This is a genomic window from Enterobacter sp. CRENT-193 (genome assembly GCF_002787395.1).
In the GTDB taxonomy this organism is placed as follows: Bacteria; Pseudomonadota; Gammaproteobacteria; order Enterobacterales; family Enterobacteriaceae; genus Enterobacter; species Enterobacter hormaechei_C.
Window position 1 is genome coordinate 114,108 of the sequence record NZ_CP024813.1, and the last position, 56,373, is coordinate 170,480.

The window sequence follows — 56,373 nt, forward strand, 5'->3', positions numbered from 1 at the left end:
TCGACAGCCTGTATCTCGCTGGGTGAAACCGTGAGTGAAACGGGTGCTCCGGTTGCAGCGCAATGCGATGAGACGCGAGCTGTACGGCCGATCAGCGCCGGAAATATCAAGGTGTCCAGCGCGCACCAGGCATACAGACGGCGGTCGTCAATTTCAAAGACATACGAAGTCTCGCGCAAGGTGAGGCCGTAGCCGATGATGTTCCCATCTTTGTCATATTCGGTACTGGTGGCCTGTTCGAGTACGGCGGCCACTCGCTCAGCGGGCCAGTCGAGAATCCCGGCAAGTGTCGTTCGTGAAACCGGACGCCCCTTGGCGAGTTCCCGCAGTAGCGGGACCAAGAGATCCGCAGTACCATTGGTACGATTGACCGAAGTGAGACGTTCTAAAATATATGGGGCGAGCTTCATGGTTCCATCTCCTTTCATCCTGCGCAGCAGGACAATTGTTTGACATCCTTGGTGAAGGTCTGCGCCGCGAGCTTCAGCCCCTCGACCATCGTCAGGTAGGGGAACAACTGGTCAGCCAGTTCCTGTACGGTCATGCGGTTACGGATCGCGAGCACCGCCGTCTGGATCAGCTCGCCCGCTTCCGGGGCCACTGCCTGTACCCCAATGAGTCGTCCGCTACCTTCCTCGGCTTGTCCTTTCGAATTTGAATTGGATAGCGTAACCTTACTTCCGTACTCATGTACGGAGTCAAGCGGTATGGAAAATAATTTGGAGAACCTGACCATTGGCGTTTTTGCCAAGGCAGCCGGCGTCAACGTGGAGACCATCCGGTTCTATCAGCGCAAGGGCTTGTTGCCCGAGCCGGACAAGCCCTATGGCAGCATTCGCCGCTATGGCGCGGCGGACGTGACACGGGTGCGATTCGTGAAATCGGCCCAGCGGTTGGGCTTCAGCCTGGATGAAATCGCCGAGTTGCTGCGGCTCGACGATGGCACCCACTGCGAGGAGGCCAGCAGCCTGGCCGAGCACAAGCTCCAAGACGTGCGCGAGAAGATGGCCGATTTGGCGCGCATGGAGGCTGTGCTGTCTGACCTGGTGTGCGCCTGCCATTCGCGGCAGGGGAATGTTTCGTGTCCGCTGATTGCGTCGTTGCAAGGTGGAACGAGCTTGGCAGGGGCTTCCACAGCTTAGCGTGCTTTATTTAATGAGATGGTCACTCCCTCCTTCCCAGTACTATGCTGAGGACAGGCTTTCATTCGGAGAACCATCATGGAAAACATTGCGCTTATTGGTATCGATCTGGGTAAGAACTCTTTCCATATTCATTGTCAGGATCATCGTGGGAAGGCCGTTTACCGTAAAAAATTCACCCGACCAAAGCTAATCGAATTTCTGGCGACATGCCCAGCAACAACCATCGCGATGGAAGCCTGTGGCGGTTCTCACTTTATGGCACGCAAGCTGGCAGAGTTAGGGCATTTTCCAAAGCTGATATCACCGCAATTTGTCCGCCCATTCGTTAAAAGCAACAAAAATGACTTCGTTGATGCTGAAGCTATCTGTGAAGCAGCATCACGTCCATCTATGCGTTTCGTGCAGCCCAGAACCGAATCTCAGCAGGCAATGCGAGCTCTGCATCGTGTCCGTGAATCCCTGGTTCAGGATAAGGTGAAAACAACTAATCAGATGCATGCTTTTCTGCTGGAATTTGGTATCAGCGTTCCGCGAGGTGCTGCCGTTATTAGTCGACTGAGTACCCTTCTTGAGGACAGTAGTTTGCCTCTTTATCTCAGCCAGTTACTGCTGAAATTACAACAGCATTATCACTATCTTGTTGAGCAGATTAAAGATCTGGAATCTCAGTTGAAACGAAAGTTGGACGAAGATGAGGTTGGACAGCGCTTGCTGAGTATTCCCTGCGTTGGAACGCTGACTGCCAGTACTATTTCAACTGAGATTGGCGACGGGAAGCAGTACGCCAGCAGCCGTGACTTTGCGGCGGCAACAGGGCTGGTACCCCGACAGTACAGCACGGGAGGTCGGACGACATTGTTAGGGATTAGCAAGCGGGGCAACAAAAAGATCCGAACTTTGTTGGTTCAGTGTGCCAGGGTATTCATACAAAAACTGGAACACCAGTCTGGCAAGTTGGCCGACTGGGTCAGGGAGTTGTTGTGTCGGAAAAGCAACTTTGTCGTCACCTGTGCTCTGGCAAACAAGCTGGCCAGAATAGCCTGGGCACTGACGGCGCGACAGCAAACTTACGAAGCATAAAGGCAGAAATACACCAGTTTAAACAATCATTCATCTGGTTTTGCGAATACTGATATTGATGATACAAACGGCCCACCGGCCTGTTGAGGAACCTGTAAAACGGAAAGGCTCGCTGAAGCCGTATATTTTCTGGAGGTTCATCAGGCGCGGAACTCATCGAGGCGCGGGAATAAAATCCCATTCAGACGCCGGATAGATTCAAGCAAGCCAACTTATCGTCAAAATCGGTGTTGCAAAAACGGGAGTGACCATAGATTCCGTTTTCTGAGACGACCACAGATCAGAAAAGACTGTGCAGCCGACTCTTGATATTCCGTGCAGTCACCTTCTGAAAATGACAGGCGCGGCACGGGAATCAAGGCATTGCGATTCTCGAAAATAGTTCTTGAAATTCTATTCTTGATTGCATATCATCTCAACGAGTTTCGATAAGAAAGGATGCGCATGCGACCGTCTGTTGTGCTTGACATGAAGCGAAGCGCAGTGCGTGAAGCGGTAGGCCGCTTTCGCGCCGCGAACCCGCGCGTCTTCGGCTCGGTGCTGCATGGCACCGACCGGGATGGCAGCGACCTCGACCTGTTGGTCGATGCGCTGCCCGGTGCCACGTTGTTGGACTTGGGCGATTTGGAAGAAGAACTGAAATCGCTGCTCGGCGTTGACGTCGATCTGCTGACTCCCGGCGACCTGCCGCCGAAGTTCCGGGCCAAGGTGCTCGCGGAGGCGCAACCGATATGAGCGAGAACCGCCTGCCCGATTACCTCGACCACATTCAGCAGGCCGCAACCGATGCGCGCAGCTTCGTGGAAGGGATGGCCAAGGACGACTTCTTGGCCGACAAGCGCACCCAGCAGGCCGTCATCATGAGCCTGATCGTCATCGGCGAGGCGGCCACAAAGGTGATGGATGGCTACGTCGAGTTCACCCAGGCGCATGCCGACGTGCCGTGGCGCAGCATGCGCAATATGCGTAATCGCATGGCTCACGGCTATTTCGACATCAACCTCGATGTGGTGTGGGAGACGGTACAGGAATGGCTGCCGGCGTTGCTCCAGCAATTGCCCGCCGTGCGTCAGGATGCCGACGATGAAGACCGTAACGACAACTGTGAAAGAGGGATCTCCGATGACTGTTGAATCGAGAATATTTTCTGTAGCCGAGTATGTTCAGCCGTCCGAAGGCGAGCCTATTCGTTCCGTTGTGCTTGAAACCCGAGACTCAATTATCGTGGTTTGGCATGTCCATCCCGGGCAGGAAATTGCGGCTCACATTCATCCTCACGGCCAAGACACGTGGACTGTTTTGTCGGGAATGGCTGATTACTTTCAGGGCAATGGGATTGTTCGTGCCCTCAGGGAAGGTGAGATAGCCGTGGCAAGACCGGGCCAAGTGCACGGGGCGCGAAATACAGGTACCGAGCCATTTGTGTTAGTCTCGGTTGTGGCATCAGCCAATGCCGGTTTCGTATTGGCTGAGCGATAGAGCCCAATCTCTGGAGTTGGTCCAATGAGCGGTCGGGGAGATAGGTAACAGACATGCAGCGGACACGGCTGCTAAACCAGGTCGCAAACCTCCTTGCGTCGCAGCGTGCCGCAAGCGACGCGATCAATCGAATGGGGTCGGCATGAGACTGAACACCATCCAGTTCCCGACCGCGTAGCCGCCTGTCCTGCCGATCAGGTCTTGACCATCGACGCCTGGGATCAGTCCTGAATGTTCTTGGAGACCACTACGTTATGAGCCGCAGCCGCCGCAAAACACCCATCGTCGGGCACACGACCTGCGGCAGCGAGCGCGAGGACAAGAAGCTCTGGCATCAGCGCTGGCGCACCCGTGAGCGCACGGCGCTGACCAGCGCGTCGCCCGAAGCCCTGAGCGCCCATCTGCCCCTGCTGGAAAACCAGGCCAGCAGCGTCTGGTCGATGGGCAAGGATGGCCGCTCCTACTGGCCCGTCAAGCGCCAGGCCGCCACGGCGGATCGCATCGCCAATCACAAGGGACGCAACCCGCAAGAACGCGCCTCCCTGAAAAAGCGCCTGCTGCGCAAGTGGATGAGCAAATGAAGCTCTCCTTCCATCAGCACATTGCGCTGTTCTGGATGATCGGTGCTCCGGGCGTCTTCGCGCCCGTGATCGAGAACGCCAAGCGGCCCGATGCCGGCGCCGTCATGGCGTGGGGTGTCGCGATCGTGGCGGTGATGATCCTCTTCACCCCTTTGCTGCTGCGCTGTCCACCATTCCGGCGCTGGTATGGCCGGACGGATGCGCTGTCGGAGCGGCAGCGCCAGGCGCTTGCCGAGCGCGGCCTGCGCCGCTACTACCAGACCGCTTTCGATGACGGCTACGTGCCCCGCGTGATGCCCTACGTGTGGCGCATCATCTGGACGGTCGGCGGGTTGATGGCTGTGACCGCCGTACTGCCTACCAACACCGGACGGCCAGCCTTCGATGCCTTGGTGGTCTTCTCGACCTGGTATCCGATAGGCGTGATGCTGCTGGTTTTCGCGTCGAGGCCCCTTGGCCGGTTGATTCGCCAAAGAGCACAGGAGCGGCGGAAATGAGCACGTCAACCATCGAGGCGCTGGCCAGCGCCTGGGCAAGGATTGCCGAGGAAGCGGAATTCCCCGCTGACTACGAGGGGACTGCCACACCACAAGCGCATCGGGCTAGCGAAGCTATTCAGGAGCAGATTCGGGAGCGCATCGTCGCCACCAACGACATGCGGCTGTTCAGCCTGCTGCACCTGCTGAGTCAGGCGTCGCTGCGCATGGAGCAAGCGCTGTGGCCGGAGGATTACGAGCGGATGACGCGCGAGGTTGAGGAAGCCCTGCGGCAAGCCACCGACGCCAACGCCAGATCGTACACCCACGAAGAAGTGATGCAGGCGATGCAGGAACGCATCGACCGGGCGCGAGACAAGCCATGTTGATTGGCTATGCGCGCGTCTCGACGCAGGATCAGAACCTGGAGCTGCAACGCGAAGCCTTGAGCAAGGCCGGATGTAAAAAGGTCTTCGAGGACAAGGTGAGTGGCACGCGGGCAGACCGGCCTGGCTTGGCCAAGACGCTCGAAATGCTGCGCGAAGGCGATACTTTGGTCGTCTGGAAGCTCGACCGGCTGGGCCGGTCGGTCAAGCAACTGGTCGATCTGGTCGGCGATCTGCACAAGCACGGTGTCCAGTTCAGGAGCCTCACCGACTCCATCGACACCGGCACACCATCCGGGCGGTTCTTCTTCCACGTCATGGCGAGCCTTGCCGAAATGGAGCGCGAGCTGACCGTCGAGCGCACCCGCGCCGGGCTGGAAGTCGCCAAGCAGCTCGGCCGCAAAGGCGGCCGCAAGCCGAAGATGACCGACAGCAAGATCGAGTCGGCCAAGAAGCTGCTGGCCAGCGGGGTGCCGCCCAAGGACGTGGCCAAGAACCTCGGCGTGTCCATTCCGACGCTGTACCGCTGGGTGCCAGCCTCCACGCACGCTTAGCGTGCTTTATTTAATGAGATGGTCACTCCCTCCTTCCCGGTACTATGCTGAGGACAGGCTTTCATTCGGAGAACTATCATGGAAAACATTGCGCTCATTGGTATCGATCTGGGTAAAAACTCTTTCCATATTCATTGCCAGGATCGTCGCGGGAAGGCTGTTTACCGTAAAAAATTTACCCGGCCAAAGTTGATCGAATTTTTGGCGACATGCCCCGCTACAACCATCGCAATGGAAGCCTGTGGCGGTTCTCACTTTATGGCACGCAAGTTGGAAGAGTTGGGGCATTCCCCAAAGCTGATATCACCACAATTTGTCCGCCCGTTCGTTAAAAGCAATAAAAACGACTTTGTCGACGCCGAAGCTATTTGTGAAGCTGCATCGCGTCCGTCTATGCGTTTTGTGCAGCCCAGAACGGAATCTCAGCAGGCAATGCGGGCTCTGCATCGTGTCCGTGAATCCCTGGTTCAGGATAAGGTAAAAACAACCAATCAAATGCATGCTTTTCTGCTGGAATTTGGCATTAGCGTTCCCCGAGGAGCTGCCGTTATTAGCCGACTGAGTACCATTCTTGAGGATAATAGTTTGCCTCTTTACCTCAGCCAGTTATTGCTGAAATTACAACAGCATTATCACTATCTTGTTGAGCAGATTAAAGATTTGGAATCCCAGTTGAAACGAAAGTTGGACGAAGATGAGGTTGGACAGCGCTTGCTGAGCATTCCCTGCGTCGGAACACTGACAGCGAGTACTATTTCAACTGAGATTGGCGACGGGAAGCAGTACGCCAGCAGCCGTGACTTTGCGGCGGCAACAGGGCTTGTACCTCGGCAGTACAGCACGGGAGGTAGGACGACATTGCTGGGAATTAGTAAGCGAGGTAATAAAAAGATCCGAACTTTGTTGGTTCAATGTGCCAGGGTATTCATACAAAAACTGGAACACCAGTCTGGCAAATTGGCCGATTGGGTCAGGGATTTACTGTGCCGGAAAAGCAACTTTGTCGTCACTTGTGCTCTGGCAAACAAGCTGGCCAGAATAGCCTGGGCCCTAACGGCACGACAGCAAACTTATGTAGCATAACGGCAGAAATACACCGGTTTAAAGAATTACTGATCTGGTTTTGCGAATACTGATATTGATGATACTAACGGCCCACCGGCCTGTTGAGGAACCTGTAAAACGGAAAGGCTCATTGAAGCCGTATATTTTCTGGAGGTTCATCAGGCGCGGAACTCATCAAGGCGCGGGAATAAAATCCCATTCAGACGCCGGATAGATTCAAGCAAGCCAACTTGTCGTCAAAATCGGTGTTGCAAAAACGGGAGTGACCATAGATTCCGTTTTCTGAGACGACCCCGATCAGTATTACGTTATCCCACTCCAGCCCCTTGGAACCATGCAGTGTGGAAAGGATGAAGGGATCGCAGTCAGTAGCAGCCTCGCCTGGATTCAAGATAAGGTTTAAAAACGTGCGGGAATCGATCTTACTGGAGTCAAGTAGCTCCCCGATCCTCACGACCCCTCGTTGCTGGTCGTTCGATCCAGTGCGAGTTACACCCTCAGAGCCAACACTATCAATGAAACCCTCCATACTCAGGCGTCGTAACACATCGATAGCAGGCGTTTCCTCTCCGTCTTTCTGGCAGATAGTGGCGAGCCTGCCCAGCCGATCTTTTTGGTATTGTGCGCCCTCGAATAACTGACCTAGAGCAGACCATAGGTCGGCGTGCGGAGCCATCAATCCACTGAGCGCCGCTTTGAATTGCCCTTTCTGCCATCTAAAACCAGCCTCCTTCAGAAAGCCGTAAACAATCGCTTGTTTGTTGGGATGGTTTTCCAGTAGCCGCAGATCGCCGTACACAGACAGCAAGACGCCAACTACCAGTATCCCGATTTCGGTGCGGGTGTGTAATGCGCTTGAACCATTGAGGTAGCGATAAGGTAGCCCACACAGGCGTAAAGCAATTTCCGCCTCAGCAAGGTTCGCCTTAGTGCGGGACAATATGGCTTGTGTTCCACTGCTCACCGAGAGGTTTGATAGCACCTTGGATAGGCAGTTATCAAAGTGCAATCTGACCTCTGTTTTGGGGGTGCTAGGATGACTGACACAAAGCTTGGTCAGCTTTGTAGAGTTGCGCCGAATTACCGAGTTAGCCATCAAGGAAAGCTCATGGCCAAATCTGAACGTGCATGACAGTTGAAACACCTTCGTATTCGGGTAGTGCCTTTCAAACAGTCCGCCGATAAAGTCTGGTCGAGCACCACGCCACTCATAAATACACTGGTTAACATCACCAACAGCCATAACCGACGTATCCGACTTAGATAGCAAGCGGGTCATGTCATGCTGTATCAGGTTAACGTCCTGATATTCATCAACAATGATGTGCTTGAAGTGGGCACCAAGGCTGCTGTCATTACGCAACAGTGCGACAGCCTCAATCAAACAGTCATCAAAGGTTCGCAGACTGTTTTCCTCCAGCAGCTCACAATAGCGGCCATAGGCGTGAATAAACTCCCGTTTGATGTTGCTGAACGTTGGATCATTGGCAGCATCAACAGGAGTTACGGCCGCCGCCCGGCAGCGAGCAATAAACAGCTCGAAGTTTTCAATTTCATTGGGGTCAATATAATTCGCCTCATGGTCAAAGCCATAGCGGTAGGCTTGCTTTACCAGTTGCTCATAGCGGTAGTCGCTTGGAGTAATGAGGTCTTTCTTATTGATAATCTGTTGGCGTTCTCCGTAACCAACAATCTTTAAGGCCAAGCTGTGGAACGTGCGGATTTCTGGAATCACGCTCGACATCAGTGCCGTCTTCAAGTTCTCCGTGAAGCTCACCTGCGCCGACTTGTTGTACATCAGGATCAGAATGGAGCGAGGATCAGTTCCCGTCTTGACCAGCCGCTCAACGCGCTTTACAAGTGTGGTTGTTTTCCCGCTACCAGGTACGGCTTTTACCAACGCATGTCCGGTGTCATGGCTGACAATACTTTTCTGCTCCCAAGTCAGTCTTTTGGTCATGCCTTAACCTTGTAATTGGCGCACTGACGGGCCTCGGTGTAGGGAACGATCTTTGCCTTACTGTGACATTGCAGATAGCCATCCTCCCATCGGCCTGCTTGCTCGCACATAATGCAGTTGGGAAATAGTGAATGAGGATCGGCGTGACGGATAAAAGCTCGTAAGTTATCAGCCAGCTCAGCGGCCCCTAACGATCTAGGCCATGTGTTCACGTCAGAATTGATTGTTAAATCCACTTCAGCGAGCGGCATCGTTTGTTCGTTGAGTCGGCCGGAACCACTTAAACTCCAGACAGACATATCCACGTTACCTACTGAGCAGACGCCGCTACAGGTGTCCACAGATTGAAACGGGGGAAGCCAGTTGAATACTCTCAGGATCTTCTCCTTGATCGAGTAGGCCCCGGTAAGCAACATCTGAATATCAGAGGCAGATTGGACCTTAAACTCAAGAATCGGGATACCGGCTTCGATCTTGTCTTGAGAGCAGGGGTGTGTGACACAAATCTCTACGTAGCAACGCCTTTCGCCAGTCGTATCATACAACATCACGTCTGGTCGCAGCCCTGTGACCTTATCGTGTTTTTCCAGCTCTGCCTGATCGAAAAATTGAGTCAAGTTGTAGCGTGCAGGCACGGATTTTACGCACTGACGTGCTTCGTCTCTAACCAAGGCTAAACGAGAACCATTACAGGCAACCCGGCGCTCCAGCTCAAGGCTAATAGGCATTTCACGGCTGAGAGCTTGTTGGTAGCGATAGAAGAATGCTTCTTTGCCGCACTTGTGAAGATAGGTTTCAAGGGCACAGCATTCTTCCGAATGGCGAAAGTGCTTAGCGTTGAACTCGCCCATTACCGGGGTCAGGGGGCTCTTACAACCTGGGCAGGTGTAAGTATGTGAGCGCAGGGCAGCGCCAATGTGCGTGAGGGTGCCCTCGCCGTCTAGCGCGTAAGCGTATTGTATTGAGCTGGATTGAGTTGTCATGACTGCGTATCCTCCCAAAAAAATCCAGCTAAGAACAGACCTTACGGCAGGCAAATGGTAAGTAGTGCTTCTTGAAGCAGTCGAGTGTACAGCGGCTCAGTGAAAAAGCTAATCGCCCGCTCAACAACCTAGTGATACTGGTGCAGATTCGACAATGAGTTAATGCCCGGAGAGCATCTGCAAGACTTCTAGCTGGAAGGCATTCCAACCAGCCCTCGCTTCTGAAAAGCCGTCAGGAAACGGTAAAATCCAACCAAGTGAGCAACTTCACTTGATCAAAGATCTAAGGCTAGAATGATGGAATTCCAACCTTAGTTTGCAAATAGCCTAAACATATAACTTCCTCTGAGGATTTAAAAGAATTCTCAGATGTCTTGAAAGCTACTTTTTAAACTTTCTCATTCTGAGAAGCATATTTAATTTTGCTGCGTCTGCTCGTGCTGCTGCTACAGAAAGGGCTTTATGCAGTGAAACTACCACGACAAACAAACAGAACATCGACCAGAATCCATCCATTTCGTTTACCTAATCGTTGAGGTTTTTATTCGGGATATCTGGCTAAATAGGACTACACAGATACCCAGTTAAACCCCCCGCTTACATAACACTCCGGTTCCTCACCAGACGTTTTATTCTATCGCGGTCTGTGGTTATCAGAAGCTGCATAAACCGGTTATTTAGTCCGTTACGCGAAAATTATTGAGGATCCGGGCTGTTAAACTGTTCTTCCTCTTTCGCTTCCGGAGAAAAGGGGAGGTGTCACCCTGCGGCCGGGTAGTGAAAGGGATTTGACGTAATTCAGGCGAAGGGCGAACAAGACCGCAAAGGACGCCCGGGCGACCGGATACCTGCCGGGTTGTGCGAAGTAAAAACCGGAAGCAGTGATAACACAAACAGGCCCCTACAGCGTAAGGATTGTGATGGACGATAAAGAGCAATTTACGAATCTTGTGGCAAAGCATGCCTCCGGACTCACCGAAGAGCAGCTGGCCGGTTACGATGCCTGTTCCCTGGATGGTGAATGCGTCACGCCTTCATACGAGGTTTTCCGGGGGTATCGTACCCGCCATACCCTGGATGAATTTCTGGAGATGGCCATATCGCTGAATGCCATCCACCCGGATGAATATTTAACGGATATGCTGCTTAAGCCTCATGAGGTGATCGGCGCTCTGGCCGATGAAGGCGACCAGCTGAACAACGCCACCCCGGTTTATTTCTTCCCGGATACCGGCGTCTATGCAGCGGCCGTCAGTGAAACCCGGGTGCTCGATGCCTGGCTTTGCTGGCCATGCTACCCGGCGAACTGGTAACGCGGCCGTTGGAATTGCACCGGCAGGATACGAATTTAACCGACCCCGTGGCGGGAAGGTTATCACAATTGCATGTCCTCATCCCTCAAGCCCCCTGCCAGGCCCTAACGTGCTGTCAGGCTTCGCCTGATTCCCGATCTGCGCCGGTACTTCAGCCGATAACTTTTTGTTTTCTTTTTATTTTCTCCCCATTTCCTCAAAGTTCGCGGGCGGCGTGGACAGGGCACCATTGCCGCATGTGGGGTCTTAATAAGGGCAGGGTGGTCAGGTTTGCTCGATGCCGGGGGTAGGCCCTACCCTTTATGGGATGAGGACATGCAATTCACTAAATTAATCGACAGCACCGGTGGTGACTTATCTGTAACGGGTCAGTTTTGATACGGGGAATGTTTCAGGGTTAAGATCTGGAATCATAAAAATATACGCTCCCGTTCAGGACATACGACTTGAAATGGATAATGCCATTAAAGGAATTCCAGCCTTTCGTCGATAACAGTTTCTGACCATCGCCATAACCATGTCATGGAGGAGACTAACCGTGTTTCAGAGGTGAGCTGGTGCCTGGCAAAACATACAAACTCAAATATCAGGAAGCGAGTTTAGTTGTTTATAACATGCAGCCGTGTAACTGATTAGGTACCGGCAAAAGGAGGAAATAATGTTTGAAAACTACGTTTGTAAAATCTATGTAAGCAATGATCCTCATTTTAGTAGCCATCTCGAAGCAACTGCGTTTGGTTTCGATAATGGTCAGCAGCAAAAGATTCTCACCGCAGCCCATGTTGTTACCAATGCTCTTGGAAAAATTTATCCCGTCAGCAATACACTTAAACTTTACGTCAAATTTCTTAACCATCAAGGACTGGTGAACGAAGAGCCTGTTCTAGTCGATTTCATTCTCAATGAGGCTAATGACAGGGCAGACTTTAAAGACGGCATTCCGTTTGTTGACAGTGCAGAAATCGTATTACCAGCTGGAATACAACAGCCTGTAAGTAGTTACTTTAAGGTCCTGGCTCCCGCAGCTGGCATGGGTACATTGGGTGTCGGATATCCAATGAATGAGACAACAATTTCGACATTCCCTGGTGAAGTTTCAGGCATTTGGCCTTTAAATTGCTCAAATCATTCTCCCCAACATCTCACAACTCGCTTTGTAATAGCACATTTCAACACCGATGGTTGCTCTGGTGGACCCTATGTCGTCTCCGAGAATGACGAGCATTTTGTCATTGGAAGTCTGGTTGGAATAATGTCTGGAACCTGCCCAGATTCAAATCCACACATGTCTGTTCAGTCCGCTACTGATTTTTAGCAAAGTCAGTTCCAAAATGACGCTGGCACGATAGTTATTTTGGGTCTGCCCGATATGGCGTCTGCCCTTACTAACAGCAACAGCATTGAAACTGACAAACATGAACTCGAAAGTGCCACAATAGTAAGTCATGATTTCTTCATCACTTTTATGGTGCTCTTTTTCACCTATCACACAGCAAGTTATGAATACGAGGCCTGTAATGGACGCTACCGAAACTGAAGAGCTCGAAAAAATTCGCAAGAAGGCAATGGATGAAGTTACAAGTGCTCTTCAGGCGCTTGAAAATAAGTTCCCGGGTATTACTGAGGGCGCAGCAGCTTTGGCGGGGTCAGGCGTAGGCGCAGCGGCTTCCTTCGGTGCTCTCTATACGCTTGGTACAACGGGAGTGTCAGCAGCAGGCATAACCTCCGGGCTCGCTACAGCAGGGTCTATCGTCGGTGGCGGTATGGTTGCAGGCATTGCGGTATTGGCCGCACCTGTAGCTGTGTTAGGGATTGGCGGGTACGCGATAGTGAAACACAAAAAAAAATGCGAAACTGACAGCCGCCCTTAGTCAGGCCATCCAAAAGCTCTACGAAGTTCAGGAAAGGTTGATGTCGAATGCGGAATATTTTAAGGCAGAAATTGCTGGCATCAAGGCAACAATCGACATGCTTACTAAGAAAGCTCCAAAAGGTAGCCTGGTCGCGGTGAGGTAAACACATGAGTCAGTCTCCTTATGATGATGAGTTCAGGGCCATCCGTTATATTCAGCTCCGTGGTCAGGATATCGCGAACGCTCACGAGACAATTAACAGTGATATAGAGAGCCTTAAGGCACAGTTGACCGGGCTAATCAGCGGCACTGAACTTGATGAAGCGGAGCATCTGGCGCTTAAAGAACATCATCTGCGAGAAATGACCCCTTCAGATACTGCCATGCATTCTACTGGTCTCAAGACTATATATAGCGAGGCTAACCAGCGTGTATGCGGTGATATTGGACTGGCCACAATACTCTCCACGGATGACTTGGCTGTTGTAGATGCCCGGATCCAGAATCATATTAAAGAATTTAATGATCGCTACGCACTCGACGCCTGGGATTATGCTATTGCCTGCGGATGCGGGCTCATAGCATCCATGCTGGATTTACTTTGCGTCAGAGCCCCGCCAAAACCTACGGTGAGCTTTACGGCAGAAGTGGATGGTATTTTCAATAAACAGGTGCAGAAAGCCTTCAATGCCATTTTGCCGGAGGACCTGAGTACAAAACTCTCAGATTTGTTCCCTATAGGGGCACCAGACAGTTCGATCAGCAGCGATTTAGTGGGTGCGGCCGGTGGCGTTTTGTCTCCCACAAATCACCGCTTAAGAGCTTTGTCACACGATCCCGTACTGGGCATTATTTTCGGTATAAAGGATATGCTGAACGGGACCTGTACGGTGGTTCAGAATGGACAGATCGTGGTTTATCCTTCCAGTAAAGGCGTTACAGACGAAACCAATATTTTCAGGCTCATCGCCAGAATGTTTGGACACCTGGCATCGGATGTTAATGCCCCCTCAGCAAAAGGAAACCGTGGCATGGGGTTACCGGCTCCTTTTATGGGGCTACTTCGTATGCTTGAGGGGATCCCTGTGGGGAGTTCTAACTTCGGCAAACAAATAGAGTACATGTATGTCAACGGGTATGACTTTCGTCAGTTTATCGTGACAAGTATTCCGATGAGCATAATGGAAGTTTTGATGCGGGTTTTCTATGTGGCGAAACAGGTATCGCTGGGAAAAGGAGCTTTTGGGGAGACCTTACTGGATACCATGCCGTTGCGGCTAAATCCACGCTTCCGGATGATGCTTGCCCTGGGTTATGGAACTTCCAGTGCTGTTAACGCAGGTAAAATGTATATCACCGGCAATATTCTCAATGCGAATTACGCCTCCTGGATGGGGTTGGCCTGGAATGGTTTTCACTCACTCAAGTGGTCCCTTTATCAGCGACACTTAAAGCTTTGGGCCGGTATTGAAAAGGCAGAACTGGAACGGCTTCAGAACAATATAGACAGCATCGAGGCATTGACCATCAGAGCAGGAAACTTGCCAGTCAAGTAACATTCACCGGAGCACCTCCGGAACCCCATAGCCCACCAGCTGCTAAAAATGTCTGCCTTTGCTTTTAATACTCTCTCTGCCTCCTCCCCGAGGCAGAGAGTAGCTCGTAGTTATTTATACAGCTCACAACAGGGCCATAAGATACTCCGCTTCTCGTTTACCGATGATCCTGATCTGTCAGCTCTCTTACCGGATGCTGTACGAGCGTAACGGCTTATTATTGATAGTTCTCTCATATCAAACCTCATAAAGATTTATGCTGCCACTTAGTAACAGCCTAAAGGTTGTACTCTCTATTTAACAGCTTTTAGGCTGTTAATTTGATATTACAGCTTTTAGGGTGTATGTTTAGAAAACAGCGTACAAGGTGTATCAGAGGAACTACTGAGGCCAGCTTATGATCAATAATGATTACCCGTTAAACACGCTCAACCAGTTGCGTCCCTTGCTCATTGGTTTTCGCAAGGCGAATGGCCTGACGCAAAAAGACCTGTCCGAAAGGTTAGGGGTCACTCAACAGACATACTCACGTCTGGAAGCCAACCCTGCCAGTGCGAGCATTGAACGGCTATTCAAGGTGTTTTCTATCCTGGGCGTAAAAATCAGCTTCTCCTCGACAACCGCCTCTTCAGAGGGGAAGCAGACGGAAGAAATGCTTAAATCAAACTCACCTGCACGACAGGAGAAATGGTAACGATATGAGCCGGAAACAGCAGCGTCTGGCAATCTGGATGAACGGAATCAAAGTCGGATACTGGGAAAAAAGTAAAGGGGTAGACAGCTTACAATACCTTCCTGACTGGAGTGCAGACGAACAGGGAAGGCCGCTGTCATTGTCCCTTCCTTTTACTCCCGGGAACCAGGTCTGGCGTGGAAATGTGGTACGTGACTATTTTGATAATTTACTCCCGGACAGCGAAGGCATACGCAGACGTCTGGCAATGCGTTACAAGGCCGATAGCCTGGAGCCTTTTGATCTTCTGACGGAGCTGGGAAAAGACTGCGTGGGCGCGATACAGCTGCTTCATGACGGAGATGAACCCACAGATTTATATTCCGTGAAGTATCACCCGCTTACTGAATCAGAAATTGCGGCAACTTTGCGTAATACCACGGAGACATTGCTACCGGGCAGGCCAGAAGATAACGACGACTTACGTTTATCTATTGCCGGTGCTCAGGAGAAAACAGCCCTACTGTGGCATGAAGATCGGTGGTGTATGCCGGAGGGTAATACACCAACGACGCATATATTCAAGCTACCGCTCGGACTTGTGGGGAACATGAAAGCCGACATGCGCTCGTCGGTTGAAAATGAATGGCTCTGCTCGGTACTTCTCGAACAGTACGGGCTCCCCGTGGCAAGAACGCAGATTGCTCACTTTGAAGATCAGAAAGCGCTGGTGGTAGAACGTTTTGACCGAAAATGGTCAGGAAACGGACAATGGATCATTCGTTTACCCCAGGAGGATATGTGTCAGGCCCTGGGCATTTCGCCATTACGAAAATATCAGGCGGACGGCGGGCCAGGTATATCGGAAATTATGGAAGTTCTGAGTAATTCAGACCGTGCTGAGCGTGACAAAGCGCAGTTTTTTATGACGCAGATAGTTTTCTGGATGATGGCCGCAACAGATGGCCACGCTAAAAATTTCAGTATTTCTATTGGGCCACAGGGACGTTATCACCTTACACCACTCTATGATGTGTTGTCGGCATGGCCGGTGATCGGTCATGGGAACAATCAGATATCCTGGCAGAAGTGCAAACTGGCGATGGCCGTACGTGGCAGTAGCAACTATTACCAGATATATCGAATACAACGACGCCACTGGATCAGGCATGGTGAGATAACCGGCCTGAGTAAACAGCAGACAGAGGCGATGATAGAGGAAATCATCGCCAGAACCCCGGGTGTCATTGAACGTGTTAGCGGGCTTCTTCCGGACCAGTTCCCCCAGCAGCTTGCGGAAAGTATTTTTGATGGAATGAGGCAGCAATGCAGGCGCCTGGCTGAGAAATGACAGCCGCAATTTATAGTGTGCATGTTTTCAGAATAGCTGATGTAAGCGTGAGGATTCAGTATGACTGAAGAACAAAAAAGAATAGAGCGGGCTATTGAGTTGGCTTGTCGTTACGGCGGAACCGATGAAATGCATCATCTGCAATGGGTCGTGGATCAGATGGTAAGAGAACTTGCTGGAGAACGTTATGCACAGATTGTAGCAGATGCCACCAGCGGAGAAGATGGGCCTGATACTTACAAATGGAGTGTTGGGATCGCGCCTTAGCATCTGTCAGTCTGGGGATGAAAACGTACTTAACATCCAGCGAATTCCCAGACTTCACATTAAGACTAGAGTAACGGCCGCAATCACGTGAGAGAAAAAAATGGCAATTTTAGCAATCATTGCAGTTATCGCCCTGGGTGGGTACGCCTGCGGGTTTATTAAAGCCCGTGAGCTGAGCGCTTTGCGTAAAGAAATGAAACTATACGTGGATCGCATGGAAGCGGCGGAGCTGGACTTACACGCAATCAGAAGTGTAGCGGAGCACCGGTTGCACGGTGCAGGTAAACAGTTTGCCGACCTTTACAGCCGTATCGACGGTGCAACTGTGACGCTGACACCCGAAGATCAGCTGTTACTGGCAACGATGCCATTTAATATTCAGGATGTAGAAGACATCGTAAACGAGCGCGGTCCAAAGACAATTAGCGGCCGTCCATTCTGGGAAGTTGAGCCAGGCCCGCATGACTATGAATATGGCCCGCAATATCCGTATTTCCCAGACCAGCGCTAGGAAGAGATCAAGATGAGAGAGCCAAGACCCCGCCATACCTTGCAGGTCATTCGAGTGCCTTCTCTGGAGGTTCAGGATCTGGGGCTGACCAGCTTTGATAGCTGGCTTGACGAGAACGGTTATGACAAAACGAATGCCAGAAATAACCGTACCATCTGGGCGAGAGAAGGCGGATGGCATCTGAAACGTTGCAGAAATCTGGAAACTGGCACGGACGATTTCTGGTTTATCGCTTTCGATGGTAAAGGCGGAAAGATATACCCGCTGAAAACCCAAAGAGACTACCGGGCTGCATATCGTAAGCTGGAAGCAGAAGGTTATGCACCTGCGGTCATCGAGCAAATGACCACAGGCGCAGCATATAACCTGGCCTATCCACGTTCCACCCTAAAACAAGCTGAGACGGCCACCAGCGAACCAAAGCGGAAACCTGACGTAGATATCCAGGGTGAGCACTGCGAGCGCGTAGTGACGCAACGTAGTGGCGTGGCACAGGGTAAATTTAAAGCTCTGCTCATCGAGAATTTCGCGGGCCGTTGTGCGGTAACCGGTTGGGTTAATGGCGGTGTCCTGGATGCGGCACACATTGAACATGGAACCCGGTACAATCCGTCTAATGGCATCCTGATGACTCCAACAATGCATGCTCTGTTTGATGCCGATCTTATGGGCATAGATCCGGCCACCCTGACCGTTCATTTTAAGCCAGGCATTGAGCTGGGCGAGCTGTTTGAAGGCCGTAAAATCACACCGCTGGTGTACGATCTGGACTTAGAGCGGCTGGCCGTACGCTGGGCAGGATACCAGGGCCTGGCTCATGAACAATGATGGGTTACAGCCGGGATGTGTGAAAACCCGTCAGTGAAACCTGCATGCGCCATACCTTTAAATTTAAACTCAAGAGCCAGGCTCAAGATAAAACCGAAATGAAAAGGTAAAATCCGGTGCACCAGATCTCTTAGGTTTAATACCTGAGCCGGTATACTGGCAGGCGCAGGCATGTGGGTATTATCCAGTCCATACATCTCCACACAGTGTTAACCGCAACATTTAAAGTTCAATAAGGACGGTTTCAATTTTATGTATAAAACAGCATTAGTGATGATTATCGGGATCCTCGGATGCAGTAAAGCATTTGCAGCCACTGAATTACAGCTCCAGCAAAAACGCGTTATGCAGTTCTGTGCCAACGCCAGTCTTCCATTGTTAGTTGCGGGTACAACGTACGCGAATACGTCTGACAACGGGCGACCAGAAAAAGAAAGATTGGCAATCCTGAAAAATTCAGTTGCAAGCTCGACAGCTTATAAAATGGCATCTCCCGGAGTTCAGATTGCCATGATGAGCGTGGTGGAAGATATTGCCGATCCGAAAGAATTAGCTCTACATCAAAAAGAAGTTAGACGTCTTGGGGCTAGTTATCTTTCCGACAGCGGTGTTTCATGGGCTTCAAAAACTGTTTCACCATTTACAGCCTGGTGTAACTTTAACCGTTTAGAAAGTTAAGGCTGGCAAGGCGGTTCCTGTTCAGGAAAGTTACTTTCCGTGCGGGGACCGTAAGATACAGATAAAGCTTAAGGCCTTTGAATTTCTGGAAAGCATTTGAAAATTTCATTGCGCTTGTCTGATATGAAACAGCCCCTGCATTTCTGCAAAGGCTGAAAGAGTGTGTACGGACTTTGGAAGGAGTGATGATATACGCCTGAGCCATCCCATCACCGCAGACAGGGTAATTAACCCTGACTAAAGCTTTCACCTATTCCGTCGCTCGCAAGCGGCTTTCGCACACTAACGAAGGTATGGCCTTTCGTCGGTGTTAAATTTTTCAAACTTTGCTTACTTTGTCAAGGAAGGTGACCGCAGTAGTAGGCACAACTACTTTAATCTGTATGAATAATAAGGTAGAACCGGCCAGTGAATGAATGCTTTCCCTGAAATCAGGCGGACAACCTTCAGGAATATTGATAGCAAGACTGAATCTCTCGCTGCGGCGATAAACATTTCGCCATAACCCTGAACGAGAGTGGTTCATCCATCATATACAGGAGCGTTACATGCGCAAATTTAAGTACATAATCTGTCACCAGTGCGAAGGCCACGGGACCATGGAAAACCCGGCCTTTGAAAATGGATTCACCCAATCAGAAATGGCTGAGTGGGAGCCAGAAATGCGTGAAAAGTATTTTGCCGGAGCATTTGATGTTCGCTGTGACGTTTGTGCCGGTGACGGTAAGCTCAGCGTACCAAACGTAGCGGCTATGTCTTTTTCAGAACGACGGGTTCTGGCAGCACGGCGGCGTGATGAGCGTCTTCAGGCTGCTGATGAACGGCTGTCCCGCCAGGAACGAGCAATGGGGTACTGAGGTGTTACAGCAAAGATGAAAATGACGAAGCCAAAACCGGTAAGCCGGATGAAAAGACCGTTTATTAGTGAGCTTGCAGAGCTGGGTTTATCGGGTGAAATTCTTTCAATTCGAACTGACGGCATGCAGGGGACGCTCATACCCGATCTTACCGCAGGGGTGAGTGAAGCAGGCCGTGTGAAAACCGGCAACTGGGTAATCTCTGACAAGAGAACCTTCGACCATGTCGTTCTGTGTGTTGAAAGACAAGATGAGAACCATGATGTGTACGTAGGTAAATTCATCCAGTTACATGTAGCCGCTAATAAGAGCCTTAAGATCGTCGAAATGGGCGATGTGAAACTGGTGGCCATAACCAGCTCGATTCCTACCACTTTTAATGGTGGGATAAAGAGATACAAAGGGGTTACGTATGTGTCACTTTCCCAAACAGCTCAAACCACTATCGACTTCCCGAAGCGTATCTACAAAGAGGGCCAGGAATGTACTTCTGTCACCAGTCCTGACCAAGGTCCTTTCGCCCGGGATGTTAGGTTGAATTGCTACGGGCGATGTGTTGTCACCGGCGTAAGGTCCCCCTGGCGTACTGAGGCCGCGCACTTAACGCCACGTCATGAAGAAGGCATTCCCGACGTAACGAACGGAATTTTACTTCGCCGTGATATCCATACACTGTTCGACAATGACCATTGCGCCATAAACCCTGACACTATGAAAATTTACTTCAGCCGGGAGGCCCGGGAGTTGGATGATGATCTCCTGAAATGGCATGGGAATGAGATAGAGACGACACGCATGCAGGTTCCGGTTAACATCGAAAACCTTCGGATACGATGGCAAAAATTTAAGGCTAAGGATCGTCAGCGTAAATAAAGCCATAAGCTGAACCACGGCGAGGATTAGTCTTGTTCACTAAATGACAGCGAGAGATTAAATGCAAACCCAAAAAGATATTACAGTTGGCCAGATCTGGGAAGAAGTGGATCCAAGACTGATCCGGAAAGTGCGAGTTGTTGAGGTGGCCTCGTTAGAAGGGCCCAAAGGCATCCTAATCGAAAACGTGGAGTCTGGTCGTAAGAACTGGGCGTCGTCATCCCGCTTTAATGGAAAGCGTGGAGGGTATCGTCTTATTTCCTGAAGGTTTTGCCAATATGGGAAACTGAAGAGGTTGAAACCATCCCGGTGAGGGAGCATATCTGGTAAAGAAGAGTCTTTAAAAAGGTTTTACGCGACCTGGGATAATAAACGGGAAAACGATACCCAAAAAAAGAATACAGCGATGATAACGATAAGGAATGGTAAGGGCTTCAATATTTTGAGAAATGACCTGGCTTCCTTTGCATCTGCATTTCTAATCAAACTGTCCACATAGGGATCACAGCTCTTAGGTTCTGAATTTTTCATATGTTCTGTACCTGAAATTGATTCCGTATGAGAAAAGGCCACCGAAGTGGCCTCTATCAAAACTGGTGGCAAAAGTTAGATCAGGAAATCATCAAGACTTTTACCGGCTGCAATTTGTTCTGCCAGAGCTTTGGGGGTACGGCCCTGTCCAGTCCACGTTTTTGTTTCGCCATTTTCATCAGTAAATGAGTATTTGGCCGGGCGTGGTTCACGGCTTTTCTTGGTAGCCGTAGATTTGGCCTGGAATGAGCCAAGCAGCTCTTCCGGGTTGATACCATCTTCTTCCATTAACTTACGCAGGGCGTCAAGTTTCTCCTGACGAGCTTGCAGTTCGGCAGCTTTGGATGATTCTTCCTGACGACGCTCATCAACAATGACATTAAGCTTTTCGAGGATTTCCTCAAGTACTTCTAAAGGCAGCTCGCGGCCCTGGGCGCGAAGAGTACGAATATTGTTTAACGATTTGAGTGCTTCAGACATACGACCTCACTTTCTAATTCTTTGATAAGGATTTACTTAATCATAATACACTCTATAAGGAAAAAGATGCCAGCTTTATGTCTTCAGGTACAAAGATATCTTGCTAAGAATACTCCTTATCTTCCTTGTGCAGACTGTTTCGTGCTTTCGATGTTGTTCATGAGTCTTAAAATCTGCTCACTGTTTAGGGTACTCATGCTGTAAATCATCAAGAAGGAAGCGCAGAACAACATAAGCAATCGGAAAAGGAAACCATGCCAGTGACAGGCCATATATGGCGGAGATAAACATAGGGTAATTTAACTCACTTACAAAATTCGCTTCATTGTATTGTTGAATCGAAATGGCAGAAGCAAAAATTATAATTAAAGTAAGAAAAATCCACTCTAGCCATCTCTTTTTATAACAAGCATAAGCGAAAGCTGTAGGGTAAAAAATAAAGCAAAAAATTCCAGCTGCAATTACGTTCATAAAAGTAACTTTCCTGATAGCGCAGTTATTTTTCGAATGCAGCATCATGAACAACTGCCATAACATTGATGATTGGCTTTCTTTTTCTGAAGAACCTTCCGCGCGGCAAAGTTTCTCCCGCTTTGAGACGATAAAGCCAGAAAACATAAGCCGGAGGAACATTGCTGTCAAAAATATCTGAACAAGTTTGAACTGTGATGCCTACTGTATTGTCTTTCCTCATCTCTTTAAAAGTGCCTTGCAATGCAGCGGATAACGTCATTTTTAAGAAACCTTTTTCTGTTTGAACGGATAGACTTGACTTAGCTGGCTTGACTGTAATGTTTGCCACTAAAGATCCCTCGTTCTGAGGATGCAGGCACTACAAAGTTACCGTCAGGTCTAATCATACGAGTTTGGATGAAATTTTTGCCGGATTTGGTTTTTTCAACCTGGTGCTCGATCTTCCATTCTTCTTTGACGGGACCGGATGACAAATGAACTAGAACCGGTACTTTTTTACGTGTTCTATCCAGAACAATACAATTTGATTTATCCGTATCAACGCTTCCCTGAAGAGTATTCAAAGAGCAATTATCATATCCCTCAACCGGAACTGCATTACCTTGGATATCAATTTTGAATCCTCCAGCTATTACAATTTCGGGTGCATTATCATTTAAAGTCTCGTCATAGGCAGCATCAACTACATCGCAAGCAGTAAGAGTAAGTGACGATGCCACAGCAAGACACAATAAAGAAAATCTGTTTTTGAGCATATTTGAGACCTTTTATAAAAATAAAATAACAGGAGAATTGTATCATTAACAGTCTAGTTCTAACGACTACCACTTTTAAGTATGTATTGAGCCAGTTTTATATTCAGGCACACCATATTGCACTCTAGGGAAGGTGCGAATAAGCAGGTCATTTCTTCCCAAGCTGACTCGCTGATTAAAATTTCGCGGATCTGGGCCGATTTTTTTCCCGCAAACACATCGAATCAGCCTATTTAGGCTATTTTTTCCACCATTTCTGGCGTTATTTCCGGTTTTTACTGAGATCTCTCCCACTGACGTATCATTTGGTCCACCCGAAACAGGTTGGCCAGGGTGAATAACATCGCCAGTTGGTTATCGTTTTTCAGCAGCCCCTTGTATCTGGCTTTCACGAAGCCGAACTGCCGCTTGATGATGCGAAACGGGTGCTCCACCCTGGCACGGATGCTGGCTTTCATGTATTCGATGTTGATGGCCGTTTTGTTCTTGCGCGGATGCTGCTTCAAGGTTTTTACCCTGCCGGGACGCTCGGCGATCAGCCAGTCCACATCCACCTCGGCCAGCTCCTCGCGCTGTGGCGCTCCTTGGTAGCCGGCATCGGCTGAGACAAATTGCTCCTCTCCATGAAGCAGATTACCCAGCTGATTGAGGTCATGCTCGTTGGCCGCGGTGGTGACCAGGCTGTGGGTCAGGCCACTCTTGGCATCGACACCAATGTGGGCCTTCATGCCAAAGTGCCACTGATTGCCTTTCTTGGTCTGATGCATCTCCGGATCGCGTTGCTGCTCTTTGTTCTTGGTAGAGCTGGGTGCCTCAATGATGGTGGCATCCACCAAAGTGCCTTGGGTCATCATGACGCCTGCTTCGGCCAGCCAGCGATTGATGGTCTTGAACAATTGACGGGCCAGTTGATGCTGCTCGAGCAGGTGGCGGAAATTCATGATGGTGGTGCGATCCGGCAGGGCGCTATCCAGGGATAATCGGGCAAACAGGCGCATGGAGGCGATTTCGTACAGGGCATCTTCCATGGCACCGTCGCTCAGGTTGTACCAATGCTGCATGCAGTGAATACGCAGCATGGTCTCCAGCGGATAGGGCCGTCGGCCATTGCCCGCCTTGGGATAAAACGGCTCGATGACAGCGGTCATATTCTGCCATGGCAGAATCTGCTCCATGCGGGAGAGGAAAATCTCTTTTCGGGTCTGACGGCGCTTAGTGCTGAATTCACTATCGGCGAAGGTGAGTTGATGGCTCATGATGTCCCTCTGGGATGCGCTCCGGATGAATATGATGATCTCATATCAGGAACTTGTTCGCACCTTCCCTAGCTCTTTCATCATCCTAGAAGAACTCTTAATTAAGTATTCTTCAAGTGGGCCAGCATATGCCCCTGATGTCACGATCGTTAGTTGCGTAAGAGGATGAGTCAAACTCTCAATGCCCTTCAGGATGTCATTCTGGACAGCAGCAATATAAACAGGCGAAGCCGCAATCAAATATTCATCATTCGGACTGGACTGCATTAACTGGCTTATAGTTGCGCAACGGTTATGCTTTCCTAGTGATTTTGTGATGGCTTTCCACCAGAGATCATGCCTGAATGGTACTTGATGAAATGTCGCCTCGTAAGAGGGCACCCGATCTCGACTATTTAAAAACCCCATCCCGGCAGAGATTATCCACAACTCCAGATTTCTGGTTGAGTTTAAAATTTCCTTTGCCGTAGACCAGTGATTACCTGAATACAAGGACAATGCCGGTACCGCCTGATTACTTCTGGCGTCGTCTACAATGTTACTCCAGGCATATGCTGCGTCGTCCGGGGTTTGTTTTGGATCTATGTCCAATGTCGGCCAGACGTGGCCCTGATGATTCTTGCCCTTTGTACAGGAAGTGATTAAGTGTACTGAGCGTTCAGAGAACATTATCTTCCTTACATACCCATAGAACAGCTTTCTAAGAACGGTGGGCTCGCCTGAAAATTACAAATCAGCCCCTTTCACGGCATCATTTTGATTCTTCGCGTCTGCCCCCAGTAAGATGACCGGTTTTCTGCATGACAGTGTTATTCCTAACAAACGCAACACAAAACCACGCCAGCCAGAGCAAATTTTTTCATTTGCTGCGTAAAGCCTATTGTTTTCTCTTTTAAGCTTCGCCCACTCGTTACAGAGGGTAACATCATCAAGCGCTGTTATATGCTTCGCCTCACCTTCGACGATAACGGTATGGATACCGTATGCTGTAAATCTCATACTATTTTCCAGAACCCAGTTGCGGTATTCGTTGAGTCCACCTTCGGAACCGGTAGCTCTGCGCCACATTTCAATTTGCTTGTGTGATGGGTCAAGTGTACTTGTCATTGAAGCCTCGTCTCAGCGATAACGCTTGAAATAGCCCGCTTTGGTCAAAATGAAATTAGCCATCTGACTGGCGATTTGATTGTATCTTACTCATAGTGCCCAACCTATAGGTTAAAAAGGGGCATTTTCGCTTTATAGCGTGTTCAACATCATCAATCATCCCAAGAAAGGCTGGCTTATTAAGCCGGTCCATCATTTTCTGTATATCTCTCATCAATTTTTATATCCGGCCTGAAGTGCACCGTTCAAGCACACCGATCAGGCAGTTAGTCACTAGTTAACTCTTTACTAGAGACTAAATTCCATTGATTTACGTGACAACGTCACGTCATTAAGGTTTGCAAATGCCTAATTTTCATACTATGGGATTTAATTAGGAGTAAATCCCACAGGTTTACATAAAGCTGACATTTAAAAGTGTTAAAAATCAATCAGATAGAAAGAAAAGGCTCTCCGGAAGAACTCTTCTCATTATTTCGCCGCCCGGGGTTATTGCTGACAGATCTGAAAGTGCTAATATGTTAGTCATTAGTAATTAGTAAAGCCTTTACTAAACGCGTTTCTACGTAAATTCTATTGGTTTTAGAGGGTCCTACTGTCCGAAGACAATAAAGTTGTACACAAAGCACTAAAGTTGTAACCATTCTCAAAAAACGACGCTAATGTTGTATGCTTACTGAATGTGTGGTTATAGGGTTGGAGACTATAAAATGCACATATAGGTACGTATCAATGTCGTTTTTTGGGTACGATCATGGGTAGGGGTAGGCGTCTCAAATCCTATTTGGATTATGAAAATGCGCTAGGTGACGGCATAGGAGTGGGCTATGGCCAAAGTTATCAGCCCTGGCTTAGAGCTCAGGACGTTAAATCCCGTGGAAACCGTTCGATAGTCTTTGGCCTTAAGACGTTTCGAAACCATCATCATGGGGTTTGAGGGCCAATGATGTAAAAAACCACGCTAAGGAGATAATTCATTGTTTAAATTGAGATTTAACGGCCTCAATTCCCCCTTCATAATATCCTCCGGTAGTGTGAACGTATAATGTCCCAGCATGTTGATATGACCGTGCATCAGAGGCGAAAGCCGCGCGATATGTTCATCCTCTGGCCCTTCCCCGATGCTGCGCAGGTGCGACAAGGCTTCCTGCATATAAAGCGTATTCCACAGCACCACTGCGTTTGTCACCAGACCCAGCGCACCCAACTGATCTTCCTGCCCCTCGCGGTAACGTTTTCTGATCTCGCCACGCTGACCGTAGCAGATGGCTCTTGCAACGGCATGGCGGCCTTCACCCCGGTTCAACTGTGTTAGGATCCGGCGACGATAGTCCTCATCATCAATATAGTTGAGAAGATACAGTGTCTTGTTAACTCTTCCGACCTCCATTATTGCCTGAGCAAGCCCTGACGGTCGGGTACTTCTCAATAGCGATCGAATGAGTTCTGACGCATGAATAGTGCCCAGCTTCAGCGAACCGGCAACCCGCATCATCTCATCCCAGTGGCTTTCGATTTTAGAAAGGTCAACACAACCCCGCGCCAGTTTGTCCAACGCCCCGTAATTCGCTGCTTTGTCGGCCCGCCAGAACACAGCCTCACCCGCATCCGCCAGACGAGGTGAAAATTGGTATCCCAGTAGCCAGAACAGGCCAAAGATAATGTCACTGGTACCTGCTGTGTCCGTCATGATTTCAACCGGGTTTAGTCCCGTTTGTTGCTCAAGTAGCCCTTCCAGCACAAAGATGGAATCCCGCAGTGTTCCAGGAATCACTATGCCATGAAAACCCGAATATTGGTCAGAGACAAAGTTGTACCAGGTGATGCCGCGCCCTGAACCAAAGTATTTTCTGTTGGGGCCAGAATTCACCGTTTTCACTGGCGTGACAAAACGCATACCATCAGCGGAGGCTACCTCCCCGCCCCCCAGTATCCTGCCAACGCTAACGAGGACTGAAAATCAACCAGCCGCGCATTGGCGCTAACCAGCGTTTCTGCTCGGATGTAGTTCTGTTTCACCCAGCTCAGACGATGGCGAGTCAGTGCAGGGATATTGTGCTTGATCAGCGGCTCATGTCCGATATTGCAGGCCTCAGCCAGCATCACCGCACACAGGCTTATATGCAGATCCTGCGCACGGGCACCTGACTCGCTGACATGGCTGAATTCACGGGTGAAGCCAGTTCTGGCGTCAATCTCGAGCAACAGTTCTGTCAGGTCAACGGGTGGAAGCAATTGTCTGACTCGGCTGCTCAGTTGTATCAGCGCCGGTGGTTCATCCAATTTATCCAGGCTGCTGATGGTCAGCGAAGGATGTTTACCTTCATTGCAGATGTCCACGGCGGTATTGCGATCAAAACGTGATGCCACCGTTTTCCAGGTTTCATCTAACTGAGCGGCCAATTGCTCCGATGCTTTACTGCCATTAGTGGGGTGACCCAATGCCCGGCAGACTGGAACCCGCTGCGCCTGCCATTCCTCCCCCTGAAGAAGTTTTTGGCGCGGATCACCCCAACGATCGCTGTTTTCCAACCAGATGTCACGACGGCGTAGCGCATCCTGAAGTCGCTCCAGCAGACACAACGAGTAACCTGCTCGCTGTATCCGACCGTCAGCATCGTACACCAGGCGTTTCCAAGGGCCTGAAATGATATGTTCAGGTGCATCGTCCAGGATCCGTTTTTTCGAGCCGTTTAGCTCTGCCAGGTAATGGATGGCAGCCAAGGTATGTTCACCGTCTGGGGCCGCACGGAAGTGCAGATCGCGCAGTAGTGCGGGCAAAAAACGCCTTACCCGTCCGTATTGCTCCACCATTTCATCCTGAAAGTTTGTATCCTGGGGGCGGGCCAGTTCATTCACTTTTTCCACGGACTCTGCCAGTCTGGCGACAGACACACTGCTGAATATGGTCTTTCGCAGCAAATCATCGGCGGTATCTTCATCAAGTAAAAGTGCGCATGCCCGCGCCAGCAGCAACGCCGCGCGGTCAAGATCCTTGAGCGTCCTAAGTCGCTTTTTCTGCCCGGTTTTCTTCGCCTCCCGGGTAATATTGAGGATCAGCATATCCAGCACGTCAACGGCCTCGTCCAGCGCCGAGATTTCTTGCGCTTTCACGAATGCGGTAAGGATCGCCAGCCGCCGTTCTTCTGGCATTCTGCTGATATATTTCACCGATGCCATTCCGGCATAGCGTGCCAGATTGCGGAGCTGTATGGCGGGCAGCCCAGTGAAATTCAGACAGGAAAACTCCAGGCTGCGCAGGCGAGTGTAACGTTCAAGTGCTTCAGTGAACGCGGGGCCGCTGATAGTGACAGGGCCTCTTTTTAGGTGCTCCATCACTGAGAGTCGCTGTCCTTCGGGGATTTCAAGTAACCCAGCCAGTTGTGCGGTCTGCCAACGGTTTGGCAGCGCGGCCAATTTTCGCCACAAGCGGCGGGTCGCACGCTCACGGATTTCACCAATGACTCTCGTCAGGGTGGATGCGGCTGGCAACAACACTTTATTTTGAAGCAACCACGCGGTGGCAAAATCGAACATCAGTCCGGGGCGTTCATTACTGAGCCATGCACGGGTATACAGCAATCGCTTCAGTCTGAACGACCACGGGAAATCACCGAAATCATGATAGCTATAGTGCTGCCTGATAAGCCCGTGGTGCTCCCAACGTGTGTTTTCCCTTTGAGCATAGCGGGAAATGATCTCTGGATAGCGGATGTTAAGTTGCCTTGCGACATAAAACTGGACACCGGGCGGTATTTGCATGAGATCGGACAAGAAGGTTCCCAGAAAGCGGGCAGTTGTGAGTTGAAGGGCAATTCCCAACCGGTTATGCCTGCCCCTACGCAGGTTGATGAAAGGGCACTGTTGCAAAGTTAGCGATGAGGCAGCCTTTTGTCTTATTCAAAGGCCTTACATTTCAAAAACTCTGCTTACCAGGCGCATTTCGCCCAGGGGATCACCATAATAAAATGCTGAGGCCTGGCCTTTGCGTAGTGCACGCATCACCTCAATACCTTTGATGGTGGCGTAAGCCGTCTTCATGGATTTAAATCCCAGCGTGGCGCCGATTATCCGTTTCAGTTTGCCATGATCGCATTCAATCACGTTGTTCCGGTACTTAATCTGTCGGTGTTCAACGTCAGACGGGCACCGGCCTTCGCGTTTGAGCAGAGCAAGCGCGCGACCATAGGCGGGCGCTTTATCCGTGTTGATGAATCGCGGGATCTGCCACTTCTTCACGTTGTTGAGGATTTTACCCAGAAACCGGTATGCAGCTTTGCTGTTACGACGGGAGGAGAGATAAAAATCGACAGTGCGGCCCCGGCTGTCGACGGCCCGGTACAGATACGCCCAGCGGCCATTGACCTTCACGTAGGTTTCATCCATGTGCCACGGGCAAAGATCGGAAGGGTTACGCCAGTACCAGCGCAGCCGTTTTTCCATTTCAGGCGCATAACGCTGAACCCAGCGGTAAATCGTGGAGTGATCGACATTCACTCCGCGTTCAGCCAGCATCTCCTGCAGCTCACGGTAACTGATGCCGTATTTGCAGTACCAGCGTACGGCCCACAGAATGATGTCACGCTGAAAATGCCGGCCTTTGAATGGGTTCATGTGCAGCTCCATCAGCAAAAGGGGATGATAAGTTTATCACCACCGACTATTTGCAACAGTGCCGGCCGAATGTCTGCAGCTCGGTGAATCGGACTTTACGCATGGAGATCTCCTCAGAGGACATAATTAGTATGTCGGAGGATCTCTAAAAGTGAATGGTTCGTTTTGCAGGGATACTTACATGGGGAAACAAGATGAAACTTGAATATATACAGATAAATTAGTGGTCTGGGCGTTCTCGTCAGAAGCAAACAGCCTGCTTGCAAAAACAAGCGCTGGCAATGGCTTGGCAGGGCCGAGGTTGCCCGGGAGGTATAATTTTCCATTCGGACCAGGGAACCCAATATTGCAGCCTGCCGTACCGGATTCTGGCCGCTCAATATGGAATGATGCTCAGCATGAGCCGCAGCGGGAACTGCTGGGATAATGCTTTGCAGAATGACTGTTCCGCAGTCTGAAATCGGAGTGGATACCACGGGGTGGTTATCGGGACAGGACTGAAGCTGCTGGCGATATTGTTCAGTATCAAGGGGTGAGTCCCGAGAGGCGAGACAAGTCAAGGGCGCAGGCTGCGATGCGCAGCACGACATAGCCGGTATTTCCCTGCGGTGCCCCACAAGTATCAATGAAAGCCTCCAACGCGAGCCATTCGCGAGAGCCTTGAGTCCACGCTAAATCTATCTTATCTGCGCAGGGCAGAATGTGAAGACGGCCGCCCTGGCTCTTGCCCGCCAGGCGCACGAGGCGGTGGAAAGGGGGAGGGGATGTTGTCTATATGGCTCTGCTGTAGTGAGCGGGTTGCGCTCCGACAGCGGTCCTGATCAATCGTCACCCTTTCTCGGCCCTTGAATGTTCCTCGCAACGAGCCTCCTTTTCGCCAATCCATCGACAATCACCGCGAGCCCCAGCTCGAACACTGCGTCCGGACCGGCTTCGTCGAAGGTGTCTATCACGGCCCGCAACAACGGAGCCTGTTCAATGGTGCCGCCGCGCTCACCGGCATCGCTGTCGCCGGCCTGCTCCTCAAGCACGGCCCCAACAGTGAAGTAGCTGATTGTCATCAGCGCATTGACGGCGTCCCAAGCCGAAAAACCCGCCTCGCAGAGGAAGCGAAGCTGCGCGTCGACCACTTCCATCTGCGGTGCGCCCGGTCTCGTGCCAGCATGGATACGCGCGCCATCGCGATAAGCGAGCAGCGCCTGCCTGAAGCTGCGGGCATTCCCGATCAGAAATGAGCGCCAGTCGTCGTCGACTCTCGGCACCGAATGCGTATGATTCTCCGCCAGCATGGCTTCGGCCAGTGCGTCGAGCAGCGCCCGTTTGTTCCTGAAGTGCCAGTATAACGCCGGCTGCTGAACCCCCAACCGTTTAGCCAGTTTGCGTGTCGTCAGAGCCTCTACGCCGACCTCATTCAACAGGTCCAGGGCGACACGGATAACTGTATTAGGCTGCAACTTTATCATGCTTGACACTTTATCACTGATAAACATAATATGTCCACCAACTTATCAGTGATAAAGGATCCGTGAGTTCTATCGGACCAGCGGAGGCTGGTCCGGAGGCCAGCGGAGGCTGGTCCGGAGGCCAGACGTGAAACCCAACAGACCCCTGATCGTAATACTGTGCACTGTCGCGCTCGACGCTGTCGGCATCGGCCTGATTATGCCGGTGCTGCCGGGCCTCCTGCGAGATCTGGTTCACTCGAACGACGTCACCGCCCACTATGGCATTTTGCTGGCGCTGTATGCGTTGATGCAATTTGCCTGCGCGCCTGTGCTGGGTGCGCTATCGGATCGTTTCGGCCGGCGGCCGGTCTTGCTCGTCTCGCTGTCCGGCGCCGCTATCGACTACGCCATCATGGCGACGGCGCCTTTCCTTTGGGTTCTCTATATCGGGCGCATCGTGGCCGGCATCACCGGGGCGACTGGTGCGGTAGCCGGCGCCTATATTGCCGATATCACAGATGGGGATGAGCGCGCGCGGTACTTCGGCTTCATGAGCGCCTGTTTCGGGTTCGGGATGGTCGCGGGACCTGTGCTCGGTGGGCTGATGAGCAGTTTCTCCCCCCATGCTCCGTTCTTCGCCGCAGCAGCCTTGAATGGCCTCAATTTCCTGATGGGCATTTTCCTTTTGCCGGAGTCGCACAAAGGCGAACGTCGACCATTACGCCGGGAGGCTCTCAACCCGCTCGCTTCGTTCCGGTGGGTCCGGGGCATGACCGTCATCGCCGCCCTGATGGCTGTCTTCTTCATCATGCAACTCGTCGGACAGGCGCCGGCCACGCTTTGGGTCATCTTCGGCGAGGATCGCTTTCATTGGGACACGAGCTTGATCGGCATTTCGCTTGCCGCATTTGGTATTCTACATTCACTCGCCCAGGCAATGATCACCGGCCCTGTAACCACCAGGCTCGGCGAAAGGCGGGCACTCATGCTCGGAATGATTGCCGACGGCGCAGGCTACATCCTGCTTGCCTTGGCGACAAGGGGATGGATGGCGTTCCCGATTATGGTCCTGCTTGCTTCGGGTGGCATCGGAATGCCGGCGCTGCAAGCAGTGTTGTCCAGGCAGGTAGATGAGGAACGTCAGGGGCAGCTTCAAGGATCTCTTGCGGCGCTCACCAGCCTGACCTCGATCGTCGGGCCCCTCCTCTTCACGGCGATCTATGCGGCCTCTATAACAACGTGGAACGGGTGGGCATGGATTGCAGGTGCCGCCCTCTACTTGCTCTGCCTGCCGGCGCTGCGTCGCGGGTTTTGGAGCGGCGTAGGGCAACGAGCCGATCGCTGATCGTGGGAACGATAGGCCTATGCCATGCGGGTCAAGGCGACTTCCGGCTACCCGTCTTTCAATCACAACAAGTACAGCAATATTAGGACTGCTTTTCGCTCACAGCGGACCTCTAACCCAGCCATCTTGTCCGCTTCGTTCTAAGAACAGACATCCCTCACTTCAGAATGTGTAGTCAACGGGGGACAGGACAATACGAATGTTCCACTAAAAAATACAGATGAGATAATTATTTACACCAAATTTTGGAGATTTATCGTTGTATCAGGTATTAAAAGTACAATTTAAATCTATTATATCTCGCAATAAGCCTGACATGTAGGTTTCTACAAATTCTCTAATTACGTTATTGACATATGAGCATTTGAAGGCGTAACCTTCAATCACTGTATGTAGATGTGTCTTCCCCTGTTGAGGTGGCTGATACAGCATTTCTACTTGCCATTAAACCAGTCTTTCATGTAATCCTATGTAAAATAGTCTGGTTAATTTATTTTACATACGGGTATCAGTGATGAATGAACTCAGTATTGTTAGTGGTAAATTGCAACTGTTGTCGATCATAGGTGACCCGATCGCTCAGGTCAGCGCTCCACTCATGATAAATGCCGCCATCCTTGAAAAACAAATCCCCGACACTTTGATGGTCCCTCTCCATATAAACTCTGTAGGTCTGCAAACCGCTGTCAATGGTCTGAAATGTATTCAGAATTTTCGTGGTGCCATTATAACGATGCCTCACAAACAACATGCGCTTTCATTAATTGATTCAGCCAGTGAATCTGCTATGGCAATCGGAGGATGCAACGTCATCAGGAGGAATGCTCAGGGCCAACTACATGGGGATATGCTCGATGGTGAAGGTTTCGTATCGAGCCTTTTGAAAAGAGGCTTCGATGTGACAGGTAAAAGAGTCTATCTAGCTGGAACAGGCGGTGCTGGCTCAGCTATTGCTTATGCTATGGCCGCCAAACAGGTTGGAGAATTAATTGGCACTGTTGCAAATAGTCGGTGGTGATAAACTTATCATCCCCTTTTGCTGATGGAGCTGTACATGAACCCATTCAAAGGCCGGCATTTTCAGCGTGACATCATTCTGTGGGCCGTACGCTGGTACTGCAAATACGGCATCAGTTACCGTGAGCTGCAGGAGATGCTGGCTGAACGCGGAGTGAATGTCGATCACTCCACGATTTACCGCTGGGTTCAGCGTTATGCGCCTGAAATGGAAAAACGGCTGCGCTGGTACTGGCGTAACCCTTCCGATCTTTGCCCGTGGCACATGGATGAAACCTACGTGAAGGTCAATGGCCGCTGGGCGTATCTGTACCGGGCCGTCGACAGCCGGGGCCGCACTGTCGATTTTTATCTATCCTCCCGTCGTAACAGCAAAGCTGCATACCGGTTTCTGGGTAAAATCCTCAACAACGTGAAGAAGTGGCAGATCCCGCGATTCATCAACACGGATAAAGCGCCCGCCTATGGTCGCGCGCTTGCTCTGCTCAAACGCGAAGGCCGGTGCCCGTCTGACGTTGAACACCGACAGATTAAGTACCGGAACAACGTGATTGAATGCGATCATGGCAAACTGAAACGGATAATCGGCGCCACGCTGGGATTTAAATCCATGAAGACGGCTTACGCCACCATCAAAGGTATTGAGGTGATGCGTGCACTACGCAAAGGCCAGGCCTCAGCATTTTATTATGGTGATCCCCTGGGCGAAATGCGCCTGGTAAGCAGAGTTTTTGAAATGTAAGGCCTTTGAATAAGACAAAAGGCTGCCTCATCGCTAACTTTGCAACAGTGCCCAAAAAATTAACTACCTGAGGAAAATTGATCCTTTTGTGTTTGAAGAACTGTTGCTGGAAGGATTTGAAGCGCATGGCTTCAGAACCATCAGAAACAAACGCTATACCGGCGATGGAGGCATTGACGGCCAGGTAATAATAGGAAAATATCGCTATCTTATTCAGGCTAAACGCTATCGCGGCCATATTGCTTTACAGCACGTACAGGAGTTCGAGAAGTTGCTTAAACGTCATAACTGTCGCGGTCTGTTTTGCCATACCGGGAAAACCGGCGCAGGTTCAAAATCTGTCAGTATTGCCAGTGAACGGATGGAGATTATCAGCGGCCAGCGCCTGATAGATTTGCTCACGCCCGGCAGCTCCTTCACTATCGCAACCGCCCCGCAGACGATGATGAAGCGTACCGCAGCAACACTAGAAACGAGCACCATTGTTAAAGATGCCGGTAAAGAAAATCGATACCATGAGAGTTAATTAAATGAAGTCAGTAACTATAGAAGCAAAAACATTTGCTGAAATGTTAGGAATAACAGAAGGTGAGTTAATCTTTGCCATTAAGAAAACTGGCACATTCAAAAACAAGACCATCCCACAACCTCATGAGCCACATAAATCAAATAATAGATTTTTATATTCAGACGTAATGAGGTTTATAGAATCACTAAAAGACAAAGAGAACCGGTAATGACTCCAACTTACTGATAGTGTTTTATGTTCAGATAATGCCCGATGACCTTGTCATGCAGCTCCACCGATTTTGAGAACGACAGTGACTTCCGTCCCAGCCTTGCCAGATGTTGTCTCAGATTCAGGTTATGTCGCTCAATGCGCTGAGTGTAACGCTTGCTGATAACGTGCAGCTTTCCCTTCAGGCGGGGTTCATACAGCGGCCAGCCATCCGTCATCCATACCACGACCTCAAAGGCCGACAGCAGGCCCAGAAGACGCTCCAGCGTGGCCAACGTGCGTTACCTAACAATAAACCTGTTTAAATATCCAGATAAAAACATTCAATCTGGGTCAAATGAGTGATACAGTTTCACCCATAAGACCCAATGGAGGCAATATGTCTGAATTTGAATTACTGGCGCAGGATCTGCTTGAGAAAGCAGAAGCGGAAGAACAACTGCGACAGGAAAATGATAAAAAGCTGCTCGGGCAGGTGCTGGAAATCTATGACCAGAAGTACGTGGCTGAACTGCTTAGAAAAGTTGGTAAAAATGAGTGGAGTCGCGAGACTCTTAATCGCTGGATTAATGGTAAGTGCTCACCTAAGACGCTGACGTTAGCCGAAGAGGAACTTCTACGAAAAATGCTTCCGGAAGCGCCTGCACATCACCCTGACTATGCCTTCCGGTTTATTGACCTGTTTGCTGGGATTGGAGGTATACGGAAGGGCTTCGAAACCATCGGTGGCCAGTGCGTTTTTACCAGTGAATGGAATAAAGAGGCTGTGCGCACATATAAAGCTAACTGGTTTAACGATGCTCAGGAACACACTTTCAATCTCGATATTCGTGAAGTCACGCTCAGTGATAAACCTGAAGTACCTGAAAACGATGCCTATGCTTACATTAATGAGCATGTGCCGGATCATGATGTACTTCTAGCAGGTTTCCCCTGTCAACCGTTTAGCCTTGCGGGCGTAAGCAAGAAAAACTCGCTCGGGCGCGCGCATGGTTTCGAATGTGAGGCTCAGGGAACGCTTTTCTTCGATGTGGCGCGTATTATCCGCGCAAAAAAACCTGCCATCTTTGTTCTTGAAAACGTTAAAAACCTGAAGAGCCATGACAAGGGTAAAACCTTTAAAGTCATCATGGATACCCTCGACGAACTGGGCTATGAAGTTGCGGATGCAGCTGAGATGGGCAAAAACGATCCTAAAGTTATCGACGGAAAGCACTTTTTACCTCAGCACCGAGAACGTATCGTTTTGGTCGGTTTCCGCCGTGATCTGAACATTCACCAGGGCTTTACCCTGCGCGATATTAGTCGTTTTTATCCGGAACAGCGTCCGTCATTTGGCGAACTGCTGGAACCCGTGGTTGACAGCAAATATATACTGACGCCGAAACTCTGGGAGTATCTCTATAACTACGCCAAAAAGCACGCAGCTAAGGGTAACGGATTCGGTTTTGGCCTCGTTAATCCTGAAAATAAAGAAAGCATTGCCCGTACGCTTTCTGCTCGCTATCACAAAGACGGGTCTGAAATTCTGATAGACCGTGGCTGGGATATGGCCACAGGTGAAACAGACTTCGCGAACGAAGAAAATCAGGCGCATCGGCCCCGCAGGCTGACTCCGCGAGAGTGCGCGCGCCTTATGGGTTTTGAAAAAGTAGATGGCAGGCCTTTTCGCATTCCTGTGTCAGACACTCAGTCGTACAGGCAGTTCGGTAACTCCGTAGTGGTGCCCGTGTTTGAAGCCGTAGCCAAACTGCTTGAACCTTATATCCTGAAAGCGGTTAATGCCGATTCGTGCAAGGTTGAACGAATCTGATCGCTCCTCCCGGTATTTATGCCGGGAGATAATCTATGGAATATCTGCGTAAAGCCCTGTCAGCTCAGCAATAAACGCACCTAGCGTCATTAGCTCAGCTCTCACCGCCTCCGGGTATTTTTTGTGCAGAGATGATGGCACGACCAATCTGACACCCGACTCCCGCATCTCCCGATATTGAGCCAGAGAAACTCCCTCCTGGAGTGTAAACAGATGCACCTGATGAATTTTATCGGCCTCATTCAGTATCTGACGCCAGCGATCCTTACAGGTAGTCTTGACTGCCAGCATGCGCAGATTTTCTACGGGAAACTCAGTATCGTGGTAAGCCCCTGCGGAAGGGAAAAGGAAATCGGGTTTTTTATTACCTTCTGTGATGGCCTGCGTCGCAAAGTGTCGCAGGCCGTGCTCAATGAATAGATGCTCCAGGTGCAGTTCCAGCGACTTCCCGGCTCTGGATTTACGGCGATTGCTGACAGAATTGGCCAGCGCAATAAATTCATCCACAGAGCCAAATCCTTTCCGGATGATATCCAGAACATGCAGTTCCTCAACCAATAGAAATATGTCGTACTCCACGCGCCGGCGGTCAAGAAGTTGCTCATCCGGATCAAGGGAATTTTTCACATAATGGCTGGCTGCATACTGAATAATTTCACTTCCCGACGGAAAGCGCAGGTGCCAGTCTTCAGGTAGAATATATTTATGATTTACTGGCGCTTGCTGTAGAGATAGTCCGCCTAGAATCTGTCCTGCGGGGCCGGATATAAGCGCTCCGGGTATAACTTCACCAATAGCGGTCTCAATGACGTCCTCTTCATCAGTGCTGGCGCATACCCAAATATTTACTTCCTTACAGTCCCCCCCTTGCTCATCAAGCTTGAAAGCCAGGAGCGTCAGAGCCCCTGTATTTTCAGGATCCTGAAGTGGGCTGCCTCTACCCCAGCGGGTAATCCTTTTTTCATTCCGGGTTTTACCAAAATGACGGCTGTTATAATAAATTGCCCTGGCTTCGCTGTCAGGGCAATCATGCGATGACACATGTGCGGTGAGAAAAACCGAAGGGTTCAGTTCACGGGTATGGTTGATAGACGGAAAGAGTTTTTCAACGATACCTGAAGGGATATAAAGCCCTACCTGGTGACCACCTGTTGCGCCGGTATCGTTGGCGGAAAGGCGTTTGATGTAGACGAAGTAATTCTCACATGCGATCTCAAGTAGCCAGTTGTGGAAAACCGACATAAGCATCCCCTGTTACCCTGAAACTCTACTCACCATTTTTTCATGATTATATACAAACAGTGTCATTTTCAGAAGACGACTGCACCAGTTGATTGGGCGTAATGGCTGTTGTGCAGCCAGCTCCTGACAGTTCAATATCAGAAGTGATCTGCACCAATCTCGACTATGCTCAATACTCGTGTGCACCAAAGCGAGGTGAGCATGGCGACGGAGGCTCTGTTGCAAAGATTGGCGGCAGTCAGAGGTAGGCTGTCGCTCTGCGCCGATCAGGCGGCTGCTGCGAAATGGTGGTTGAGCATGCCCATGGCCTCCGTCAGCGCCGAGGGCCCAATGCCAAAAGCTCTCTCCACAAGGCGCACCTCGCCCCTGATGCCGGGCTGCAGGCACCAGGGGCGAGCCTGTCCTTTGCGCAGGGCTCGCATGACTTCGAATCCCTTGATCGTGGCATAGGCCGTGGGGATCGATTTGAAACCGCGCACCGGCTTGATCAGTATCTTGAGCTTTCCGTGATCGGCCTCGATCACGTTATTGAGATACTTCACCTGCCGGTGGGCCGTCTCCCGGTCCAGCTTTCCTTCGCGCTTCAATTCGGTGATCGCTGCACCATAGCTCGGCGCTTTGTCGGTATTGAGCGTGGCAGGCTTTTCCCAGTGCTTCAGGCCTCGCAGGGCCTTGCCCAGGAACCGCTTCGCTGCCTTGGCGCTGCGGGTCGGCGACAGGTAGAAATCGATCGTGTCGCCCCGCTTGTCGACTGCCCGGTACAGGTAGGTCCACTTGCCCCGCACCTTGACGTAGGTTTCATCCAGGCGCCAGCTCGGATCAAAGCCACGCCGCCAGAACCAGCGCAGCCGCTTCTCCATCTCCGGGGCGTAGCACTGGACCCAGCGATAGATCGTCGTATGGTCGACCGAAATGCCGCGTTCCGCCAGCATTTCCTCAAGGTCGCGATAGCTGATCGGATAGCGACAATACCAGCGCACCGCCCACAGGATCACATCACCCTGGAAATGGCGCCACTTGAAATCCGTCATCGTTCCGTCCGTCCAATCTCCGCCAAGCATGCTCAAGCTTCACGATTTTTGCAACAGAGCCCACACGAGTATTGAGCATAGTCGAGATTGGTGCAGATCACTTCTGATATTGAACTGTCAGGAGCTGGCTGCACAACAGCCATTACGCCCAATCAACTGGTGCAGTCGTCTTCTGAAAATGACAATCGTGCCACCGGCTCCAGGTCTTATCGAACAGCTCAGACACATGGTCCAAATGCTGGTCGATCCGTTCGGCCAGTTTTTCGATGGCCTCTTGCTTGAGCTTGTCACTTTCCCTGAACTCGATGTTCAAGGCCCTGGCCACCTGGTTGAGGTTCCGGCCGATAGCTCCAAGCTGCCGGCACGATTCCCGTACGGTGTTCACTTCTTCATCAGTGAGGACCGGCATCCGGTTCAACGACCGCAGTCATTTCTGTACCTAAACAGTCCTGCGAATATGTGAGTTTTGACCTAATGAGCCACAAAAACTCATTTTCGCCCACGATAATTTTTCTACTTCCTTTCTTTGGAATGCTCATTTCAATATTCACATAACGTCGCTATCAATCGCGGAAAAGGCGTAGTGCGCGAAGCGAACGAAGCTTTTTGCCGTCGATTGCATAGCTTTGTTAACCCTTTTTCCAAATTTGATAGCAATAGTTAATGTTTGAAGTAAAGTGTTGCTCAAAAACAACTTCGAAGGTATTTGGAATACTCGGGAAGAAAACATCCCCCTCTGGCTCGATGTCGATCGTCGATAAGTGGAGCGTAGAGGCCATGGGTAATGTTTCTCGGTAAATTTCTCCGCCACCAGACACTATAACGTGACCGGTGAATTCAGCTAGCCTGTCCATGGCCTCTTCGATTGACTGAAATACAACTACATTGTCATCATTTGATGTCCAACCTGAGCGGGTAACGACCGCGTATTTCCTATTGGGGAGTGCGCCCATAGATTCAAACGTCTTGCGACCCACCAGAAGCCACTGATTGTAGGTCAATGCTTTAAAAAGTAGCTGCTCCCCTTTCGCGGACCAGGGTATGTCTGGACCGCAACCAATCACGCCGTTTTTCGCTTTCGCAGCCATCAATGATACTTTCAAGGTTCTCATCCTGGGTTAACTTTGTTTTAGGGCGACTGCCCTGCTGCGTAACATCGTTGCTGCTCCATAACATCAAACATCGACCCACGGCGTAACGCGCTTGCTGCTTGGATGCCCGAGGCATAGACTGTACAAAAAAACAGTCATAACAAGCCATGAAAACCGCCACTGCGCCGTTACCACCGCTGCGTTCGGTCAAGGTTCTGGACCAGTTGCGTGAGCGCATACGCTACTTGCATTACAGTTTACGAACCGAACAGGCTTATGTCCACTGGGTTCGTGCCTTCATCCGTTTCCACGGTGTGCGTCACCCGGCAACCTTGGGCAGCAGCGAAGTCGAGGCATTTCTGTCCTGGCTGGCGAACGAGCGCAAGGTTTCGGTCTCCACGCATCGTCAGGCATTGGCGGCCTTGCTGTTCTTCTACGGCAAGGTGCTGTGCACGGATCTGCCCTGGCTTCAGGAGATCGGAAGACCTCGGCCGTCGCGGCGCTTGCCGGTGGTGCTGACCCCGGATGAAGTGGTTCGCATCCTCGGTTTTCTGGAAGGCGAGCATCGTTTGTTCGCCCAGCTTCTGTATGGAACGGGCATGCGGATCAGTGAGGGTTTGCAACTGCGGGTCAAGGATCTGGATTTCGATCACGGCACGATCATCGTGCGGGAGGGCAAGGGCTCCAAGGATCGGGCCTTGATGTTACCCGAGAGCTTGGCACCCAGCCTGCGCGAGCAGCTGTCGCGTGCACGGGCATGGTGGCTGAAGGACCAGGCCGAGGGCCGCAGCGGCGTTGCGCTTCCCGACGCCCTTGAGCGGAAGTATCCGCGCGCCGGGCATTCCTGGCCGTGGTTCTGGGTTTTTGCGCAGCACACGCATTCGACCGATCCACGGAGCGGTGTCGTGCGTCGCCATCACATGTATGACCAGACCTTTCAGCGCGCCTTCAAACGTGCCGTAGAACAAGCAGGCATCACGAAGCCCGCCACACCGCACACCCTCCGCCACTCGTTCGCGACGGCCTTGCTCCGCAGCGGTTACGACATTCGAACCGTGCAGGATCTGCTCGGCCATTCCGACGTCTCTACGACGATGATTTACACGCATGTGCTGAAAGTTGGCGGTGCCGGAGTGCGCTCACCGCTTGATGCGCTGCCGCCCCTCACTAGTGAGAGGTAGGGCAGCGCAAGTCAATCCTGGCGGATTCACTACCCCTGCGCGAAGGCCATCGGTGCCGCATCGAACGGCCGGTTGCGGAAAGTCCTCCCTGCGTCCGCTGATGGCCGGCAGCAGCCCGTCGTTGCCTGATGGATCCAACCCCTCCGCTGCTATAGTGCAGTCGGCTTCTGACGTTCAGTGCAGCCGTCTTCTGAAAACGACAAACAGCCAGAAAGGCTGTTACAGGCGATTTGATCTGCAACCTATTGGTTAAATTAATGTATCAAAAACGATGGTTTTTGTGACAGTCTTGAAAAGTCCTGACTTCTCCCGAAAAATGACTCCCCTCATGTAACAAAACTCGTTACTGTATCAACATAACAATAACCCCATAACTAATTAGCGAGAAAAGAATGAAAATCGGCTATGCACGTAAATCTACGCATCTTCAGGATGTGGCGCACCAGGTTGACGAACTAACAAAAGCTGGATGTGAGCAAATCGGCACTGTTGCAAATAGTCGGTGGTGATAAACTTATCATCCCCTTTTGCTGATGGAGCTGCACATGAACCCATTCAAAGGCCGGCATTTTCAGCGTGACATCATTCTGTGGGCCGTACGCTGGTACTGCAAATACGGCATCAGTTACCGTGAGCTGCAGGAGATGCTGGCTGAACGCGGAGTGAATGTCGATCACTCCACGATTTACCGCTGGGTTCAGCGTTATGCGCCTGAAATGGAAAAACGGCTGCGCTGGTACTGGCGTAACCCTTCCGATCTTTGCCCGTGGCACATGGATGAAACCTACGTGAAGGTCAATGGCCGCTGGGCGTATCTGTACCGGGCCGTCGACAGCCGGGGCCGCACTGTCGATTTTTATCTCTCCTCCCGTCGTAACAGCAAAGCTGCATACCGGTTTCTGGGTAAAATCCTCAACAACGTGAAGAAGTGGCAGATCCCGCGATTCATCAACACGGATAAAGCGCCCGCCTATGGTCGCGCGCTTGCTCTGCTCAAACGCGAAGGCCGGTGCCCGTCTGACGTTGAACACCGACAGATTAAGTACCGGAACAACGTGATTGAATGCGATCATGGCAAACTGAAACGGATAATCGGCGCCACGCTGGGATTTAAATCCATGAAGACGGCTTACGCCACCATCAAAGGTATTGAGGTGATGCGTGCACTACGCAAAGGCCAGGCCTCAGCATTTTATTATGGTGATCCCCTGGGCGAAATGCGCCTGGTAAGCAGAGTTTTTGAAATGTAAGGCCTTTGAATAAGACAAAAGGCTGCCTCATCGCTAACTTTGCAACAGTGCCTTAATTACCGGTGGGGATTCAGGGATTGGTCGTGCTGTTGCTATTGCCTATGCTCGTGAAGGCGCTGATGTTGCGATTAACTATTTACCTGAAGAAGAAGACGATGCGCGTGAAGTGGTCGATCTGATAAAAAAAGCAGGCAGAAATGTTTTGGCCATCCCCGGAGATATCCGTGATGAGGCTTTTTGCGGTCATCTGGTAACACAGGCGGTAAAAGGACTGGGAGGGTTGGATATCCTCGTCAATAATGCGGGTCGTCAGCAATTTTGTGAGTCAATTGAGGAACTCACCACAGAAGACTTCGACGCAACATTCAAAACCAATGTTTACGCTATGTTTTGGATCACCAAAGCGGCCATACCCCATCTTTCACCAGACAGCGTGATAATTAATACCTCCTCCGTACAGGCTTATGAGCCAAGTGAAATCTTGCTTGATTATGCTCAGACTAAAGCAGCTATCGTGGCATTTACTAAATCGCTGGCGAAACAGCTGGCCCCGAAAGGGATCCGTGTCAATGCCGTCGCGCCGGGTCCATACTGGACTGTACTGCAGTGCTGTGGTGGTCAACCGCAGGAAAAGGTGGAGAAATTTGGGGCAAATGCGCCGCTGGGACGCCCTGGTCAACCGGTGGAAATCGCGCCGCTTTATGTCACCCTGGCCGCTCGGGAGAACAGCTATACGTCTGGTCAGGTCTGGTGTTCTGATGGGGGGACCGGAACCCTCTAACGTTTACGATCTGTGCGTCGAAAGTGACTTTTAAGGCAAGGGCGGACACTATTGTATAAGGGCGGGAGCGGTACTTACCGCTCCGTGAATGCTAACCAATCACCGCGATGCCAAGTCGCTCCATGAGCAACGATGCCTGGTAGTTGTCCAACTTAACGCCTTGTAAATCAACGCCCCGAATATCTAAGTCACCCAACTCCGAATTGGTCAGATCGCAATGTGTGAAGTTTGCTGCTCGCCAGTCGAAAGTCGAAAACTCGCCGCCGGAGAGATCTGAACCACTGAACGTCGCGCCCAGTACCTGGGCACCTATCCAACGGTTTTCCCACAGCTCACACTTTTCCAACACGACTTTCGAAAAATTGGCGTAGCTTAGATTGGTATTCGTGATATATGCGCTACAAAACCAGGTGCGCGTGGTGATCATATTCATAAAGCTTGCGCCGCGGAAATCTGCGCCTTGTGCGCGGCAGTGGCGAATTTCAATGCCCAGCGCACTGGAATTGCGAAAATCCGCCATGGATAAATCACAGCTTTTAAAAATGGCATCTTTCAGCATCGCACGACTAAAATTGCACCCTTTCTGGCTTTCACGATCATAGAACTGACAGCCGATAAATTCAGTGCCGCTCAGGTCGGCACCTGAAAAATCACAGTTAAAAAATGTACTATTTTCAATTTTCTCACCGGTGAAACGGTTTCTGTCAATTTTTTCGCCAACGAGTGCCAGAGCCATATTTGTACCTGTTTTTTTTATACAGTAATGGCGTCATGGTAAACCCTGATGAGGTTATGCGTCAAATCCGCCAATATGACATCTGCAAATGTGCGTTAAATCTGGTGTTTTTTCAGCAAAGCGCGAAGCTGATGGTAAGTCAGACCCAGTAATTCAGCGGCTTTTTTCTGGTTAAATTTTGCCTGCTGTAAGCTGGTTTGTAGAAAGTCTTTCTCTTGCTGCTGCTGGAATTCACGCAGATCCAGCGGTAACCCTACAGACATCGGTTTAGTTTCCGGCGCCTGCGGCTGAGTAGTGTGGCGGCGGAAGGGGTCAATGATTATCTCATCCAGCGGGTAATCACTGGTTCCATGCCGGTAAACGGATCGCTCCACGACGTTTTTCAGTTCACGAATATTGCCCGGCCAACGGTAGTGGAGGAGAGTTTCTCTGGCCTCGGCACTAAAACCCGGAAACAGAGGTAATCCGATCTCGCGGCACATCTGAATGGCAAAATGGGGTTCTAGGGATTTTCCGTCCAAAAACGACAAAGTGCTCTGGAGGCCGCGCCGTCCGTGGCCTCCAGAGGGGTATTACTTTTCGCTGACGGGTAAATATCCCTCGATTGAGCGCATAAGCTCCTCCAGATCTGGCAATTTTTCGCTCAATTCGAAGTGGTAAGTCCCCTTGAGGTTAATGTTGTGCCAGGCCACAGGGGATGCCTGTTTGACGATATCTATTCTCTTGGTATCTCCTTGGTATTCGAAGCTGGTCAACAGCTGGCTGAGTATCCTGGAGTTGAAGTAAACGATGGCATTGGTGACCAGGCGAGCGCACTCATTCCATAGCTGGATTTCTTCGTCTGAACTGCCCCGGAACTGATCCCCATTGACGCTGCTCACGGCCCGACGCAGTTGGTGATAGGCCTCTCCCCGGTTCAGCGCGCGCTGAACATAGTTTCTTAAACTGGCATCATCGATGTAGCACAGTAGATAATTCGCTTTCACCAGGCGATTGTATTCCGTCAGGGCTTCCAGCAGCGGGTGATTGCGCTTGTACTCCGAGAGCTTTCTCACCAAGGTGGCTTGCGTTGTTTTCCGCTGCTTAAGTGATACTGCAATCCGTTGGATGGTATCCCAGTGCTGCGCAATACGATGGGTATTGATTGGCTTTTTTAAGCACAGCTGAATTCGGTGTTCTTTGTCTTCCTTGACATCAAACATGTCATTGATCACTTTGCCAACCTGGGCATAGCGTGGGGCAAACTGGTATCCGAACAGATCCAGTAACGCGAAGTTCACATGGTTCACCCCATGGGTATCGGTTGAGAGCACATCCGGAATGATGTCTGACGTATTGCTCATCAACAAATCAAAGATGTAGTGCGATTCATGTTCGTTGGCGCCGATCACTCTGGCGTTGATCGCAGCGTGATTGGCGATCAAGGTCATGGCAGAAACACCTTTTTGAGTGCCAAAGTACTTCGACGAATAACGGGTTTTGAAGGTCTCGCGCCGGGCTTCGAACTTTTGACCATCGGCACTGGCGTGGATCACATCTTCCTGGATGTTGTAGTACCGGAAGATGGGTAGCTTGGCTGTCGCGTTATTGATGTTGTCGTTAGCAGCATTCAATGTTTCCAGGCGAAGATAGTTCGCCTGGATAGTGCTGAGCTGATCATAGGTACGATCAGAGATCTGTGCCATGCCGTAAATGCCTTGATTGGTTGCATTGCCGACCAGAATTGCCAACAGGTCATATTCATGGGAACGGCTTCTGGATTGGGAACCCAGCACATGAGCGAAGCAGTCAATGAAACCGGTGTCACGATCAACCATGCGCAGTACATCCGCAATCCCCGTTGTGGGAATTTGCTGGAAGAAGGGATTGTTGACCAGATGATGTTTGCTGGCCGAAGGCAGGCGCCAGAAGCGTTTACCCTGCGGATTACGCAAGATGATATTCCGGTTGTCTTCCTGTTCAAGATATTCGCCGACTTCGTACAAACGGGTATCCAATTCCATGGCCATCTGTTTGATCAGCTTTTCAGGCTCCTCCGCTAATTTTGTAAAATGGCTCTGTTGAAGCAGCGTATATTTGTTTTTTCGCCAATGTTCCCCGTCGATCAGGTCGGCGTCGAGTGCCCGGTATTTAGTGATATCAGGCAGCGTCAGCTGGCCATTCAGGCGATCAGGAATCTGTTGATAGAGGAACCACTCATAACGATCGATCAGGATATTCCCTTCACCATCCAGCAGGAATTCACGTGATTTTTTGGAAAGGAGTCTGGTGTCGGCAGTTTGCAACTGAGCGTCCTGGCCGTTGAGTTCGTTTTGTGTTTTCGCCAAGGCGGCCGCTAAGTGCTGGGTGCCGTCGCAGCCTTCGAAGCGCAGACATAGGAACAACTCTCGCAGCAAACCTTTCCGCAGACTTTCTTTCTCGTCGCAGTACTGCCACATGGCTTCATCGACCGATCGTCGCTGCTCGTTCAGGAAGAGACATACAGATTCCAGATCCCTTTTGGTCAGCAGGCTCAGTGCTTGCTGTCTTACTGTTGCAAACGGTAGTTGCAGATCAATGCTGTCATCAATGAACAGGTGCAGTACTTCAGCTGCCTTGCTGACATTTTTAGCTGCTTTTTGCCAATCCTTAAACACCGCTTCCTGCGCATAATCCTTTGCCTTCTGTTTGGTCTGTCTGACATGATGCACAAAGCCATCGGCAATACGTTCCAGCGCTTGCTGCCATCGCGTTTGAAGATAGCACAATAAATACAGCCATTGGCTGCCTACGGTTTGACGTTTCAGTTTGGCACCGTAGTAGTCGACTTTCTCTGCCAGGTGTTGCAGATTTTTCTGCGACAGTGATAGCGTGCTCAACAGCAGATCCACTTCCGGCATCCAATGCTGGATATGGCGATAGACAATCAGTTCTTTCTCCAACTCGGTTCCGGTGAAGTTACGAGCCGATTGTCGCAACTGTCGGAACGGCAGTGGACCTGTGCCGTTCACGAGCTCCGCCAGTGCTTGCTTAAGACCGCGTGACATTGCACGCTCAAGGTGCGCGGCCATGTGTTCCTGTTCGTCTCCCACCACCTGACTGATGATCTTTTGCAGCGTGCTGTAGGCAGGGATTGCGATCTTCTGCCCCGAACAATATTCATTGGCCGCATCGAAGAGGTGCCTAGGCGCTGTCCAGGCTCTGGCTTGCTGGGATAAGTAATCTCTCAACGCCGCTCCATGGTCTTTGACATTCCAGCGCTGGTAGTTGCAGAGCTGGAAAACACGTTGGTAAATCCGTTCGTTCTCTTTTGGCGTGAGATTAAAGGGTCTACAGCCTGGGCCTGGTAGAACGGTTTGATAAACGTATTTGAGGTCCTGCTTGATCTGATGAAAGCCGGGATTCAGCACCACCGGCTTGGCTTTGAAATAGCCCAGCAGTACCACCAGCATGTAACGCTGGCCCCGATGACGGAGGCTTTTAGCGATCGCCAGTTCCTTATCGTTCAGCGAGAAAAAGAAGCGTTGGTCGGCGGAGGTGAAAGCGGGGGGTCCATATAACTCATCTTGTTCTGCCTCGGACAAGATTTGGACACGTTCTTCGAATGCCATGGATTTAGCCCAAAAAGACTAAATCTTACTCAAACAGAGCCCAAATAGGGATCTCGAAAAAAGTAATACCCCTCTGGAGGCCACAGACGGCGGGGCCTCCAGAGCACTTTGTCGTTTTTGGACGGAAAATCCCTAGAACCCCAAATTTGTCTCCGTCTTGATCCTCGATGAGATTACCTCGCAGAGAAATGGTCGCACCGTCATGCATCGTTTTGGCCTGTTCGACAGTCATGATTCTTGCATCTTCAGTCCCACGATAACCTTCATCCAGAGCGTGGGCTGGCGGTGGAGCTGTATCATTTTTCAACCCGCCGTTATCATCAGCAAGCGCTGGCGACAATAAAAAACAACATAATAATGGCGTTATGGATAATTTCATATGTTCTCCTTTTGCCAAGGTTGAAATGTTAAGTGTGGTTGCTATTTATTAACACTGCGAACTGGATAAGTCTCAAATAATATTGTTTAAATTAAATCTAACGTTGGTGGGGATATAAGCGCAACGGTAGAGGAAAGTAGGGGGGGTAATATTCCGAGAAAATTAAGTGTAGCTGGATAATATAGGTCATGCCATTCATTTTGGTCTACGCTTATTAGTCTTTGTGATAAATAATGAGAGGTAATTGAATGGCTGGCTTAAACAAGGAAAAAAAGACCATCAATAAAACCAATTCTGCGCGTTTTCCGGCGCCGCCTTTTCAACAGCAGCAGCAGCCCTTTCCCGGGCTGGCGGGGAAAATGCAACCGCGCCCCGATCATGGAGAAGACAGCTATCAGGGAAGCGGTCGCCTGAATGGGCGCAAGGTATTAATTACGGCACTGTTGCAAATAGTCGGTGGTGATAAACTTATCATCCCCTTTTGCTGATGGAGCTGCACATGAACCCATTCAAAGGCCGGCATTTTCAGCGTGACATCATTCTGTGGGCCGTACGCTGGTACTGCAAATACGGCATCAGTTACCGTGAGCTGCAGGAGATGCTGGCTGAACGCGGAGTGAATGTCGATCACTCCACGATTTACCGCTGGGTTCAGCGTTATGCGCCTGAAATGGAAAAACGGCTGCGCTGGTACTGGCGTAACCCTTCCGATCTTTGCCCGTGGCACATGGATGAAACCTACGTGAAGGTCAATGGCCGCTGGGCGTATCTGTACCGGGCCGTCGACAGCCGGGGCCGCACTGTCGATTTTTATCTCTCCTCCCGTCGTAACAGCAAAGCTGCATACCGGTTTCTGGGTAAAATCCTCAACAACGTGAAGAAGTGGCAGATCCCGCGATTCATCAACACGGATAAAGCGCCCGCCTATGGTCGCGCGCTTGCTCTGCTCAAACGCGAAGGCCGGTGCCCGTCTGACGTTGAACACCGACAGATTAAGTACCGGAACAACGTGATTGAATGCGATCATGGCAAACTGAAACGGATAATCGGCGCCACGCTGGGATTTAAATCCATGAAGACGGCTTACGCCACCATCAAAGGTATTGAGGTGATGCGTGCACTACGCAAAGGCCAGGCCTCAGCATTTTATTATGGTGATCCCCTGGGCGAAATGCGCCTGGTAAGCAGAGTTTTTGAAATGTAAGGCCTTTGAATAAGACAAAAGGCTGCCTCATCGCTAACTTTGCAACAGTGCCCGAGCCCCTGCAGGCAGGAGAGCGCGGTCAGATAGTGGCTGTGCAAGTGGACGATCGCCTTGCAGGCCGGGTTGTGCAAATAGACCGCCCGGTGAAAAGTGACCTCTTTCGACGGTTTGTCGCCGGAGATCCATTCCCCTTGCAGCGTCACCACCGACAACCGCTGAGCCTGCAGTTCGCCGAGGCAGGCGCCGGTCGGCGTCGCCAGCAGGTTGCCGTCCGGCAGCAGCAGCGACAGATTGCCAGCGGAGCCGGTGGCATAGCCGCGGCTAAACAACGAGGCGCCAATCTGCACCATTTCCTCTCGCAGTTGTTGCTCAGTCATGACGAAACTCCTGCTGGGCACGGGCAAAGAACTGGATATCGCCGAAGTTACCTGACTTCAGCGCCAGGGAGAGCGGCTGGCGGGTGTCACGCACCCAGGGCACGCCAGGGGAGATGGTCGGCCCAATATGGAACGCCTCAACCCCCAGGGTCTGCGCCACAATGCTCGACGTTTCCCCTCCGGCCACAATAAAGCGGGTAAATCCGTTCGCCTTCAGGGGGTCGGTTCCGGCTGAGGGCGAAATGACACCCTAAGCTTTCGGTTCCTTGGGCCAAAGATATTCGCCAGTCAGTAGAATGTGCGCCCAGCCCAATGGGGATATGTGGGGAAGAAATTCAGGGGGAACATCCAACCCTTCGTTCCGCCGCTCCGTGACGGCATGACCAAGATGGACGGTATTCCAGTAAATGATCACCGCAGTCAATAAATTGAGCCCAGCGATTCGGTAGTGCTGCCCCTCTGTCGTGCGATCGCGAATTTCCCCCTGCCTCCCGATACGGAGCGCATTTTTGAGCGCATGGTGGGCCTCTCCCTTGTTAAGACCGATCTGAGCACGCCGCTGCATGTCCGTATCCAGGATCCACTCAATAATGAAAAGGGTCCGTTCAATACGACCAACTTCACGAAGCGCAACTGCAAGGTTGTTTTGTCGTGGGTAAGAAGCGAGCTTGCGCAGGAGTTGGCTGGGCCTGATTTTGCCAGCGGTCATCGTCGCGGCACAACGGAAAATATCAGGCCAGTTCGCAACGATAAGATCCTCCCGGGCTTTTCCACCTACCAACTTGCGTAACTCCCTGGGGGTCGTATCGGGATTAAATACGTACAACCGCTTCGATGGCAGATCCCTGATTCGCAGAACGAGATTGTAGCCGAGCAGGCTACTGGCTCCGAACAAATGGTCGGTGAATCCTGCTGTATCGGCATACTGTTCGCGAACATGGCGACCGACCTCGTTCATCAGTAGTCCATCGAGAATATACGGTGCCTCGCTCACGGTCGCCGGGATCGACTGACAAGCGAATGGCGCGAACTGGTCGCTTACGTGAGTATACGCTTTGAGGCCGGGAACAGAACCATATTTGGCATTGACCATGTTCATGGCTTCGCCATGCCGCGCTGTCGGGAAAAACTGACCATCGCTCGATGCTGACGTGCCCATCCCCCAGACGCGTGACATCGGCAGTTTACCCTGCGCGGCCACCACAATTGCCAATGCCTGGTTCATGGCTTCGCTTTCAACATGCCAGCGGGCAAGGCGTGAGAGCTGCCAGTAATCATGCGTGTTTGTAGCTTCCGCCATCTTACGCAGGCCCAGATTGAGCCCTTCAGCGAGCAGGACGTTGAGCAGACCGATCCGGTCGCGACATGGAGCCCCGGTTCTCAGATGGGTAAACGCATCTGTGAAACCAAGGGCTGCATCAACTTCAAGCAGCATGTCGGTAATCCGAACGGACGGCATTCGGCGATACAGATCCAGTATGAGTGCCTCGGCACCATCCGGCACGTCTGCTGTCAACCTGTCGATCCGCAACGTTCCATCTTCTATGCTACCGTGCGGAATAGTGCCGTTACGGGCAGCCCGGGCCAGCCGCTTAAGAGCGATCGTGAGTCGCGCCTTTCTGTCTGCCAGCCAATCCTGTGGGTTGGAAGGCACGGCCAGTTTTGCATTTTCCTGCGCCGCGATCATCGGCACCAGTACCTGCTTGAGGTCACCATAGCGGCGCGAATGAGCGAGCCAGACATCTCCGGAACGAAAAGCATCCCGGAGGTGAAAGAGTACCGCCACTTCCCAAAGACGGGTATCTCCTTTTTCCTGAGCTCGTAAATGACGGTTCCATTTGGAGCTGGGCCGCAGGAAACGCCTTTCTGGCGATGCAACACCTTTCATCTCTCCGATCGACAAAGCTGCTGCTACCAATGGTCCGGCGACCGGCGCGGCTTCGAGCTTCAGACAGCGCAACATGCGGGGCGCATAACGACGAAAGCGATGGTATCCCTGCCCGACATATGCAAGAGGCTCATCGGCTAGCGTGTTGCTGAGTTGAGTCCCTGTCGCTACCAGTTGAGCGAGCCGGTCCCATGCAACCGAACTGGCGACAGCCATCTCCAGCGGGGTTCCGTCACTGCGGGCCTCAAGCAACGAAGCTCCCAGCGCGGTGAAGGTACGGATCGTATCCGTGAGTGTGGCTTTAGAGCCGGAAATTGTTTCGTCATGCTGGCGCTTCGCTTCCCGCCAGGTTTTTCCTACGATCCTGTCATGGGTTTCGACTATGGCATCAGCAATCGCCGCTTCCCACTCCACAACACAGACGGCAAGGATCGCCCAGCGGCGGTCCGAAGTGATGTCACGCAAACCGTCGGTGAAGTAGCGTTCACCCTGCCGACGCAGCCGGGCAATGCGATGGGCAGGTATGCTGGCCAAAGCACTATGATTGATATTCAGGGTACGCAGAAATTCGAGCCTGTCGAGCAAACGGTTAGCAGCAGCCGAGTTGTTACCAACCTCGAAGTTGCGAAGCCAGATGAAACGACTGATATTGCCGGCGAGCATTTCACTCAGAAGTTTGTCCAGGTGATCGCGAACATCCGCTGTTAAATTTTCCGCAATCCGCGTTTCAATCCGCCGCTCAGCGGCGACCAGAGCATCCGCGCACAAGCGCTCGATTGTCGATACTGCGGGCAGAATGGTGGAAGTTTCCCGACACCGCACAATAAAACGATGAGCAAGATCCTCGTTTGATCTGGCATCTTCGGCCTGGCCGAAAGTCCACTCCCGCAGATCACGGGCACCACGGCCCGTGAAGGTCTTGTAGCCGTAAATTTCGCGCAGCGTGTCCATGTGCTGCTGACGGGTTTGGCGCCGTGTGGCATAAGTGAGAAGCGCATCAGCCGGAACTCCAAGCTGAGCACCGACGAAGGAAAGGACTTCACGCGGGATCATCTCACCAGGAGCCAGTGCACGGCCCGGATATCGTAAGGCACAAAGTTGCAGGGCAAAGCCAATCCTGTTTTCCGGTCTGCGGCGCTGCCTAATGTTTTCCAGGTCATCATCGCCCAGCGTGTAGAACTTCAGTAGCGACAGTTCGTCCGTGGGCAGATCGAACAGCGCTGCTCGCTGCCGTTCGGTGAAAATATGGCGTCGTGACATACAAATTCGTCCCTTTTGAAGTATAGTCTGTTTTGGACAACAGCCAGCCCATATAAATCAGGGCGTTCCGATACAAAAATCCAGGAGGGTTCAATTGGGACATCGTGCCGCCATTTACTGCCGGGTTTCAACAGCGGATCAGTCTTGTGAACGCCAGGAATTTGATCTGCGAGCCTTCGCCGGCTGTGCCGGCTACGACGTGGTGGGAATATTTAAGGAAACAGGTTCAGGAACTAAACTCGACCGGGCCGAGCGAAAGAAAGTCCTGGCGCTTGCCCAGTCCAGACAAATTGATGCAATCCTGGTCACTGAGCTTTCCCGGTGGGGGCGCTCGACGCTCGATCTGCTCAATACGCTACGTGAACTGGAGAACTGGAAGGTTTCCGTGATAGCCATGAATGGAATGGCGTTCGATCTTTCGTCGCCGTATGGACGAATGCTGGCGACGTTTCTTTCCGGCATTGCGGAGTTTGAGCGGGATCTCATCAGCGAGCGGGTCAAGTCAGGCCTTGCTGTTGCGAAGGCACGTGGTAAGAGGCTTGGTCGTCAGGCCGGAGTGCGACCAAAATCAGACCGACTTTTGCCTAAGGTGGTTGCGATGAGGGCCGAGGGACGCAGCTATCGCTGGATCGCACGCGAGCTCGGTATCAGCAAGAATACCGTCGCTGACATCGTGCAACGACACAGAGCTAACGCTTAGGGTGTCATTTCGCCCTCAGCCGGAACCGACCCCGAATAGGTTTCGTCGCGGATGTGCCAGGCTTGCAGCCAGGACAGCTTGGCGTAGGTCAGGCCGGGGCTCGACTCGGCCATCTTGGTCAGCCCGAGGTTGATCGCATCACCGAGGATTGCGGACAGCAGCAACGTCCTGTCTTTGGCCTCGGCCCCGTCCTTCAAGTGGGTGAAGTGGCGGCTGAAGCCCGTCCAGTCGTCCACGTCCATCAGCAGTTCGGTGATCTTGATGCGCGGCAGTAACTGGCTGGTTTGGTCGATCAGCGCCTGCGCCCGATCCGGCACCGCCGCATCCAGCGGGGTGATTTTCAGCCCTGACTCGGTGAGGATGGCATCGGGCAGCTCGTTGTCCTTGGCCAGGCGGGTGACGGTGGCCAACTGCTCGTCCAGCAGCTGCAAACGCTCTTCCAGGTACTGGTCGCTGTTCGGGTTGATCGCCAGGGGCAGGGCCTGCTCGCGCTTGAGTGCGGCGAACTTCTCGGCCGGCAGCAGGTAGTCGTCGAAGTGGCACTGTTGCAAATAGTCGGTGGTGATAAACTTATCATCCCCTTTTGCTGATGGAGCTGCACATGAACCCATTCAAAGGCCGGCATTTTCAGCGTGACATCATTCTGTGGGCCGTACGCTGGTACTGCAAATACGGCATCAGTTACCGTGAGCTGCAGGAGATGCTGGCTGAACGCGGAGTGAATGTCGATCACTCCACGATTTACCGCTGGGTTCAGCGTTATGCGCCTGAAATGGAAAAACGGCTGCGCTGGTACTGGCGTAACCCTTCCGATCTTTGCCCGTGGCACATGGATGAAACCTACGTGAAGGTCAATGGCCGCTGGGCGTATCTGTACCGGGCCGTCGACAGCCGGGGCCGCACTGTCGATTTTTATCTCTCCTCCCGTCGTAACAGCAAAGCTGCATACCGGTTTCTGGGTAAAATCCTCAACAACGTGAAGAAGTGGCAGATCCCGCGATTCATCAACACGGATAAAGCGCCCGCCTATGGTCGCGCGCTTGCTCTGCTCAAACGCGAAGGCCGGTGCCCGTCTGACGTTGAACACCGACAGATTAAGTACCGGAACAACGTGATTGAATGCGATCATGGCAAACTGAAACGGATAATCGGCGCCACGCTGGGATTTAAATCCATGAAGACGGCTTACGCCACCATCAAAGGTATTGAGGTGATGCGTGCACTACGCAAAGGCCAGGCCTCAGCATTTTATTATGGTGATCCCCTGGGCGAAATGCGCCTGGTAAGCAGAGTTTTTGAAATGTAAGGCCTTTGAATAAGACAAAAGGCTGCCTCATCGCTAACTTTGCAACAGTGCCTTTAAGCGTGCATAATAAGCCCTACACAAATTGGGAGTTAGACATCATGAGCAACGCAAAAACAAAGTTAGGCATCACAAAGTACAGCATCGTGACCAACAGCAACGATTCCGTCACACTGCGCCTCATGACTGAGCATGACCTTGCGATGCTCTATGAGTGGCTAAATCGATCTCATATCGTCGAGTGGTGGGGCGGAGAAGAAGCACGCCCGACACTTGCTGACGTACAGGAACAGTACTTGCCAAGCGTTTTAGCGCAAGAGTCCGTCACTCCATACATTGCAATGCTGAATGGAGAGCCGATTGGGTATGCCCAGTCGTACGTTGCTCTTGGAAGCGGGGACGGACGGTGGGAAGAAGAAACCGATCCAGGAGTACGCGGAATAGACCAGTTACTGGCGAATGCATCACAACTGGGCAAAGGCTTGGGAACCAAGCTGGTTCGAGCTCTGGTTGAGTTGCTGTTCAATGATCCCGAGGTCACCAAGATCCAAACGGACCCGTCGCCGAGCAACTTGCGAGCGATCCGATGCTACGAGAAAGCGGGGTTTGAGAGGCAAGGTACCGTAACCACCCCATATGGTCCAGCCGTGTACATGGTTCAAACACGCCAGGCATTCGAGCGAACACGCAGTGATGCCTAACCCTTCCATCGAGGGGGACGTCCAAGGGCTGGCGCCCTTGGCCGCCCCTCATGTCAAACGTTGGGCGAACCCGGAGCCTCATTAATTGTTAGCCGTTAAAATTAAGCCCTTTACCAAACCAATACTTATTATGAAAAACACAATACATATCAACTTCGCTATTTTTTTAATAATTGCAAATATTATCTACAGCAGCGCCAGTGCATCAACAGATATCTCTACTGTTGCATCTCCATTATTTGAAGGAACTGAAGGTTGTTTTTTACTTTACGATGCATCCACAAACGCTGAAATTGCTCAATTCAATAAAGCAAAGTGTGCAACGCAAATGGCACCAGATTCAACTTTCAAGATCGCATTATCACTTATGGCATTTGATGCGGAAATAATAGATCAGAAAACCATATTCAAATGGGATAAAACCCCCAAAGGAATGGAGATCTGGAACAGCAATCATACACCAAAGACGTGGATGCAATTTTCTGTTGTTTGGGTTTCGCAAGAAATAACCCAAAAAATTGGATTAAATAAAATCAAGAATTATCTCAAAGATTTTGATTATGGAAATCAAGACTTCTCTGGAGATAAAGAAAGAAACAACGGATTAACAGAAGCATGGCTCGAAAGTAGCTTAAAAATTTCACCAGAAGAACAAATTCAATTCCTGCGTAAAATTATTAATCACAATCTCCCAGTTAAAAACTCAGCCATAGAAAACACCATAGAGAACATGTATCTACAAGATCTGGATAATAGTACAAAACTGTATGGGAAAACTGGTGCAGGATTCACAGCAAATAGAACCTTACAAAACGGATGGTTTGAAGGGTTTATTATAAGCAAATCAGGACATAAATATGTTTTTGTGTCCG

General features: G+C 51.1%; 56 protein-coding genes and 13 pseudogenes (2 of these 69 running past the window's edge). 40 read left to right on the forward strand and 29 right to left on the reverse strand.

The window, feature by feature from the left end:
• On the reverse strand, positions 1-410 hold the 5' portion of the coding sequence (gene merB / locus CU081_RS24635; RefSeq protein WP_000761850.1) for an organomercurial lyase MerB. It extends 229 nt beyond the left edge of the window; only the first 410 of its 639 coding nucleotides appear in the window; it begins with the start codon at positions 408-410; its stop codon lies off the left edge, out of view.
• A 14-nt stretch (positions 411-424) separates the two neighbouring features.
• A pseudogene (locus tag CU081_RS24640) lies at positions 425-640 on the reverse strand (mercury(II) reductase); the annotation flags it as partial.
• A 67-nt stretch (positions 641-707) separates the two neighbouring features.
• On the opposite strand from CU081_RS24640, the gene CU081_RS24645 reads away from it, so the two are divergent.
• The 10 genes from CU081_RS24645 to CU081_RS24690 all read left to right on the forward strand — a co-directional run bounded on the left by CU081_RS24645 (position 708) and on the right by CU081_RS24690 (position 6,784).
• Positions 708-1,142: a mercury resistance transcriptional regulator MerR gene (locus tag CU081_RS24645; protein WP_010981353.1), complete on the forward strand. Its 435-nt coding sequence runs from the start codon at positions 708-710 to the stop codon at positions 1,140-1,142.
• Positions 1,143-1,220: 78 nt separating this feature from the next.
• On the forward strand, positions 1,221-2,225 hold the full coding sequence (locus tag CU081_RS24650) for an IS110-like element IS5075 family transposase (RefSeq protein ID WP_000427614.1): 1,005 nt from the start codon (positions 1,221-1,223) through the stop codon (positions 2,223-2,225).
• Positions 2,226-2,669: 444 nt separating this feature from the next.
• On the forward strand, positions 2,670-2,960 hold the full coding sequence (locus CU081_RS24655) for a nucleotidyltransferase family protein (protein ID WP_001247892.1): 291 nt from the start codon (positions 2,670-2,672) through the stop codon (positions 2,958-2,960).
• Positions 2,957-3,358: a HepT-like ribonuclease domain-containing protein gene (locus tag CU081_RS24660; RefSeq protein WP_001293886.1), complete on the forward strand. Its 402-nt coding sequence runs from the start codon at positions 2,957-2,959 to the stop codon at positions 3,356-3,358. Before CU081_RS24655 ends, CU081_RS24660 begins: the two co-directional genes overlap by 4 nt.
• Entirely contained in the window at positions 3,348-3,704 is a 357-nt protein-coding gene (locus CU081_RS24665; protein WP_000215515.1) for a cupin domain-containing protein, read from the forward strand. The genes CU081_RS24660 and CU081_RS24665 overlap by 11 nt, the downstream gene beginning before the upstream one ends.
• 254 nt (positions 3,705-3,958) lie before the next feature.
• Entirely contained in the window at positions 3,959-4,285 is a 327-nt protein-coding gene (locus CU081_RS24670) for a hypothetical protein (RefSeq protein WP_003100858.1), read from the forward strand.
• Positions 4,282-4,782 (forward strand): hypothetical protein, encoded by a 501-nt coding sequence (locus tag CU081_RS24675; RefSeq protein WP_003100856.1) that lies wholly within the window; start codon positions 4,282-4,284, stop codon positions 4,780-4,782. The genes CU081_RS24670 and CU081_RS24675 overlap by 4 nt, the downstream gene beginning before the upstream one ends.
• Positions 4,779-5,150, forward strand: a complete 372-nt coding sequence (locus CU081_RS24680) for a hypothetical protein (RefSeq protein ID WP_021243030.1) — start codon at positions 4,779-4,781, stop codon at positions 5,148-5,150. The genes CU081_RS24675 and CU081_RS24680 overlap by 4 nt, the downstream gene beginning before the upstream one ends.
• The gene (locus CU081_RS24685; RefSeq protein ID WP_003100847.1) at positions 5,144-5,701 is read left to right on the forward strand and encodes a recombinase family protein; all 558 of its coding nucleotides are present in this window, start codon (positions 5,144-5,146) and stop codon (positions 5,699-5,701) included. The genes CU081_RS24680 and CU081_RS24685 overlap by 7 nt, the downstream gene beginning before the upstream one ends.
• Positions 5,702-5,779: 78 nt before the next feature.
• Positions 5,780-6,784 (forward strand): IS110-like element IS4321 family transposase, encoded by a 1,005-nt coding sequence (locus tag CU081_RS24690; protein WP_000427623.1) that lies wholly within the window; start codon positions 5,780-5,782, stop codon positions 6,782-6,784.
• A gap of 181 nt (positions 6,785-6,965) precedes the next feature.
• Here the strand turns inward: CU081_RS24690 and CU081_RS24695 are convergent, their stop codons facing one another.
• Positions 6,966-8,726 carry an ATP-dependent helicase gene (locus tag CU081_RS24695; protein WP_231532146.1) on the reverse strand — a complete coding sequence of 587 codons (1,761 nt, stop codon included), beginning with the start codon at positions 8,724-8,726 and terminating at the stop codon, positions 6,966-6,968.
• On the reverse strand, positions 8,723-9,709 hold the full coding sequence (locus tag CU081_RS24700; protein WP_000211823.1) for a hypothetical protein: 987 nt from the start codon (positions 9,707-9,709) through the stop codon (positions 8,723-8,725). The genes CU081_RS24695 and CU081_RS24700 overlap by 4 nt, the downstream gene beginning before the upstream one ends.
• 920 nt (positions 9,710-10,629) lie before the next feature.
• On the opposite strand from CU081_RS24700, the gene CU081_RS24705 reads away from it, so the two are divergent.
• From CU081_RS24705 to CU081_RS24765, 12 genes are all read left to right on the forward strand, one after another.
• Positions 10,630-11,022: a hypothetical protein gene (locus CU081_RS24705; RefSeq protein WP_000341066.1), complete on the forward strand. Its 393-nt coding sequence runs from the start codon at positions 10,630-10,632 to the stop codon at positions 11,020-11,022.
• Between the two features lie 658 nt (positions 11,023-11,680).
• Positions 11,681-12,337: a trypsin-like serine protease gene (locus CU081_RS24715; protein ID WP_000462754.1), complete on the forward strand. Its 657-nt coding sequence runs from the start codon at positions 11,681-11,683 to the stop codon at positions 12,335-12,337.
• Between the two features lie 202 nt (positions 12,338-12,539).
• On the forward strand, positions 12,540-12,893 hold the full coding sequence (locus CU081_RS24720) for a hypothetical protein (RefSeq protein ID WP_232623490.1): 354 nt from the start codon (positions 12,540-12,542) through the stop codon (positions 12,891-12,893).
• Between the two features lie 149 nt (positions 12,894-13,042).
• On the forward strand, positions 13,043-14,431 hold the full coding sequence (locus CU081_RS24725; RefSeq protein ID WP_000083579.1) for a hypothetical protein: 1,389 nt from the start codon (positions 13,043-13,045) through the stop codon (positions 14,429-14,431).
• Positions 14,432-14,831: 400 nt separating this feature from the next.
• Complete coding sequence (locus CU081_RS24730) at positions 14,832-15,125, forward strand: helix-turn-helix transcriptional regulator (protein ID WP_012477377.1); 294 nt, start codon at positions 14,832-14,834, stop codon at positions 15,123-15,125.
• Between the two features lie 4 nt (positions 15,126-15,129).
• Positions 15,130-16,455 carry a type II toxin-antitoxin system HipA family toxin gene (locus CU081_RS24735; RefSeq protein ID WP_000088044.1) on the forward strand — a complete coding sequence of 442 codons (1,326 nt, stop codon included), beginning with the start codon at positions 15,130-15,132 and terminating at the stop codon, positions 16,453-16,455.
• A 60-nt stretch (positions 16,456-16,515) separates the two neighbouring features.
• On the forward strand, positions 16,516-16,722 hold the full coding sequence (locus CU081_RS24740) for a hypothetical protein (RefSeq protein ID WP_000134171.1): 207 nt from the start codon (positions 16,516-16,518) through the stop codon (positions 16,720-16,722).
• 100 nt (positions 16,723-16,822) lie between these two features.
• A complete protein-coding gene (locus tag CU081_RS24745) occupies positions 16,823-17,233 on the forward strand; it encodes a hypothetical protein (RefSeq protein ID WP_000985909.1) in 411 nt (136 codons plus the stop codon).
• A gap of 12 nt (positions 17,234-17,245) precedes the next feature.
• Positions 17,246-18,061, forward strand: a complete 816-nt coding sequence (locus CU081_RS24750) for an HNH endonuclease signature motif containing protein (protein WP_001641519.1) — start codon at positions 17,246-17,248, stop codon at positions 18,059-18,061.
• A gap of 252 nt (positions 18,062-18,313) precedes the next feature.
• A complete protein-coding gene (locus CU081_RS24755) occupies positions 18,314-18,739 on the forward strand; it encodes a hypothetical protein (RefSeq protein WP_000278471.1) in 426 nt (141 codons plus the stop codon).
• A 548-nt stretch (positions 18,740-19,287) separates the two neighbouring features.
• A complete protein-coding gene (locus CU081_RS24760) occupies positions 19,288-19,596 on the forward strand; it encodes a hypothetical protein (RefSeq protein ID WP_001224686.1) in 309 nt (102 codons plus the stop codon).
• Positions 19,597-19,611: 15 nt separating this feature from the next.
• Positions 19,612-20,469: an HNH endonuclease signature motif containing protein gene (locus CU081_RS24765; RefSeq protein WP_000784387.1), complete on the forward strand. Its 858-nt coding sequence runs from the start codon at positions 19,612-19,614 to the stop codon at positions 20,467-20,469.
• Positions 20,470-21,075: 606 nt separating this feature from the next.
• On the opposite strand, the gene CU081_RS24775 is transcribed toward CU081_RS24765, so the two are convergent.
• The 8 genes from CU081_RS24775 to CU081_RS24815 form a co-directional block, all read right to left on the reverse strand.
• Entirely contained in the window at positions 21,076-21,480 is a 405-nt protein-coding gene (locus tag CU081_RS24775; RefSeq protein WP_001287391.1) for an H-NS family histone-like protein, read from the reverse strand.
• 177 nt (positions 21,481-21,657) lie between these two features.
• On the reverse strand, positions 21,658-21,951 hold the full coding sequence (locus CU081_RS24780; protein WP_001100635.1) for a hypothetical protein: 294 nt from the start codon (positions 21,949-21,951) through the stop codon (positions 21,658-21,660).
• Positions 21,952-21,976: 25 nt separating this feature from the next.
• The gene (locus CU081_RS24785; RefSeq protein WP_223152485.1) at positions 21,977-22,282 is read right to left on the reverse strand and encodes a hypothetical protein; all 306 of its coding nucleotides are present in this window, start codon (positions 22,280-22,282) and stop codon (positions 21,977-21,979) included.
• Positions 22,254-22,709 (reverse strand): hypothetical protein, encoded by a 456-nt coding sequence (locus CU081_RS24790; RefSeq protein WP_000916941.1) that lies wholly within the window; start codon positions 22,707-22,709, stop codon positions 22,254-22,256. Before CU081_RS24790 ends, CU081_RS24785 begins: the two co-directional genes overlap by 29 nt.
• 75 nt (positions 22,710-22,784) lie before the next feature.
• On the reverse strand, positions 22,785-23,003 hold the full coding sequence (locus CU081_RS26790) for a hypothetical protein (RefSeq protein ID WP_306307795.1): 219 nt from the start codon (positions 23,001-23,003) through the stop codon (positions 22,785-22,787).
• Positions 22,985-23,965, reverse strand: coding sequence for an IS5-like element ISKpn26 family transposase (locus tag CU081_RS24800; RefSeq protein WP_000019450.1), 981 nt, complete (start codon positions 23,963-23,965; stop codon positions 22,985-22,987). Before CU081_RS24800 ends, CU081_RS26790 begins: the two co-directional genes overlap by 19 nt.
• Before the next feature lie 45 nt (positions 23,966-24,010).
• Entirely contained in the window at positions 24,011-24,634 is a 624-nt protein-coding gene (locus CU081_RS24810; RefSeq protein WP_000490639.1) for a hypothetical protein, read from the reverse strand.
• Positions 24,635-24,691: 57 nt separating this feature from the next.
• Positions 24,692-25,072, reverse strand: a complete 381-nt coding sequence (locus tag CU081_RS24815) for a hypothetical protein (protein WP_001371925.1) — start codon at positions 25,070-25,072, stop codon at positions 24,692-24,694.
• A gap of 754 nt (positions 25,073-25,826) precedes the next feature.
• Here CU081_RS24815 and CU081_RS24820 point away from each other — a divergent pair.
• Positions 25,827-25,997 (forward strand): annotated as a pseudogene (locus CU081_RS24820) (TnsA endonuclease N-terminal domain-containing protein); the annotation flags it as partial.
• A gap of 36 nt (positions 25,998-26,033) precedes the next feature.
• Here the strand turns inward: CU081_RS24820 and CU081_RS24825 are convergent.
• Both CU081_RS24825 and CU081_RS24830 read right to left on the reverse strand, forming a co-directional pair.
• Positions 26,034-28,927: pseudogene (locus CU081_RS24825) on the reverse strand (Tn3 family transposase); the annotation flags it as partial.
• Positions 28,928-28,981: 54 nt separating this feature from the next.
• Complete coding sequence (locus CU081_RS24830) at positions 28,982-29,686, reverse strand: IS6-like element IS26 family transposase (protein WP_001067855.1); 705 nt, start codon at positions 29,684-29,686, stop codon at positions 28,982-28,984.
• 281 nt (positions 29,687-29,967) lie between these two features.
• On the opposite strand from CU081_RS24830, the gene CU081_RS26945 reads away from it, so the two are divergent.
• Entirely contained in the window at positions 29,968-30,144 is a 177-nt protein-coding gene (locus CU081_RS26945; protein ID WP_077257430.1) for a DDE-type integrase/transposase/recombinase, read from the forward strand.
• A gap of 363 nt (positions 30,145-30,507) precedes the next feature.
• Here the strand turns inward: CU081_RS26945 and tetR are convergent, their stop codons facing one another.
• On the reverse strand, positions 30,508-31,149 hold the full coding sequence (tetR, locus tag CU081_RS24850; protein WP_013851373.1) for a tetracycline resistance transcriptional repressor TetR: 642 nt from the start codon (positions 31,147-31,149) through the stop codon (positions 30,508-30,510).
• Between the two features lie 127 nt (positions 31,150-31,276).
• Between tetR and tet(A) the strand changes: the two genes are divergently transcribed.
• The 5 genes from tet(A) to CU081_RS24875 all read left to right on the forward strand — a co-directional run bounded on the left by tet(A) (position 31,277) and on the right by CU081_RS24875 (position 34,972).
• Positions 31,277-32,476, forward strand: coding sequence for a tetracycline efflux MFS transporter Tet(A) (tet(A), locus tag CU081_RS24855; RefSeq protein ID WP_031942321.1), 1,200 nt, complete (start codon positions 31,277-31,279; stop codon positions 32,474-32,476).
• Positions 32,477-32,990: 514 nt separating this feature from the next.
• A complete protein-coding gene (locus CU081_RS24860; RefSeq protein WP_013851371.1) occupies positions 32,991-33,494 on the forward strand; it encodes a shikimate dehydrogenase family protein in 504 nt (167 codons plus the stop codon).
• A 36-nt stretch (positions 33,495-33,530) separates the two neighbouring features.
• Positions 33,531-34,235, forward strand: a complete 705-nt coding sequence (locus CU081_RS24865) for an IS6-like element IS26 family transposase (RefSeq protein ID WP_001067855.1) — start codon at positions 33,531-33,533, stop codon at positions 34,233-34,235.
• An 88-nt stretch (positions 34,236-34,323) separates the two neighbouring features.
• Entirely contained in the window at positions 34,324-34,761 is a 438-nt protein-coding gene (locus tag CU081_RS24870; RefSeq protein ID WP_020325134.1) for a restriction endonuclease, read from the forward strand.
• A gap of 4 nt (positions 34,762-34,765) precedes the next feature.
• Entirely contained in the window at positions 34,766-34,972 is a 207-nt protein-coding gene (locus tag CU081_RS24875) for a hypothetical protein (protein ID WP_001749967.1), read from the forward strand.
• Between the two features lie 10 nt (positions 34,973-34,982).
• On the opposite strand, the pseudogene CU081_RS24880 reads toward CU081_RS24875, so the two are convergent.
• Positions 34,983-35,255: pseudogene (locus CU081_RS24880) on the reverse strand (IS1 family transposase); the annotation flags it as partial.
• Positions 35,256-35,353: 98 nt separating this feature from the next.
• Between CU081_RS24880 and CU081_RS24885 the strand changes: the two are divergent.
• On the forward strand, positions 35,354-36,787 hold the full coding sequence (locus tag CU081_RS24885; RefSeq protein ID WP_001288432.1) for a DNA cytosine methyltransferase: 1,434 nt from the start codon (positions 35,354-35,356) through the stop codon (positions 36,785-36,787).
• 33 nt (positions 36,788-36,820) lie between these two features.
• Here the strand turns inward: CU081_RS24885 and CU081_RS24890 are convergent, their stop codons facing one another.
• Positions 36,821-38,029 carry a type II site-specific deoxyribonuclease gene (locus CU081_RS24890; RefSeq protein WP_001749969.1) on the reverse strand — a complete coding sequence of 403 codons (1,209 nt, stop codon included), beginning with the start codon at positions 38,027-38,029 and terminating at the stop codon, positions 36,821-36,823.
• Positions 38,030-38,090: 61 nt separating this feature from the next.
• Between CU081_RS24890 and CU081_RS26360 the strand changes: the two are divergent.
• Positions 38,091-38,156: pseudogene (locus CU081_RS26360) on the forward strand (EAL domain-containing protein); the annotation flags it as partial.
• A gap of 139 nt (positions 38,157-38,295) precedes the next feature.
• Here CU081_RS26360 and CU081_RS24905 read toward each other — a convergent pair.
• The 4 genes and pseudogenes from CU081_RS24905 to dfrA14 form a co-directional block, all read right to left on the reverse strand.
• The gene (locus CU081_RS24905; RefSeq protein ID WP_001389365.1) at positions 38,296-39,060 is read right to left on the reverse strand and encodes an IS6-like element IS6100 family transposase; all 765 of its coding nucleotides are present in this window, start codon (positions 39,058-39,060) and stop codon (positions 38,296-38,298) included.
• Between the two features lie 117 nt (positions 39,061-39,177).
• Positions 39,178-39,252: pseudogene (locus CU081_RS26680) on the reverse strand (EAL domain-containing protein); the annotation flags it as partial.
• A gap of 103 nt (positions 39,253-39,355) precedes the next feature.
• Positions 39,356-39,469 (reverse strand): annotated as a pseudogene (gene mobC, locus CU081_RS26685) (plasmid mobilization relaxosome protein MobC); the annotation flags it as partial.
• Between the two features lie 220 nt (positions 39,470-39,689).
• Positions 39,690-40,163, reverse strand: coding sequence for a trimethoprim-resistant dihydrofolate reductase DfrA14 (gene dfrA14, locus CU081_RS24920; RefSeq protein ID WP_004201280.1), 474 nt, complete (start codon positions 40,161-40,163; stop codon positions 39,690-39,692).
• Positions 40,164-40,318: 155 nt separating this feature from the next.
• Between dfrA14 and intI1 the strand changes: the two genes are divergently transcribed.
• From intI1 to CU081_RS24940, 3 genes and pseudogenes are all read left to right on the forward strand, one after another.
• Complete coding sequence (gene intI1 / locus CU081_RS24925; RefSeq protein ID WP_000845048.1) at positions 40,319-41,332, forward strand: class 1 integron integrase IntI1; 1,014 nt, start codon at positions 40,319-40,321, stop codon at positions 41,330-41,332.
• A 545-nt stretch (positions 41,333-41,877) separates the two neighbouring features.
• Complete coding sequence (locus tag CU081_RS24935) at positions 41,878-42,582, forward strand: IS6-like element IS26 family transposase (RefSeq protein ID WP_001067855.1); 705 nt, start codon at positions 41,878-41,880, stop codon at positions 42,580-42,582.
• 49 nt (positions 42,583-42,631) lie between these two features.
• Positions 42,632-43,363 (forward strand): annotated as a pseudogene (locus tag CU081_RS24940) (SDR family oxidoreductase); the annotation flags it as partial.
• 91 nt (positions 43,364-43,454) lie between these two features.
• Here the strand turns inward: CU081_RS24940 and CU081_RS24945 are convergent.
• From CU081_RS24945 to CU081_RS24960, 4 genes and pseudogenes are all read right to left on the reverse strand, one after another.
• Entirely contained in the window at positions 43,455-44,099 is a 645-nt protein-coding gene (locus CU081_RS24945) for a quinolone resistance pentapeptide repeat protein QnrB1 (protein WP_014386481.1), read from the reverse strand.
• 95 nt (positions 44,100-44,194) lie between these two features.
• Positions 44,195-44,596: pseudogene (locus CU081_RS24950) on the reverse strand (helix-turn-helix domain-containing protein); the annotation flags it as partial.
• Positions 44,597-44,671: 75 nt separating this feature from the next.
• Positions 44,672-47,689, reverse strand: coding sequence for a Tn3-like element IS3000 family transposase (locus CU081_RS24955; RefSeq protein WP_004199413.1), 3,018 nt, complete (start codon positions 47,687-47,689; stop codon positions 44,672-44,674).
• 25 nt (positions 47,690-47,714) lie between these two features.
• Positions 47,715-48,068: a hypothetical protein gene (locus CU081_RS24960; RefSeq protein ID WP_022631167.1), complete on the reverse strand. Its 354-nt coding sequence runs from the start codon at positions 48,066-48,068 to the stop codon at positions 47,715-47,717.
• Between the two features lie 248 nt (positions 48,069-48,316).
• Between CU081_RS24960 and CU081_RS24965 the strand changes: the two are divergent.
• Together CU081_RS24965 and CU081_RS24970 are read left to right on the forward strand one after the other, a co-directional pair.
• Positions 48,317-48,532 (forward strand): annotated as a pseudogene (locus CU081_RS24965) (NAD(P)-dependent dehydrogenase); the annotation flags it as partial.
• Positions 48,533-48,567: 35 nt separating this feature from the next.
• Entirely contained in the window at positions 48,568-49,272 is a 705-nt protein-coding gene (locus CU081_RS24970; RefSeq protein WP_001067855.1) for an IS6-like element IS26 family transposase, read from the forward strand.
• Positions 49,273-49,313: 41 nt separating this feature from the next.
• Here CU081_RS24970 and CU081_RS24975 read toward each other — a convergent pair.
• The 3 genes and pseudogenes from CU081_RS24975 to CU081_RS24985 all read right to left on the reverse strand — a co-directional run.
• A pseudogene (locus tag CU081_RS24975) lies at positions 49,314-49,649 on the reverse strand (class II aldolase/adducin family protein); the annotation flags it as partial.
• Positions 49,642-49,866 (reverse strand): annotated as a pseudogene (locus tag CU081_RS24980) (nucleotide-binding domain containing protein); the annotation flags it as partial. The pseudogenes CU081_RS24980 and CU081_RS24975, both read right to left, overlap by 8 nt.
• A gap of 33 nt (positions 49,867-49,899) precedes the next feature.
• Positions 49,900-52,797: a Tn3-like element Tn5403 family transposase gene (locus CU081_RS24985; RefSeq protein ID WP_001553819.1), complete on the reverse strand. Its 2,898-nt coding sequence runs from the start codon at positions 52,795-52,797 to the stop codon at positions 49,900-49,902.
• A 94-nt stretch (positions 52,798-52,891) separates the two neighbouring features.
• On the opposite strand from CU081_RS24985, the gene CU081_RS24990 reads away from it, so the two are divergent.
• On the forward strand, positions 52,892-53,497 hold the full coding sequence (locus CU081_RS24990; RefSeq protein WP_000509965.1) for a recombinase family protein: 606 nt from the start codon (positions 52,892-52,894) through the stop codon (positions 53,495-53,497).
• A 23-nt stretch (positions 53,498-53,520) separates the two neighbouring features.
• Here CU081_RS24990 and CU081_RS24995 read toward each other — a convergent pair.
• A pseudogene (locus CU081_RS24995) lies at positions 53,521-54,033 on the reverse strand (Tn3 family transposase); the annotation flags it as partial.
• Between the two features lie 65 nt (positions 54,034-54,098).
• Between CU081_RS24995 and CU081_RS25000 the strand changes: the two are divergent.
• From CU081_RS25000 to CU081_RS25010, 3 genes are all read left to right on the forward strand, one after another.
• Complete coding sequence (locus CU081_RS25000) at positions 54,099-54,803, forward strand: IS6-like element IS26 family transposase (RefSeq protein ID WP_001067855.1); 705 nt, start codon at positions 54,099-54,101, stop codon at positions 54,801-54,803.
• 143 nt (positions 54,804-54,946) lie between these two features.
• Positions 54,947-55,501, forward strand: coding sequence for a fluoroquinolone-acetylating aminoglycoside 6'-N-acetyltransferase AAC(6')-Ib-cr5 (locus CU081_RS25005; protein ID WP_063840321.1), 555 nt, complete (start codon positions 54,947-54,949; stop codon positions 55,499-55,501).
• A 130-nt stretch (positions 55,502-55,631) separates the two neighbouring features.
• Positions 55,632-56,373: the 5' portion of an oxacillin-hydrolyzing class D beta-lactamase OXA-1 gene (locus CU081_RS25010; RefSeq protein ID WP_001334766.1), read on the forward strand. 89 nt of this gene lie beyond the right edge of the window; 742 of the gene's 831 nt are visible here — the first part of the coding sequence; it begins with the start codon at positions 55,632-55,634; its stop codon lies beyond the right edge, outside the window.

Coding starts and splice junctions, on each gene's coding strand:
- CU081_RS24690 (WP_000427623.1), top strand. CDS start 5,780: ATGGAAAACATTGCGCTCATTGGTATCGATCTGGGTAAAAACTCTTTC.
- CU081_RS24970 (WP_001067855.1), top strand. CDS start 48,568: ATGAACCCATTCAAAGGCCGGCATTTTCAGCGTGACATCATTCTGTGG.
- CU081_RS24960 (WP_022631167.1), bottom strand. CDS start 48,068: ATGAAATTATCCATAACGCCATTATTATGTTGTTTTTTATTGTCGCCA.
- CU081_RS24715 (WP_000462754.1), top strand. CDS start 11,681: ATGTTTGAAAACTACGTTTGTAAAATCTATGTAAGCAATGATCCTCAT.
- CU081_RS24985 (WP_001553819.1), bottom strand. CDS start 52,797: ATGTCACGACGCCATATTTTCACCGAACGGCAGCGAGCAGCGCTGTTC.
- CU081_RS24810 (WP_000490639.1), bottom strand. CDS start 24,634: ATGTTCTCTGAACGCTCAGTACACTTAATCACTTCCTGTACAAAGGGC.
- CU081_RS24765 (WP_000784387.1), top strand. CDS start 19,612: ATGAAAATGACGAAGCCAAAACCGGTAAGCCGGATGAAAAGACCGTTT.
- CU081_RS24685 (WP_003100847.1), top strand. CDS start 5,144: ATGTTGATTGGCTATGCGCGCGTCTCGACGCAGGATCAGAACCTGGAG.
- CU081_RS24720 (WP_232623490.1), top strand. CDS start 12,540: ATGGACGCTACCGAAACTGAAGAGCTCGAAAAAATTCGCAAGAAGGCA.
- CU081_RS24680 (WP_021243030.1), top strand. CDS start 4,779: ATGAGCACGTCAACCATCGAGGCGCTGGCCAGCGCCTGGGCAAGGATT.
- CU081_RS25000 (WP_001067855.1), top strand. CDS start 54,099: ATGAACCCATTCAAAGGCCGGCATTTTCAGCGTGACATCATTCTGTGG.
- CU081_RS24780 (WP_001100635.1), bottom strand. CDS start 21,951: ATGAACGTAATTGCAGCTGGAATTTTTTGCTTTATTTTTTACCCTACA.
- CU081_RS24890 (WP_001749969.1), bottom strand. CDS start 38,029: ATGTCGGTTTTCCACAACTGGCTACTTGAGATCGCATGTGAGAATTAC.
- CU081_RS24645 (WP_010981353.1), top strand. CDS start 708: ATGGAAAATAATTTGGAGAACCTGACCATTGGCGTTTTTGCCAAGGCA.
- CU081_RS24885 (WP_001288432.1), top strand. CDS start 35,354: ATGTCTGAATTTGAATTACTGGCGCAGGATCTGCTTGAGAAAGCAGAA.
- CU081_RS24650 (WP_000427614.1), top strand. CDS start 1,221: ATGGAAAACATTGCGCTTATTGGTATCGATCTGGGTAAGAACTCTTTC.
- CU081_RS24725 (WP_000083579.1), top strand. CDS start 13,043: ATGAGTCAGTCTCCTTATGATGATGAGTTCAGGGCCATCCGTTATATT.
- CU081_RS24815 (WP_001371925.1), bottom strand. CDS start 25,072: ATGACAAGTACACTTGACCCATCACACAAGCAAATTGAAATGTGGCGC.
- CU081_RS24660 (WP_001293886.1), top strand. CDS start 2,957: ATGAGCGAGAACCGCCTGCCCGATTACCTCGACCACATTCAGCAGGCC.
- CU081_RS24905 (WP_001389365.1), bottom strand. CDS start 39,060: ATGACGGATTTCAAGTGGCGCCATTTCCAGGGTGATGTGATCCTGTGG.
- CU081_RS24865 (WP_001067855.1), top strand. CDS start 33,531: ATGAACCCATTCAAAGGCCGGCATTTTCAGCGTGACATCATTCTGTGG.
- CU081_RS24745 (WP_000985909.1), top strand. CDS start 16,823: ATGGCAATTTTAGCAATCATTGCAGTTATCGCCCTGGGTGGGTACGCC.
- CU081_RS24935 (WP_001067855.1), top strand. CDS start 41,878: ATGAACCCATTCAAAGGCCGGCATTTTCAGCGTGACATCATTCTGTGG.
- CU081_RS24875 (WP_001749967.1), top strand. CDS start 34,766: ATGAAGTCAGTAACTATAGAAGCAAAAACATTTGCTGAAATGTTAGGA.
- CU081_RS24735 (WP_000088044.1), top strand. CDS start 15,130: ATGAGCCGGAAACAGCAGCGTCTGGCAATCTGGATGAACGGAATCAAA.
- CU081_RS24830 (WP_001067855.1), bottom strand. CDS start 29,686: ATGAACCCATTCAAAGGCCGGCATTTTCAGCGTGACATCATTCTGTGG.
- CU081_RS24790 (WP_000916941.1), bottom strand. CDS start 22,709: ATGCTCAAAAACAGATTTTCTTTATTGTGTCTTGCTGTGGCATCGTCA.
- CU081_RS24705 (WP_000341066.1), top strand. CDS start 10,630: ATGGACGATAAAGAGCAATTTACGAATCTTGTGGCAAAGCATGCCTCC.
- intI1 (WP_000845048.1), top strand. CDS start 40,319: ATGAAAACCGCCACTGCGCCGTTACCACCGCTGCGTTCGGTCAAGGTT.
- CU081_RS24740 (WP_000134171.1), top strand. CDS start 16,516: ATGACTGAAGAACAAAAAAGAATAGAGCGGGCTATTGAGTTGGCTTGT.
- CU081_RS24675 (WP_003100856.1), top strand. CDS start 4,282: ATGAAGCTCTCCTTCCATCAGCACATTGCGCTGTTCTGGATGATCGGT.
- CU081_RS24670 (WP_003100858.1), top strand. CDS start 3,959: ATGAGCCGCAGCCGCCGCAAAACACCCATCGTCGGGCACACGACCTGC.
- CU081_RS24955 (WP_004199413.1), bottom strand. CDS start 47,689: ATGGCATTCGAAGAACGTGTCCAAATCTTGTCCGAGGCAGAACAAGAT.
- CU081_RS24665 (WP_000215515.1), top strand. CDS start 3,348: ATGACTGTTGAATCGAGAATATTTTCTGTAGCCGAGTATGTTCAGCCG.
- CU081_RS24755 (WP_000278471.1), top strand. CDS start 18,314: ATGTATAAAACAGCATTAGTGATGATTATCGGGATCCTCGGATGCAGT.
- CU081_RS26945 (WP_077257430.1), top strand. CDS start 29,968: ATGGCTTGGCAGGGCCGAGGTTGCCCGGGAGGTATAATTTTCCATTCG.
- CU081_RS24860 (WP_013851371.1), top strand. CDS start 32,991: ATGAATGAACTCAGTATTGTTAGTGGTAAATTGCAACTGTTGTCGATC.
- CU081_RS24655 (WP_001247892.1), top strand. CDS start 2,670: ATGCGACCGTCTGTTGTGCTTGACATGAAGCGAAGCGCAGTGCGTGAA.
- CU081_RS24800 (WP_000019450.1), bottom strand. CDS start 23,965: ATGAGCCATCAACTCACCTTCGCCGATAGTGAATTCAGCACTAAGCGC.
- tetR (WP_013851373.1), bottom strand. CDS start 31,149: ATGATAAAGTTGCAGCCTAATACAGTTATCCGTGTCGCCCTGGACCTG.
- CU081_RS24945 (WP_014386481.1), bottom strand. CDS start 44,099: ATGGCTCTGGCACTCGTTGGCGAAAAAATTGACAGAAACCGTTTCACC.
- CU081_RS24695 (WP_231532146.1), bottom strand. CDS start 8,726: ATGACCAAAAGACTGACTTGGGAGCAGAAAAGTATTGTCAGCCATGAC.
- CU081_RS24700 (WP_000211823.1), bottom strand. CDS start 9,709: ATGACAACTCAATCCAGCTCAATACAATACGCTTACGCGCTAGACGGC.
- CU081_RS24760 (WP_001224686.1), top strand. CDS start 19,288: ATGCGCAAATTTAAGTACATAATCTGTCACCAGTGCGAAGGCCACGGG.
- CU081_RS24750 (WP_001641519.1), top strand. CDS start 17,246: ATGAGAGAGCCAAGACCCCGCCATACCTTGCAGGTCATTCGAGTGCCT.
- CU081_RS24775 (WP_001287391.1), bottom strand. CDS start 21,480: ATGTCTGAAGCACTCAAATCGTTAAACAATATTCGTACTCTTCGCGCC.